49 protein-coding genes and 4 tRNA genes (2 of these 53 only partly in view) are annotated in these 56,553 nt (G+C 62.9%); 14 read left to right on the top strand and 39 right to left on the bottom strand.

Annotation, left to right across the window (positions count from 1 at the left end; translation table 11 throughout):
• The 3 genes in view from SA496_RS05115 to SA496_RS05105 are tightly spaced (at most 11 nt apart) and all read right to left on the bottom strand, a layout consistent with a single transcriptional unit that may run on beyond the window.
• Positions 1–574, bottom strand: partial view of an efflux RND transporter periplasmic adaptor subunit gene (locus tag SA496_RS05115; protein WP_120652415.1) — the 5' portion only. 281 nt of this gene lie to the left of the window's left edge; 574 of the gene's 855 nt are visible here — the first part of the coding sequence; the start codon lies at positions 572–574; its stop codon lies beyond the left edge, outside the window.
• A gap of 11 nt (positions 575–585) precedes the next feature.
• Entirely contained in the window at positions 586–792 is a 207-nt protein-coding gene (locus tag SA496_RS05110) for a DUF1656 domain-containing protein (RefSeq protein ID WP_120652416.1), read from the bottom strand.
• Positions 779–2,767, bottom strand: a complete 1,989-nt coding sequence (locus tag SA496_RS05105) for an FUSC family protein (protein ID WP_330115107.1) — start codon at positions 2,765–2,767, stop codon at positions 779–781. Before SA496_RS05105 ends, SA496_RS05110 begins: the two co-directional genes overlap by 14 nt.
• Positions 2,768–2,959: 192 nt before the next feature.
• Here SA496_RS05105 and SA496_RS05100 point away from each other — a divergent pair, with 192 nt between their 5' ends.
• From SA496_RS05100 to SA496_RS05085, 4 genes are read left to right on the top strand one after another with little or no spacing between them, the layout of a single operon-like run.
• On the top strand, positions 2,960–3,598 hold the full coding sequence (locus SA496_RS05100; protein ID WP_330115106.1) for a TetR/AcrR family transcriptional regulator: 639 nt from the start codon (positions 2,960–2,962) through the stop codon (positions 3,596–3,598).
• Entirely contained in the window at positions 3,595–4,554 is a 960-nt protein-coding gene (locus tag SA496_RS05095) for an HlyD family secretion protein (protein WP_330115105.1), read from the top strand. Before SA496_RS05100 ends, SA496_RS05095 begins: the two co-directional genes overlap by 4 nt.
• Entirely contained in the window at positions 4,544–5,491 is a 948-nt protein-coding gene (locus SA496_RS05090; RefSeq protein ID WP_330115104.1) for an ABC transporter ATP-binding protein, read from the top strand. The genes SA496_RS05095 and SA496_RS05090 overlap by 11 nt, the downstream gene beginning before the upstream one ends.
• On the top strand, positions 5,488–6,567 hold the full coding sequence (locus tag SA496_RS05085) for an ABC transporter permease (RefSeq protein ID WP_120652424.1): 1,080 nt from the start codon (positions 5,488–5,490) through the stop codon (positions 6,565–6,567). The genes SA496_RS05090 and SA496_RS05085 overlap by 4 nt, the downstream gene beginning before the upstream one ends.
• A gap of 96 nt (positions 6,568–6,663) precedes the next feature.
• On the opposite strand, the gene SA496_RS05080 is transcribed toward SA496_RS05085, so the two are convergent.
• The 6 genes from SA496_RS05080 to SA496_RS05055 form a co-directional block, all read right to left on the bottom strand.
• Positions 6,664–7,794 carry a TIGR03364 family FAD-dependent oxidoreductase gene (locus SA496_RS05080; protein ID WP_120652426.1) on the bottom strand — a complete coding sequence of 377 codons (1,131 nt, stop codon included), beginning with the start codon at positions 7,792–7,794 and terminating at the stop codon, positions 6,664–6,666.
• Positions 7,795–7,906: 112 nt separating this feature from the next.
• The gene (locus SA496_RS05075; protein ID WP_120652428.1) at positions 7,907–8,926 is read right to left on the bottom strand and encodes a putative 2-aminoethylphosphonate ABC transporter substrate-binding protein; all 1,020 of its coding nucleotides are present in this window, start codon (positions 8,924–8,926) and stop codon (positions 7,907–7,909) included.
• Positions 8,927–8,965: 39 nt separating this feature from the next.
• A complete protein-coding gene (locus SA496_RS05070) occupies positions 8,966–10,687 on the bottom strand; it encodes a putative 2-aminoethylphosphonate ABC transporter permease subunit (protein WP_330115103.1) in 1,722 nt (573 codons plus the stop codon).
• Between the two features lies 1 nt (position 10,688).
• The gene (locus SA496_RS05065) at positions 10,689–11,750 is read right to left on the bottom strand and encodes a putative 2-aminoethylphosphonate ABC transporter ATP-binding protein (RefSeq protein WP_120652432.1); all 1,062 of its coding nucleotides are present in this window, start codon (positions 11,748–11,750) and stop codon (positions 10,689–10,691) included.
• 268 nt (positions 11,751–12,018) lie between these two features.
• Positions 12,019–12,885 carry a LysR family transcriptional regulator gene (locus tag SA496_RS05060; protein WP_120652434.1) on the bottom strand — a complete coding sequence of 289 codons (867 nt, stop codon included), beginning with the start codon at positions 12,883–12,885 and terminating at the stop codon, positions 12,019–12,021.
• Positions 12,886–13,072: 187 nt separating this feature from the next.
• Positions 13,073–14,083 carry a GlxA family transcriptional regulator gene (locus SA496_RS05055; protein WP_330115102.1) on the bottom strand — a complete coding sequence of 337 codons (1,011 nt, stop codon included), beginning with the start codon at positions 14,081–14,083 and terminating at the stop codon, positions 13,073–13,075.
• Between the two features lie 99 nt (positions 14,084–14,182).
• Between SA496_RS05055 and SA496_RS05050 the strand changes: the two genes are divergently transcribed.
• On the top strand, positions 14,183–14,794 hold the full coding sequence (locus SA496_RS05050; protein WP_120652438.1) for a LysE family translocator: 612 nt from the start codon (positions 14,183–14,185) through the stop codon (positions 14,792–14,794).
• A 47-nt stretch (positions 14,795–14,841) separates the two neighbouring features.
• Here the strand turns inward: SA496_RS05050 and SA496_RS05045 are convergent, their stop codons facing one another.
• From SA496_RS05045 to SA496_RS05030, 4 genes are all read right to left on the bottom strand, one after another.
• A complete protein-coding gene (locus SA496_RS05045) occupies positions 14,842–14,973 on the bottom strand; it encodes a hypothetical protein (protein ID WP_256660999.1) in 132 nt (43 codons plus the stop codon).
• A 118-nt stretch (positions 14,974–15,091) separates the two neighbouring features.
• Positions 15,092–15,168, bottom strand: a tRNA-Arg gene (locus SA496_RS05040).
• Between the two features lie 107 nt (positions 15,169–15,275).
• Complete coding sequence (locus SA496_RS05035; RefSeq protein ID WP_120652439.1) at positions 15,276–16,328, bottom strand: Glu/Leu/Phe/Val dehydrogenase dimerization domain-containing protein; 1,053 nt, start codon at positions 16,326–16,328, stop codon at positions 15,276–15,278.
• Between the two features lie 154 nt (positions 16,329–16,482).
• Entirely contained in the window at positions 16,483–19,950 is a 3,468-nt protein-coding gene (locus tag SA496_RS05030; protein WP_330115101.1) for an indolepyruvate ferredoxin oxidoreductase family protein, read from the bottom strand.
• A 200-nt stretch (positions 19,951–20,150) separates the two neighbouring features.
• Here SA496_RS05030 and SA496_RS05025 point away from each other — a divergent pair, with 200 nt between their 5' ends.
• The gene (locus SA496_RS05025) at positions 20,151–20,618 is read left to right on the top strand and encodes an Lrp/AsnC family transcriptional regulator (RefSeq protein ID WP_120652443.1); all 468 of its coding nucleotides are present in this window, start codon (positions 20,151–20,153) and stop codon (positions 20,616–20,618) included.
• Between the two features lie 3 nt (positions 20,619–20,621).
• Here SA496_RS05025 and phnN read toward each other — a convergent pair whose 3' ends face one another.
• On the bottom strand, positions 20,622–21,206 hold the full coding sequence (gene phnN, locus SA496_RS05020) for a phosphonate metabolism protein/1,5-bisphosphokinase (PRPP-forming) PhnN (protein ID WP_120652445.1): 585 nt from the start codon (positions 21,204–21,206) through the stop codon (positions 20,622–20,624).
• A gap of 499 nt (positions 21,207–21,705) precedes the next feature.
• On the opposite strand from phnN, the gene SA496_RS05015 reads away from it, so the two are divergent.
• Positions 21,706–22,032 (top strand): Arc family DNA-binding protein, encoded by a 327-nt coding sequence (locus SA496_RS05015; RefSeq protein ID WP_041770386.1) that lies wholly within the window; start codon positions 21,706–21,708, stop codon positions 22,030–22,032.
• 133 nt (positions 22,033–22,165) lie between these two features.
• Here SA496_RS05015 and mgtE read toward each other — a convergent pair whose 3' ends face one another.
• Positions 22,166–23,608 (bottom strand): magnesium transporter, encoded by a 1,443-nt coding sequence (mgtE, locus tag SA496_RS05010; RefSeq protein ID WP_330115100.1) that lies wholly within the window; start codon positions 23,606–23,608, stop codon positions 22,166–22,168.
• Between the two features lie 316 nt (positions 23,609–23,924).
• Here mgtE and SA496_RS05005 point away from each other — a divergent pair, with 316 nt between their 5' ends.
• Positions 23,925–24,428, top strand: coding sequence for a DUF4124 domain-containing protein (locus SA496_RS05005; protein WP_330115099.1), 504 nt, complete (start codon positions 23,925–23,927; stop codon positions 24,426–24,428).
• Between the two features lie 45 nt (positions 24,429–24,473).
• On the opposite strand, the gene SA496_RS05000 is transcribed toward SA496_RS05005, so the two are convergent.
• From SA496_RS05000 to SA496_RS04890, 23 genes are all read right to left on the bottom strand, one after another.
• Positions 24,474–24,550: transfer RNA gene (locus tag SA496_RS05000), tRNA-Arg, on the bottom strand.
• Between the two features lie 71 nt (positions 24,551–24,621).
• Positions 24,622–24,698, bottom strand: a tRNA-Arg gene (locus SA496_RS04995).
• A 106-nt stretch (positions 24,699–24,804) separates the two neighbouring features.
• Positions 24,805–24,895: transfer RNA gene (locus SA496_RS04990), tRNA-Ser, on the bottom strand.
• A gap of 62 nt (positions 24,896–24,957) precedes the next feature.
• Complete coding sequence (csrA, locus tag SA496_RS04985; RefSeq protein WP_003283978.1) at positions 24,958–25,143, bottom strand: carbon storage regulator CsrA; 186 nt, start codon at positions 25,141–25,143, stop codon at positions 24,958–24,960.
• 185 nt (positions 25,144–25,328) lie between these two features.
• The gene (locus tag SA496_RS04980) at positions 25,329–26,564 is read right to left on the bottom strand and encodes an aspartate kinase (protein WP_120652451.1); all 1,236 of its coding nucleotides are present in this window, start codon (positions 26,562–26,564) and stop codon (positions 25,329–25,331) included.
• Between the two features lie 100 nt (positions 26,565–26,664).
• The gene (alaS, locus tag SA496_RS04975) at positions 26,665–29,289 is read right to left on the bottom strand and encodes an alanine--tRNA ligase (protein ID WP_120652454.1); all 2,625 of its coding nucleotides are present in this window, start codon (positions 29,287–29,289) and stop codon (positions 26,665–26,667) included.
• Positions 29,290–29,553: 264 nt separating this feature from the next.
• A complete protein-coding gene (gene ltaE / locus SA496_RS04970; RefSeq protein ID WP_120652455.1) occupies positions 29,554–30,558 on the bottom strand; it encodes a low-specificity L-threonine aldolase in 1,005 nt (334 codons plus the stop codon).
• A gap of 143 nt (positions 30,559–30,701) precedes the next feature.
• Positions 30,702–31,700: a succinylglutamate desuccinylase gene (gene astE / locus SA496_RS04965; RefSeq protein ID WP_120652457.1), complete on the bottom strand. Its 999-nt coding sequence runs from the start codon at positions 31,698–31,700 to the stop codon at positions 30,702–30,704.
• 9 nt (positions 31,701–31,709) lie between these two features.
• Positions 31,710–31,994: a topoisomerase II gene (locus SA496_RS04960; RefSeq protein ID WP_120652459.1), complete on the bottom strand. Its 285-nt coding sequence runs from the start codon at positions 31,992–31,994 to the stop codon at positions 31,710–31,712.
• Between the two features lie 10 nt (positions 31,995–32,004).
• Positions 32,005–33,351 carry an N-succinylarginine dihydrolase gene (gene astB, locus SA496_RS04955; RefSeq protein WP_330115098.1) on the bottom strand — a complete coding sequence of 449 codons (1,347 nt, stop codon included), beginning with the start codon at positions 33,349–33,351 and terminating at the stop codon, positions 32,005–32,007.
• Positions 33,348–34,811 carry a succinylglutamate-semialdehyde dehydrogenase gene (gene astD / locus SA496_RS04950; RefSeq protein ID WP_330115097.1) on the bottom strand — a complete coding sequence of 488 codons (1,464 nt, stop codon included), beginning with the start codon at positions 34,809–34,811 and terminating at the stop codon, positions 33,348–33,350. Before astD ends, astB begins: the two co-directional genes overlap by 4 nt.
• Positions 34,812–35,834, bottom strand: coding sequence for an arginine N-succinyltransferase (gene astA, locus SA496_RS04945; protein WP_120652464.1), 1,023 nt, complete (start codon positions 35,832–35,834; stop codon positions 34,812–34,814).
• Positions 35,835–35,948: 114 nt separating this feature from the next.
• On the bottom strand, positions 35,949–36,965 hold the full coding sequence (gene aruF, locus SA496_RS04940) for an arginine/ornithine succinyltransferase subunit alpha (RefSeq protein WP_120652466.1): 1,017 nt from the start codon (positions 36,963–36,965) through the stop codon (positions 35,949–35,951).
• Between the two features lie 153 nt (positions 36,966–37,118).
• Positions 37,119–38,339 carry an aspartate aminotransferase family protein gene (locus tag SA496_RS04935; protein ID WP_120652468.1) on the bottom strand — a complete coding sequence of 407 codons (1,221 nt, stop codon included), beginning with the start codon at positions 38,337–38,339 and terminating at the stop codon, positions 37,119–37,121.
• A gap of 359 nt (positions 38,340–38,698) precedes the next feature.
• On the bottom strand, positions 38,699–39,685 hold the full coding sequence (gene argR, locus SA496_RS04930) for a transcriptional regulator ArgR (protein WP_120652469.1): 987 nt from the start codon (positions 39,683–39,685) through the stop codon (positions 38,699–38,701).
• Positions 39,686–39,781: 96 nt separating this feature from the next.
• Positions 39,782–40,546: an arginine/ornithine transport ATP-binding protein AotP gene (gene aotP / locus SA496_RS04925; protein ID WP_028626373.1), complete on the bottom strand. Its 765-nt coding sequence runs from the start codon at positions 40,544–40,546 to the stop codon at positions 39,782–39,784.
• Between the two features lie 19 nt (positions 40,547–40,565).
• Complete coding sequence (locus SA496_RS04920) at positions 40,566–41,678, bottom strand: succinylglutamate desuccinylase/aspartoacylase family protein (protein WP_330115096.1); 1,113 nt, start codon at positions 41,676–41,678, stop codon at positions 40,566–40,568.
• Between the two features lie 3 nt (positions 41,679–41,681).
• Entirely contained in the window at positions 41,682–42,380 is a 699-nt protein-coding gene (locus tag SA496_RS04915) for an ABC transporter permease (protein WP_120652473.1), read from the bottom strand.
• A complete protein-coding gene (locus tag SA496_RS04910; protein WP_120652475.1) occupies positions 42,377–43,066 on the bottom strand; it encodes an ABC transporter permease in 690 nt (229 codons plus the stop codon). Before SA496_RS04910 ends, SA496_RS04915 begins: the two co-directional genes overlap by 4 nt.
• A gap of 108 nt (positions 43,067–43,174) precedes the next feature.
• The gene (locus SA496_RS04905; RefSeq protein ID WP_120652476.1) at positions 43,175–43,957 is read right to left on the bottom strand and encodes an ABC transporter substrate-binding protein; all 783 of its coding nucleotides are present in this window, start codon (positions 43,955–43,957) and stop codon (positions 43,175–43,177) included.
• Between the two features lie 608 nt (positions 43,958–44,565).
• The gene (gene acs, locus SA496_RS04900) at positions 44,566–46,521 is read right to left on the bottom strand and encodes an acetate--CoA ligase (protein ID WP_330115095.1); all 1,956 of its coding nucleotides are present in this window, start codon (positions 46,519–46,521) and stop codon (positions 44,566–44,568) included.
• A gap of 296 nt (positions 46,522–46,817) precedes the next feature.
• Positions 46,818–48,311 (bottom strand): sodium/proline symporter PutP, encoded by a 1,494-nt coding sequence (putP, locus tag SA496_RS04895; RefSeq protein ID WP_120652479.1) that lies wholly within the window; start codon positions 48,309–48,311, stop codon positions 46,818–46,820.
• Between the two features lie 744 nt (positions 48,312–49,055).
• Positions 49,056–49,808, bottom strand: a complete 753-nt coding sequence (locus tag SA496_RS04890) for a helix-turn-helix transcriptional regulator (RefSeq protein ID WP_120652481.1) — start codon at positions 49,806–49,808, stop codon at positions 49,056–49,058.
• Between the two features lie 147 nt (positions 49,809–49,955).
• On the opposite strand from SA496_RS04890, the gene lon reads away from it, so the two are divergent.
• The 6 genes from lon (at position 49,956) to cmoB (ending at position 56,084) form a co-directional block, all read left to right on the top strand.
• Positions 49,956–52,355 carry an endopeptidase La gene (gene lon, locus SA496_RS04885; RefSeq protein WP_120652483.1) on the top strand — a complete coding sequence of 800 codons (2,400 nt, stop codon included), beginning with the start codon at positions 49,956–49,958 and terminating at the stop codon, positions 52,353–52,355.
• A gap of 170 nt (positions 52,356–52,525) precedes the next feature.
• On the top strand, positions 52,526–52,930 hold the full coding sequence (locus tag SA496_RS04880) for a protease inhibitor I42 family protein (protein WP_120652485.1): 405 nt from the start codon (positions 52,526–52,528) through the stop codon (positions 52,928–52,930).
• A 91-nt stretch (positions 52,931–53,021) separates the two neighbouring features.
• Positions 53,022–53,711 (top strand): lysoplasmalogenase, encoded by a 690-nt coding sequence (locus tag SA496_RS04875; RefSeq protein ID WP_330115094.1) that lies wholly within the window; start codon positions 53,022–53,024, stop codon positions 53,709–53,711.
• 26 nt (positions 53,712–53,737) lie between these two features.
• Positions 53,738–54,310, top strand: coding sequence for a hypothetical protein (locus SA496_RS04870; RefSeq protein ID WP_120652489.1), 573 nt, complete (start codon positions 53,738–53,740; stop codon positions 54,308–54,310).
• 65 nt (positions 54,311–54,375) lie between these two features.
• On the top strand, positions 54,376–55,119 hold the full coding sequence (cmoA, locus tag SA496_RS04865; RefSeq protein ID WP_120652490.1) for a carboxy-S-adenosyl-L-methionine synthase CmoA: 744 nt from the start codon (positions 54,376–54,378) through the stop codon (positions 55,117–55,119).
• Positions 55,116–56,084, top strand: a complete 969-nt coding sequence (gene cmoB, locus SA496_RS04860) for a tRNA 5-methoxyuridine(34)/uridine 5-oxyacetic acid(34) synthase CmoB (RefSeq protein ID WP_120652492.1) — start codon at positions 55,116–55,118, stop codon at positions 56,082–56,084. Before cmoA ends, cmoB begins: the two co-directional genes overlap by 4 nt.
• A 149-nt stretch (positions 56,085–56,233) precedes the next feature.
• Here cmoB and pdxJ read toward each other — a convergent pair whose 3' ends face one another.
• Positions 56,234–56,553 carry the 3' end of a pyridoxine 5'-phosphate synthase gene (gene pdxJ, locus SA496_RS04855; protein WP_120652493.1) on the bottom strand. Its footprint extends 427 nt past the window's final position, so 320 of the gene's 747 nt are visible here — the last part of the coding sequence; its start codon lies beyond the right edge, outside the window — the gene reads right to left on this strand; its stop codon occupies positions 56,234–56,236.

The raw sequence follows: 56,553 nt of genomic DNA, 5'->3' as shown, positions 1-56,553 counted from the left end.
AGGCCTGGACGTAGAACGAACCGTCATCCACCAGCGCCATCACTGGCTGCCCGGCGCTCGCGTAGTTGCCCTGGGCCAGGCGCAGATTGGTCACTTGCCCACTACGTGGCGCACGCAACTCGCTGCGCGTGAGGTTGAGCTCGGCCACTCTCACCTCCGCCTGGGCTTCGCGGAATTCGGCACGGGCCACTTCCGCAGTGATCAGGGCGTTCTCCTTGAGCTCCGCACTGATCGCCTGGGGTCCCAGGTGCTCACGACGGGAGGCCTCGTGCTCGCGAAGGCGCAGCTGGTGCTGGCGGGTCTCGGCTACCGCGCGGGCCTTCTCCAGCGCCGCCTGGTAGCGCTCTCGGTCAATACTGAGCAACAGGTCGCCGGCCTTGACCTGCTGGTTGTCCTGGACCTTCAGCTCCATCACCCAGCCGGACACATCGGGCGATATCACCACCACGTCGGCGCGCACGCGCGCGTCGCGGGTCCAGGGTGCGAGCATGTAGTGCTGCCAGAGGCCATAGCCGGCCACGATGGCCACCACGACCAGGGCCAGGGTTACCATTACGCGCAGCGTGGAACGCATCTTCATCTCCTTCACGAGTGCCCGGTCAGCGCTACCAGCGCCGCCAGCACACAGACATACAAGGCACAGTCGAACAGCGCTTCGTGCCAGATCCAGCGCGCCAACCCGGCTCGAGCCAGACCGATTCGCAGTGCGCCGGTTACCAGCAGGGCCAGCAGCGCATAAAGCAGAAAGGGGCTGAGCAGCACGCCCCCCAGGGACCATTCACGCAAGCCCATGGCTCGCCTCCTGTTGTTCACACCATTGCCGCCAACTCTGCTGCAGCTGCAACAATGCCGCCTGGGCCAGGCGACGGTCGATACTCCTCCCGGCCCCCCGCAGAGCCTCCAGCAACTCTCCAACGGGCTCGTCGAGGGCCTGGGCGCGGCCCGGTGCCGGGCCTTGCAGCACGACGTGCTCGAGTTGCCGCATGAAGCGGTCCTCCGATGCGCCCAGCGGCCTGTCAGCCGCGGCCAGGCAGCGCCGCAGGTGCAGCAGTTCGTCGCCCAGGTCCAGGCTGGCGATACCATCGTCCCAGCGGCTGCGGCTCTGTTCCGGCAGCACCGGGTAGAGCCGCGCCAGTTGAAGCAAGCGGTCGGCCATGCGTCCGCCGAACCAGTTCTCCGCCCCGGCCAGGCGCACTCCGGTCAGGCGTGCCAGATCACTCAGGCTCGCCTTGAGCAGCCGCCGGCCGTGCCACACCGGATTGCGCAGTGGAATCAGGCGGAAGGTGAACACCGCGAAGCCGACTCCGAGCAGCATGGAAATCGCCTCATTGAAGAACAGCCCGACATCGAAACGCATGAGGTTCTGTGGTGCACAGAGCACGATGAAATGCAGGCAGAAGGAGGTAGCCGTGGCACCCAGCGCAGGCTTGGCCATACCCAGCGCACCGAAGAACAGCGGTACACCGAGCGCCATGCAGAGCATCGCAAAGCCGCTGAGTTGGGGCAGGAACACCTGTCCAACGATAAAGGCCACGGGCAGCGCATAGACGATGCCGTGCAGGAACATCATGCCGATCTGCTCCGCGTTCTCGCGACTGGCGAACAGGCCACAGATCACGCAAGTCAGGGTCAGCGCGCCGACCGCGGAGGTCCAGGCGGTGGCCAGCCAGAAAGCCGACAGGCCGAGGAAGGCCAGGGCGCTGCGCAGGCCATAGATGGCGGCTGTCTGAACATCCCGGTGAGTAGACAGCGGCGGTGGTGCCTCCGCGGGCGCTTCGCCGCGTTCCACTGCATGCATGGCACCAACCGCCTCCGAGGCCTGGCGCATGACCACCGCCATGCGACCCAGACAGTATTGCTGGACAGTGGTCAGGGTCTCGTCCTCAGACGCCAACAGCAGCCGCTCGCGCAACGCATCCAGACGCGCCACATCAGGTTCGGCCAGGGTCTGTTCGACCTCTTCCACCCAGGGCCGCAGGCCATCGGCCTCGTCCTCGTCCAACTGACGCCACTGGCGCGCTACACCGCGAGCCAGACGTAGCAGACTGAGCAAGTCGCGACTGAGCACCTGCAAGGCCAGCGCACGCTGGCGACCAAGACTGCCTTCAAACCAGGCGTGCTCGCGCTGCGCATCCACCGCAACGATGCGCCCCAGCACACCCAGCAAGCCCTGGCGCTCCTGTCGCTCGCCCTTCAAGGCGGAGATCGACGCCTGGATGCCGCATTGCCAGGCGTCCCGTGCCTGGCGCGCCAGCTGGCGTTCCACCCGCTGCGGCCAGAGCAGTGCGCTGGTAAGGGTGGCGCAGATGATGCCGAGGCAGATTTCCGTGGAGCGCGCCACGGCCTGGTCGAACACCGCCAGCGGGTGGCTAATGGCGGGCAGGCCAATGATGGCGACCGTGTAACCGGCCAGCACGAAGGAATAGGACCAGGCACTGCGCATCATGGTCGAGGCGGCGGTGCAGATGCCCAACCAGGCGGCCAGGGCCAGCAGGAATAACCAGGGTGTCTGCGCGAAGAGGCCGACGATGGCCACTGACATGAACGTGCCGACCAAAGTGCCGAGCAGCCGCGCCAAGCCCTTCTGCACCACCATCCCGGACAACGGCTGAGCCACGATAAACGCCGTCATCAGCGCCCATTGCGGCTGCTGAAGATCGAAGCGAAAGGCGCACCAGAGGGCAATGCCGCCTCCCAGCAAAGTCTTGATTGCGAATTGCAGCGCCGGAATGTCAGGCGCCAGGAAGGCACGCAGGGAATCGCGCACGGGCTAGGTCCAAGGATGATCCGTAGAAACTGAAGATAGCCCGCCAGAATCGGCAGGCCATAACCGCGAATATTGATAGCTTGCTAACAAAATCTCGTCCAGTGGGCGCTTCGCGTTCGTCGGCTGCTCGTTGTTAATTAATTAAATGCATATTTAAATAAACCCATCCCTTCTCGTCCGGAGATACTTACCGTGACCCGCCCTCGCTCCCCCGGCCGCCCCACGGGCGATTCCCAGCTCCAGCGCGAACGCCTGCTGGACGCCGCCACCGATGCGTTCGCCCATGTCGGCGTCCATGCTGCCAGCCTGCGGGGCATTGCCCAGCAGGCTGGCGTGACGCCCGCCCTGGTGAACTACTACTTCGGCAACAAGGAGCGCCTGGTCGAAGCCGTGGTCGAGGAGCGCCTGCTGCCCCTGTTCCAGGGCATGGGCGAACGCCTGCAACAGGTCGGTGACGATCCTATGGAACTGGTCGGCGCCTTCGTTCGCGGCATGAGCGCCAACCTCAGCAGGAATCCCTGGCTGCCGCCGCTCTGGGTCCGTGAAGTGCTCTGCGAAGGCGGTGCGCTGCGCGAAATGCTCACGTCCCGCTTCGCCCCGATGGTGCCCCTGCTGCTGGCCCAGCGCTTCGCTGCGGCACAAACGGGCGGACGTCTCAACCCGGACGTCGACCCTCGCCTGCTGGTGGTTTCGCTGGTCGGCCTGGTGATGCTGCCCTACGCCGCCGGACAGATCTGGCGCGGCATTTTCGCCACGCCGGAACTGGGCGACGAAGCCATGGTGAAACACATCATGGCCCTGCTCGAGCGCGGCCTGGAGGTGAAGCCATGAAACACTTGCTTCCCTGTCTGCTGGCGTTCGCCCTGCTCAGTGGCTGCGAAGACCCCGCTCAACAGCCGCTGCTCGGCACCCTTGAATGGGACCGCATCGGGCTGCCCGCAGAAGCCTCGGAAACCATCCTCGCCTGGCGTGTGGCCGAGGGTGATCAGGTGCAGCAGGGCCAACTGCTGCTGGAACTGGACCCGCGTCGTCTCGATGCCCGTCTCAAGGAAGCGCAAGGCGACGTCGCCCAGGCAAAGGCGCGGCTTGACGAACTCAGCAATGGCGCCCGTAGCGAGACCGTGGACGCCGCCCGCGCCACCCTCACCCGCAATCGCGCGGAGCTGACCGACGCCGACCGAAACTTCCAGCGCATCGCCGCTCTCTATCAGCGCCGCCAGGTCGCCATTGCCGAGCTCGACCGCGCCCGCGCCGCCCGCGACCAGGCCAATGCTGCCGTGAACAATGCTGACGCCCAGCTGCGCGAACTCACCAACGGCACCCGTCCGGAACAGATCGAACAGGCCACCGCCCTGCTCCAGGCCGCCCAGGGCCGGCTGGCGCAATTGCAGGTCACCCGCGAGCACCTTAGCCTGCGCGCCCCCCGCGAGGGCCGGGTGGATACCCTCCCCTTCAAGCCTGGCGACCAACCGCCACTGAACGCCGAGCTGGTCAGCCTGCTGGTGGGTGAGGCGCCCTACGCGCGGGTCTACGTGCCTGCCTCGGTACGTACGCAGATCGCCATCGGCGATGCGCTCAAGGTGAAGGTCGAAGGCGTGGCCGAACCTTTCGACGCCACCGTGCGCAGCATCGCCAGCGAATCCAGCTTCACCCCCTACTTCGCCCTGACCGGCGACGACGCCAGCCGCCTGGTCTACCGCGCCGAACTGGTGCTGCAAGGCGAGGCTGCGCGCAAGCTGCCCGCGGGCTTGCCGGTGCGGGCGGAGCGAGTGAGCCATGAGCAGTGATGAAGCGGTAATCCGCGCCAGCGGCCTGACCAAGCGCTTCGGCCAGCTCACTGCCGTCGATGGGCTGAACCTGCACGTCAACCGCGCCGAAGTGTTCGGTTTCCTCGGTCCAAATGGCTGTGGCAAATCCACCACCATCCGCATGCTCTGTGGCCTGCTTCTGCCCAGCGCTGGCGAGATCGAAGTGCTCGGCTGCCGCATCCCGCAGGACGCCGAGGAACTGAAACGCCGCATCGGCTACATGACCCAGAAGTTCTCTCTGTACGAAGACCTGACGGTGGGCGAGAACCTGGAGTTCCTCGCTACCGTCCAGGGCCTGGATCGCCGCGAAGCTCGCCAGCGCATCGATGAACTGCTGGAGCGCTATTGGCTGGCGGATCGCCGCAAGCAGCTCGCCGGCACCATGAGCGGCGGCCAGAAACAGCGCCTGGCCCTGGCCAGCGCAGTGCTGCACAAGCCCGACCTGCTGCTCCTCGACGAACCCACCAGCGCCGTGGACCCGCAATCACGCCGGGAATTCTGGGATTCGCTCTTCGAACTGGCCGAAGCCGGCACCACCCTGCTGGTGTCCACCCACTATATGGATGAAGCCGAACGCTGCACCCGTCTGGGCATCCTCGATGCCGGACGCCTGGTGGCCGACGGCAGCCCCGCCGATCTGATGGCTGCCCTGCCAGGACGCCCGTTGCTGGTGGAATGCGCACAGCCACGCCAGGCCCAACGCGCCCTGCAAGGTGCCGAAGAAGTCATCGCCATGGCCCAGATCGGTGCCACGCTGCGCGTGCTCAGCGCCGTCGATGATGCTCGCGAACGCATCGCCCAACGCCTTGTCGACCAGGGCGTCGAGGCCGAGGTGAAGCCCACCGACGCCAACCTCGAAGATGTTTTCGTTGCCGTCACCCACCGCCCGCTGGAACGGGCCGGAGCCTCGTCATGAACCTGCGCCGCCTGGGGGCTATCGTCCTCAAGGAACTGCGCCAGCTGCGCCGCGACCGCCTGACCTTCGCCATGATCGTCGGCATCCCGATCATGCAACTGGTGCTCTTCGGCTACGCCATCAACATGGACGTGCGCGGCTTGCACGCCGCCGTGCTGGATCAGGCCGACACCGCCCGCTCCCGCGAAGTGATCGCCGAACTCGGCGCCAGCCAGGTGCTGGATTTCCGCTACCAGCTCGCCACGCCGCAAGAGCTGGACAAGCTGCTGCGCGAAGGCAACATCAGTGCAGCCCTGGTGGTGCCGCCGGACTTCGAAGCACGTCTGCAACGCAAGGACCGCCCGCCACTGCAGCTGGTGGTGGATGGTTCGGACCAGGTCGTGCAGGCCTCGGCCCGCCAACTGGCGGCCTACCCTCTGCCCGGCTGGCCGAACCTGACCGGCGTGCAGGTGGTGAACTTCTATAACCCCGAACGCCTGGCGCCCCTGAATACGGTGCCGGGGCTGATCGGAGTGATCCTCACCATGACCATGGTGCTGTTCACCGCCATCGCCCTGGTGCGCGAACGGGAACGCGGCAACATGGAACTGCTGATCACCACACCGCTCTCACCCTGGGAGCTGACCCTGGGCAAGGTCCTGCCCTTCGTCGGCATCGGCCTGGTGCAGGTGACAGTGATCCTGCTGGTGGGGCTGTGGCTGTTCGAGGTACCGGTGCGTGGCTCGCTGCTGGAACTCTATGGCGCGTCCCTGGTGTTCATCTTCGCCAGTCTGACCCTGGGGGTATTCATTTCCACCCTGGCGCGCAGCCAGTTCCAGGCCATGCAAATGGCCTTCTTCACCTTCCTGCCGCAGATCCTGCTGTCGGGTTTCATGTTCCCCTTCGCCGGCATGCCGCAGGCGGCGCAGTGGATCGCCGAAATCCTGCCGTTGACGCACTTCTTGCGTCTGACCCGCGGCATCATGCTGCGCGGCGCAGGCCTTGCCGATCTCTGGCTGGAACTGGTGGTGCTGCTGGTGTTCACCCTGGTGATGCTCACCTTCGCAGTAATGCGGGTGCACAAGCGGCTGGATTGAAATCCAGAAGGCCGAAACGCTTTTCGTAGGTTGGGTAGAGCGAAGCGAAACCCAACGATCAGCGCTCATTCGTTGGGCCTCGTTCCTCGGACCAACCTACGACAGCAACCCCGCCATGGTCCGCTCACCCAGTGCCGGTCCGACGCTCATGCCCACGCCACTGTGCATCAACACGGCAGTCACTCCCGGCGCGGCCTTGAGCACCGAGAAGGGCCCCGGCCCACGTGCGCCGTAGACGCCCTGCCAACGCTCCACCACGGTCAGGCGGGTACCCAGGGTGTGTTCGGCCAGTTCCAGCATGATTTCGTCCACCGCTTCGGCGTTGAAGGGCGAAGCATCTGTGCCGTAGTGGTGGGAATCGCCGACGATCAGCTCGCCATGGGGCGTCGGGCTGACCAAAAGGTGAATACCGTGCTCTTCCAGCTCCGGCTGCTCGCTCTGGATCTGCTCGCGAATGGCCTCGGCTTCCGGCAGGTCGGCGAACGCGCCGTAGTGCACGCAGCTGAGGCCCGTGAGCACCGCCTGATTCAAGCCAAAATCCTGTTCCGGGCGAACACGCAGCATCTGCAGGCGGCACACCTGGGGTTGCAGTGAAGCGATCTGCTCGGCCAGCAGGGTCTGGTAGTCATGCCCCGAGCAGACGACGATCTGCTCCGCGCGGCAGCTGCCTTTCGTGCTGTGGATAACCCCGGGTTCGACATCGCGCACCAGGGTGGAGAAATGGAACTCGACGCCGTGCTCGCGGCGCAGGTAATCCACCAGCGCGGGAACAGCCTCGCGGGAGTAGATCTGCTGGTCGTCCAGGCCCAGCAGCGCAGCGCGATGGTGGCTGAACTGGCCCCGGTACAGGTCGTGCAGACGTTCGCCACGCAGCAGTTCCACGTGATAGCCGTGCTCGGGCGCACGCACTTCGCAGAAGGCGTCCAGCAACTCTTCCTCGGCGCGGGTACGGGCGAACAGCAGGGAGCCATTGCGGCGGATCTGGAAGCCGGCGGCCTCGGCCCAACCGGCCCAGATTTCGCGACTGTCGCGGGCAAGCGCATGCATGGGGCCCGGCGGCTGGCCTGTGACCAGCGCCTGGCCGAAGTTGCGCACCGACGCGCCCAGCGGGGTGGCGCTGCGTTCGAAGACGCTGACGCGCAGTCCGCGGCGGGCGGCGGCATAGGCGTGGGATAGACCGAGGATGCCGGCGCCGACGATGGCGATATCGGTGTCTTGCAGGGGCATGGGGTTCTCCTTGAAAGCCCGTGCCTTCCCGCCCCCTCACCCCAGCCCTCTCCCAGAGGGAGAAAAGCAGCGAGGGAGAGGGGAAGGTTCGAGCGAGGGGATGATTGCGGAGTTACTGCGGCAGCTTCTCGGACTTGCCGTCGTAGCGCTTGCGCCATTCGGCCAGAATCTGGTCGCGGTTCTGCGAAGCCCAGGCGAAGTCGTTCTTGATCAGGCGCTGCTCGTAATCGGCGGGCAGTTCGGTCTGCGGCTTGGCGATACCGGGGGCGGCGAGTACGGCGAAGTTTTCCTTGTACAGCTCCATGGCCGCCGGGCTGGCGGAGAAGTCGGCGAGTTTCTTGGCCGCTTCAAGCTGGTCGGTGCCTTTCACGATACCGGTGGCTTCAATTTCCCAGCCCAGGCCTTCTTTCGGCAGGACGATGTCCAGCGGTGCGCCCTGGCGCTTGAGCTGCACGGCCGGGTATTCGAAAGAGATACCGATGGGGAACTCGCCGGCGGCGGCCAGCTTGCACGGCTTGGAGCCGGAATGGACGTACTGGCCGATGTTCTGGTGCAGGCCATCCATGTAGGTCCAGCCCTGCTTCTCGCCAAAGGTCTGCAGCCAGGCGCTGACGTCGAGGAATCCAGTGCCGGAGGACGCAGGGTTCGGCATCACGATCTTGCCCTTGTACTCCGGCTTGGTCAGGTCTTCCCAGCTATTGGGCTTGCTCAGGCCCTGCTTCTCGGCTTCCACGGTGTTGAAGCAGATGGTGGCGGCCCATACGTCCATGCCCACCCAGGCCGGCGGATTGGCAGCGTCGCGATAGTTGGCGCCGATGGTCTCCAGATGCTTGGGCGCGTACTTCTGCAACATGCCCTGTGCATCGAGGATGGCCAGGCTGGAAGCAGCCAGGCCCCACACGGCGTCGGCCTGCGGACGATCCTTCTCGGCCAGCAGCTTGGCGGTGATGATGCCGGTGGAGTCACGTACCCACTTGATCTCGATATCCGGGTTCTGCGCTTCGAAGGCCTTCTTGTAGGCCGACAGCTGCTCGGCTTCCAGGGCGGTGTAGACGGTCAGCTCGGTGGCGGCCTGGGCCTGGAGGCTGAAGCCGGCCATTACGGCGGCGGCGAGAGCGAGGCGTTTGAACATGGAAAGCTCCTTGTCGGGATTGCTTGGGGTTGTGGTTGTTCAGTGGGTGCCCGGCGTGCCCTGGCGCCAAGCCTGGGAGCGGCGCAGCAGGCCGCGCGAAGCCCAGGCCAGCAGCAGGGAAACCGTGGCGGAGGTCAGCAGGATCAGGGTGGACATGGCGGCCGCGCCGCCGACGTTGCCCGCATCGTCCATGTTCAGCACAGCCACGGCGGCGAGGATGCTGTCGGGGCTGTAGAGGAAGATGGCGGCGGACACCGTGGTCATGGCCGAAACGAACAGGTAGCGGATGATGTCCAGCAGCGCCGGCAGGCAGATCGGCACCGTCACCCGCAGGTAGTGGCGCCAGAGCGGAGCCTTGAGCGACAGCGCGGCGGCCTCGAACTCGCCATCCAGCTGGCGCAGCGCGGTGGTGGCGGTCATCTGCGCAGTCGTCAGGAAGTGCGCGATGGAGCAGATCACCAGCAGGGTCATGCTGCCGTAGAGGGCGTGCAGCGGGTTGCCTGGCAGGTTGAAGAAGAACACGTAGCCAAGGCCGAGCACGAGGCCGGGTACGGCCATGGGCACGAAGCTGAGCAGGCGCAGCGCCTGGTTGAGCCACTGCTGGCCACGGGTCTTCTCCATCAGGTAGGCGCCGGTGAAGATCAGCGCACTGCCGAAGATCGCGGTGCAGCTGGCCAGGGTCAGGCTGTTGCGGTAGGCCAGCCAGCCGCCACCGGCGGTTTCCTCGAATGCGTAATGACGCAGCGACAGCGACAGGTTGTAGGGCCAGAACTTCACCAGCGACGAATACACCGCCATGCCCAGCACCAGCAGGAGGATTGCGCAGACCGCCAGCACCAGGGCGAGGAAGCAGGCATCGCGGACCTTCGACGGTGTCGGGTGGAAGACCTGGGCCCGGCCGCTCATGGCCTCGCCCTGGCGACGACGCAACCAGGCGTCGACACCAAAGCTGAGCAGTGCCGGCAGCAGCAACACCATGCCGATCAGAGCGCCACGGCCGAACTGCTGCTGGCCGACCACGGCCTTGTAGGCTTCCAGCGCCAGCACCTGGTAGTCGCCACCGACGACCACGGGCACGCCGAAGTCGGTGATGGTCAGGGTGAACACCAGGCAGAAGGCGGCGAACGCAGCCTGGCGCGTCGCCGGCCAGGTGATGCTGCGAAAGGCCTTCCATGGACCGGCGCCCATGCTGGCGGCGGCGTCGAACAGCCGCGCATCGGCCATCGACAGCGCCGAGAGCAACACCATCAACGCATGTGGGAAGGTGTAGATGGCCTCACCGAGGACGATGCCCCAGAAGCCGTAGATGTTGTCCGGTAGCCAGTCGCGCAGCAGTCCCTGGTTGCCGAACAGGTAGATCAGCGCGATGCCCGGCAGCATTGACGGTGCCAGCAACGGCAGCAGGGAGATTCCCCGCCAGAGACCCTTGGCCGGAATCAACGTGCGTTGCAGGGCATAGGCGAACAGGTAGGCGGTGGGCACCACGATGGCGGCCACGCTCAGAGCCACCTTCAGGCTGTTTCCCAGCAGCCAATGGAAGTTGGCGCTGGCCAGCAGTTCCTTCGCCGCCAACAGACCACCCCCCTGCCCCGCCCCTGCGCTGAAGCCCCGCCAGAAGATCGCCAGCAGCGGCAGCAGCACAGCGAGAATCAGCAGGCCGAGGAACAGGTATTTACCACCGATCACGAAGAGGCGGTCGAGCAGGTCACCACGCGCGGTGGCCCTGGCCGGAATCTTGTCCAGCTTGATCACGGCATCCATCTCAGGCGAACACCTGCAGGCTGTGCGCCGGAAGCGCCACCCAGATATCCGGGGTGCCGAGGCGCGGCAGGCTTTCAGGGCCCAGCTCGGCCAGCAGCGGATGGCCCGGCAGTTGCTCCAGCTCGAAGCTCATGCGGCAACGGTTGCCGAGGAAGGTGATCTCCCGCACCTGGGCACGGAAGCGATTGTCCTGCTGCTCGGCGGGATTGATAGCGATGGCCTCGGGGCGACAGAACAGGCGGCCGCGCGCGACACTGCCGGCGGTTTCAGGAAGGCGCAGGTGCATGTTGCCGACACGGGCGTGACCGCCCTGGCGCGAGTCGAAGGGCAGCCAGTTGCCCTGGCCGACGAACTCGGCAACGAAGGGTGTGGCGGGCTGGCGATAGATATCCTGGGGCGTGCCGTATTGTTCAACGCGGCCCTGGTTCATCACCGCAATTCGGTCGGCCATCAGCATGGCCTCGTCCTGGTTGTGGGTAACCATCAGCGTGGTGATGCCCAAGCGCTTCTGCAGTTGGCGCAGCTCGGTGCACAGATGCTCGCGGACGCGGGCGTCCAGCGCCGACATCGGCTCATCCAGCAGCAGCAGGGACGGCGCCGGAGCCAGGGCTCGGGCCAGGGCCACGCGCTGCTGCTGGCCACCGGAGAGCTGGCCGGGGAACTTCTTCTCGCTGCCGGCAAGGCCCACCAGCTCCAGCATCTCGGCAACGCGGGCACGCACCTGCTCGCGGCCGCTGCCGGACAGGCCATAGGCGATGTTCTGCTCCACCGTCAGGTTCGGGAACAGCGCATAGGACTGGAACAGGATGCCGTAGTCACGGGCCTGGGGCGGCAGGCGTGAGATATCCCGTGTGCCGATGTGGAGCGTGCCGCTGTCCTGCTGCTCCAGGCCGGCAATGCAGCGCAGCAGTGTCGTCTTGCCACAGCCGGACGGTCCCAGCAGGCACACGAGTTCACCTGCAGCGATATCCAGGGAAACACCGCCCAACGCAGTGAAATGGCCGAAGCGCTTGTGGATATCTCGCACCCGCATATGGGTGGCGTGGTGATCGGCTGGGGTCATGGCGGTACCTCGTTAAGCAGTTGGCGTGCACGGGTGCACGGCTCGACGAGGTGGATGCTAGGGAGGCAATGCGAACGTCAGATGGCGATTGGGCAAATTACGCCGATAGTGGCATTGGTGGATTTGGGATAGGCCCCGGATCGGCGATTGCGCAATCCTCGTGGGAGCGATTTCAATCGCGAAGGGCAGCTCCGTTGCCCGAGTCTTCCAGGCAAGCAGGACGCTCCTTCGGCCCGCTTCGCGAATGAATTCGCTCCTACAGGGCAGCCTATGACTGGTCAGCCGTATCCCGCGCTACGGCAAGGAACGCTGCGGGCAAGCGCGCCTGGCGGCGTTCCTTGAGGCAGTAGAGGTATTCGTCTATCTGCGGTGCGCCCTTGAGCGCGATCACCCGCAGTTCGGGGTTATCCGGCACTTCGTGGCGGGCGATGATGCTGATGCCGAGGTTTCGGATCACCGCTTCGCGGATGGATTCGCGGCTGCCGATCTCCAGCAGCGGGCCGATGGAAATGCCGGCATCCCTGAGCATGTCTTCGGTGAGCTGGCGAGTGGTCGAGCCTGGCTCACGCATCAACAGGCAATGGCCCCGGAGATCTTCGAGGCCGACCGACTTGCGCCGTGCCAGGGAATGCTCCCGGTGAACCGCCAGTACCAGCGGATCGCTGCCCAGCACCATGCGCGTCAGTCTGGCGTCATCCAGCTTCTGGGAAGACGCGGCAAGATCGACGCGGTACTCCTCCAGGGCTTCGATCACCTGCTGGGAATTGCCGATATCCAGGGAAACATCGATCTGCGGGAAGCGTTCGCGGAAGCTGCGTACCAGGTCGAGGATGTAGTAAGGCGCAGTGGCGCCGATGCGCAGGGTGCCCTGCATCTGTCCGCAATTGCGCAGGAAGAACTCGATATCGGCTTCCTGCTGCAACAGCACCTTGACCATGGGCAACAGTTTCGCCCCCTCCTCGCTCACCGTCAGGCGGCGCCCGCCACGATGGAACAGCTCGACGCCGTACTGGCCTTCCAGGTTGCGGATCTGCGTGGTCACCGTGGGCTGGCTGAGACCGAGCTTCTTCGCCGCCTGGGTAATGCTGCCCAGGCGGGCAACCATGTAGAAGGCCTTGAGCTCGGCGCTGAGCATGGGGGGTGGACCTCGGAGCGGTGGAATGCGGGCATTCTGCCTGCCGCCGGGTGGGCTGCACAGCCGTTGCAGCGGTCAGTGCTTGCGGTTTCAACGGAGAAGGATCAGGAAGTGATCGCGATAGCGCAGCAATACGCTCCGGACTCCAACGGCTCCTGGGGGCGCAAATTTGGCATTGATCCTCGGTTCAGCGATCAGACGACAGGCGCTCCACTGCCCTTTCCTGCCTCCGGAAAGCGGCAGGTGAAATGCCAAAGCGCGTACGAAACAACCTGGCCAGGTGGCTGGTATCCACCGCGCCGATTTCGTCGGCGATCAGCGCCAGGCTGTGATCGGAATTCAGCAGCCGCCATTTCACATGGTTCAGGCGCATCTCGGTCCAGTAGGCCTTTACCGTCACGCCGTGGCTGGCCTGGAACAATCGATCCAGCTGACGGCGACTGACTCCCACCACTTCCGACAGCGCGTCGGCACCGGTTGCGGACGCCATCCATTGCCGCATCAGTGCGATGGCACGATCGACGTGCCGCCCATGTACCGTCGCGGCCTCTCGCGAGCGCAACAGGTGTTCGCTGCTGCGGCTTTCATCCACCAGCATGTCGGCCAGTCCCTTGAGCGCCTTGATTCGGCCGCAGCCGCGCGACAGCAGTTCCACCGCCAGGTCGATGGCCGCAGCACCACCTGCACAGGAGATGCGATCGCCATCGAGGCAGTAGAGCTGCTCGTGCTGTAGCTGGATGCGAGGATAGGAGGCGCGGAACTCGGCTTCATGCCGCCAGTGCACCACCACCTTATGGCCGGCCAGCAGACCGCAGGCAGCGAAGAGGAAACAGGCGTTATCGATACACACCAGCTTCACGCCCTGTGCGGCGGCCTTGCGCAGGAATGGCCGGTAAATTGGCGCGAGGGCCTCGGTCGCGCCGGCACGTCGCCCCCCGAACACGACCAGGTAGTCGTAGTCGGCCAGCGCGACCTGCTCCGGACTGGCCTCCACCTGAACGGCCGCCCCGCTACTGGAAACCACGTGCCCGTGCTCGAGGCCGAGAATCGTCCAGCTGCAGTAGCGCTGCCGGCTGTAATCTTCGTCGTCGCCAGTGAAGCGCAGCTTGTCCAGGAAGCCACCGAATGGCAGCAGGCTGAATTCGGGAAGGGGCAGCAGGAGGAAGCGAACATCCGGTTGGCTGGCGTCTGCGTGCATGAGGGCATGTCCATAAACTGCTAAACAATGTCTAGAAAATACCTCACTCCGAGACGAGCCGCCCCTAGACTGGCCGCAGGTTTTCACGAGGACTGGCACATGGCTCCGGACACCTGGCTGATCTACTTCATCGCCACCATCGGCCTGGCGCTCACCCCCGGCCCGAACAGCTTGCTTGCCCTGACTCACGGGGCACTGCACGGCTCGAAACGCACACTGTTCACCATCACCGGCAGCGTCTCCGGCTTCAGCGTACTGATCGCCTTGGCAATGTTCGGGCTGGGCGCTCTCCTGGAGGCCTCGTCGGCCGCGCTGACGGTGCTCAAGTGGGTTGGCGGCGCCTATCTGGTGTGGCTGGGCTTCCAGCTCTGGCGAGCCCCCGCCCTGCACCTGAATCCGCTGACCGGAACCGGCACACCGCCGCTGTCGAACCTGTTCCGCCAGGGGTTCCTGTCGGCGCTGGCCAATCCCAAGGTGCTGCTCTTCTACGGTGCTTTCCTGCCACAGTTCATCGATCTGCAGCGCTCGCTAGTCAGCCAGTTCATCGTCATGGCGGCGACCTTCGCGGCGGTGGAGTTCCTGGTGGAATACCTCCTGGCGCGCCTGGCGTTCAGGATCCGACCGTGGCTGGAGCGTGGTGGCAAGGGCTTCAACCGTGGCTGCGGGACGCTGTTCGCACTGATCGGCGCGGCCCTGCCCCTGACGCGCTGATGGCGCGACGACGAAGAAGCCCCGTAGGTCAGCGGGGCCTGTTCGCGTTAGTAGCCGCCGCTGCCCATTGGCTCGCTCTGCTGCGAACCACCACCGCCATCGTCGACGCCGTTACAGGACGAGCCACTGATCGCGATGAACAGCGCCACCATTACCAAGGGGATCAAGCGTCTGAGCATCTGAGTTCTCCCGTGAGGTGAGCCCCCAACATTCAGTCAAGCGTGGCGCACGGAGGGTCGCAAGCGCAGGCGGCCAGCGGTCGAGAACGGTCGGAAAGCTACGATCAGGCGGGAAAAATGGCGTCCCAGAGTGGGTTCGAACCACCAACCTTCCCCTTAGGAGGGGGATGCTCTATCCAATTGAGCTACTGGGACGCGGGGCTCGCCAGTTGCTGGCGAGGTCCGGAGGACGGGCGGCATGTTAGCGACGTCCGCGCCATTTGTCATGCCTCGCGGGACCAGTATCCCGCGAGGCATTCAGCTCAGCGACCGAAGCGCTCTTCGGCCAGGCGGTCGGCCACGGCGGTGGTAGTGCGGCCTTCGCTGTCGGCACGCACGAAGATTTCCCGCAGGGTCTCGCCAATGCCTTCGACATGCTGGCGCAGCGCCGCTTCGCTGCCGTTGCTGCGCTCGTACCAGACGTCGATGATGCCGCCGGCGTTGATGGCGTAGTCCGGTGCGTAGAGGGTACCGCGACGACGCAGCTCCTCGGCGAGGCCCGCGTCGGCCAACTGGTTATTGGCGGCACCGGCGATGATCGGCGCGCGCAGGGCTTCGAGGGTTTGCAGGTTGATGATGCCGCCCATGGCACAAGGGGCGAAGACATCCACATCGAGGCCGTAGATTTCATTCTGTCCTACCACCTGAGCACCCAGTTGCTCGGCGGCGCGACGGGCGTTGGCTTCGTGGATATCGCAGACCCAGAGCTGGGCACCGGCCTCCTTGAGGTACTGCGCCAAGCTGAAGCCCACCTGGCCGACGCCCTGGATGGCTACGCGCAGGCCGGTCAGGTCGTCGCGACCGAGGCGGTGCTTCGCCGCAACGCGGATACCGACGAACGTGCCGTAGGCGGTGGATGGCGAAGGGTTGCCGTCACGCACACCGCCGCCCAGGGCTTCGCGAGTACCGGAGCCCGCCACATGGCGACTGCGCTCGGCCATGATGCGCATCTCGGTGACACCGGTGCCGGAGTCTGCGGCGGTGATATAGCGGCCGCCCAGACTGTCGACGAAATCGCCCATGGCCTGGAACAGCGCTTCGCTCTTGTCGCGGTGCGGGTCGCCGATGATCACGGCTTTACCACCGCCCAGCGGCAGGTTGGCCAGGGCGGACTTGTAGGTCATGCCGCGGGACAGCCGCAGTACGTCGCGCAGCGCCTGCTCGTCGTTCAGGTAGGGCCACATGCGGCAGCCGCCCAGGGCCGGGCCGAGGTTGCTGTTGTGGATGGCGATGATCGCCTTGAGACCGGTGGCCTTGTCGTGGCCATAGACCACCTGCTCGTGATCATCGAACTCGACATGGGTGAAGACGGACATGGGGGTTCCTCTGAATTCTTGTTGGCAACGTAGGGGGATTGATCAATCCCTTCTCCCTCTGGAAGAAGGTGGCCCGAAGTGACGGATGAGGGGAACGCGAGACAACTCGAGCTTCCCTCACCCCAACCCCTCTCCCGGAAGGAGAGGGGCTTTTTCAGGCAGCCGGGTCGAACAGGTGCAGCACCTGGATCTCGCTGGCGGTGAGGCGGGCGCGGAGCTGCTTCTCCTGCTCGCGGACCTTGGCCAGGGCGCGCTCCTTGACCGGGCCGTAGCCACGGATCTGCTCCGGCAGTTCGGCGAGGGCGACAGCGGCGGCGTAGTTGCTCGGCTTCAGCTCCTTGATGAGCAGGTCAACCGTGGCTTCGTATTCCGCGATCAGGTCGCGCTCGAGCTTGCGCTCTTCGCTGTAGCCGAAGGGGTCGAACGCACTGCCTCGAAGGAACTTGAAGCCGGCGAGCACGCCGAAGGCCTTGAGCATCCAGGGCCCGAAACGACGCTTGCGCGGTTCGCCAGTCACCGGGTCAGCCTTGGCCAGCCAGGACGGCGCCAGGTGGAACTCCAGGTGGTAGTCACCCTGGAACTGGGCGTCCAGTTGCTTGCGGAAGGTGGCATCGCTGTAGAGACGCGCCACTTCGTATTCGTCCTTGTAGGCCAGCAGCTTGGCGTAGTAGCGCGCAACGCTGAGGGTCAGCGCCTTGTCTTCGCCGATGTCGGCCTTGCGCACGCGTTCCACCAGGGCACGGTAGCGCTCGGCGTAGGCGGCATTCTGGTAGGCACGAAGGTGGTCGGCGCGGTACTGGACGATCTCTTCAAGCGTCTCGCAGCGCGGGGCTTCTACTTCGGCTGGCTTGGCCAGCTTCTCCACTGCCGCCAAGTCATGGGCGGCACGGCGTCCCCATAGGAAGGCCTGTTGGTTGAGGTTGACCGATACGCCGTTGAGTTCGATGGCCTTGTCGATGGCTTCGGCGGAAATCGGGACCAGGCCGCGCTGGTAGGCGTAGCCGAGCATGAACAGGTTGGTGGCGATGCTGTCACCCAGCAGGCGGGTAGCCAGGCGGGTGGCGTCGACAAAGTGGGTCTTGGCCACACCTACCGCTTCCACCAGGGCCTCGCGCATGGCAGCGCCCGGCACCTGGGCATCCGGGTTGCGGGTGAACTCGGCGGTCGCGGCTTCATGGCTGTTGACCACCGCGTGGGCGATGCGGTCGTTGAGCTTGGCCAGGGCTTCCTCGCTGGCGGCCACCACCAGGTCGCACCCCAGAAGCAGGTCGGTCTCGCCGGCGGCGATGCGCACGGCATAGATGTCGTCTTGCTTGGCGGCGATCCGGATATGGGTAACCACCGGACCGAACTTCTGAGCAAGGCCGGCCTGGTCGAGGACGGTGCAACCCTTGCCTTCGATGTGCGCAGCCATGCCCAGCAGCGCGCCGACAGTGGTCACGCCGCTGCCGCCGACGCCCGGCAGGAGGATGTTCCAGGGACGGTCCAGGCTCGGCTGACGCGGTTCCGGGAGGGCCACGAAGAGCGCCTTGGCACCCGCGGCTTCCGGCTTGCGCAGGCTACCGCCATGCACGGTGACGAAGCTCGGGCAGAAGCCTTCGACGCAGGAGAAGTCCTTGTTGCAGGCGTTCTGGTCGATCTGGCGCTTGCGCCCCAGTTCGGTTTCCAGGGGCAGCACGGACAGGCAATTGGATTTGACGCTGCAGTCGCCGCAGCCTTCGCATACGGCCGGGTTGATGAAGGCGCGCTTGGCCGGGTCGACCAGTTTGCCGCGCTTGCGGCGGCGGCGCTTCTCGGTGGCGCAGGTCTGGTCGTAGATCAGCACCGAAACGCCCTTGAACTCACGCAGCTCGCGCTGCACGGCATCCAGCTCGCGACGATGGTGGAAGGTGACGATGGGCGCGAAGGTGGCGCGGGTCGGATACTTCTCTGGCTCGTCGCTGACCAGGGCAATGCGCTTCACACCCTCGGCGAAGACCTGCTGGCTGAGTTGGTCGACGCGCAGTTCGCCGTCGATGGGCTGGCCACCAGTCATGGCCACGGCGTCGTTGTAGAGGATCTTGTAGGTGATGTTGACCCCGGCGGCGACGGCCGCGCGCAGGGCCAGTTGACCGGAGTGGAAGTAGGTGCCGTCACCCAGGTTCTGGAAGATGTGCGGGGTGTCGGTGAAGGGGGCCTGGCCGATCCAGGTGGCGCCCTCCCCGCCCATCTGGGTGAAGGTATCGGTGTTGCGGTCCATCCACTGGGTCATGTAATGGCAACCGATGCCGCCCTGGGCGCGACTGCCTTCCGGCAACTTGGTGGAACTGTTGTGCGGGCAGCCGGAGCAAAAATGCGGGGTGCGCGTGGTCGTGTGCTTAGGCTCGGCGAGGGCCTTTTCCTTCGCGGCGAGGAAGGCCAGGCGGGACTCGATCTGCTCACTGGAGTAGATCGGCGCCAGCCGCTTGGCGATGACGCGGGCGATCATGGCCGGCGTCAGTTCACTGAGGTTGGGCAGCAGCGAAGTGCCCTCCTCGTCGAACTCGCCCACCACGCGCGGGCGCTTGTCCACTGGCCAGTTGTAGAGCTGGCCGGTGACCTGGTCTTCGATGACGCTGCGCTTCTCTTCCACCACCAGGATCTCATCCAGGCCTTGGGCGAACTCGTGGACGGAGACAGGCTCCAGCGGCCAGCTCATGCCGACCTTGAGCACCCGCAGGCCGACCTTGGCGCAGAGTTCTTCGTCCAGGCCCAGGTCATTCAGGGCCTGGCGCACGTCGAGGTAGGACTTGCCGGTGGTGATGATGCCGAGGCGCGGGGTCGGCGAGTCGAGCATCACCTGGTTGAGGTTGTTGGCGCGGGCGAAGGCGCGGGCGGCGTAGATCTTGTACATGTTCAGGCGCTTTTCCTGCGCCAGGGGCGGATCCGGCCAGCGGATATGCACGCCATCTTCCGGCAGGACGAAGTCTTGCGGAATCTTCACTTCCACGCGCAACGGGTCGACTTCCACCACCGCGGAGGAATCGACGTTCTCTGCAATGGTCTTCAGCGCCACCCAGCAACCGCTGTAGCGCGAGAGTTCCCAGCCGATGATTCCGTAGTCGAGAATCTCCTGGACGTTGGCCGGATTCAGTACCGGGATGGAGGCGCCAATGAAGGCATGCTCGCTCTGGTTGGCGATACTGGAGGACTTGCAACCGTGGTCGTCACCGGCCAGGAGCAAGACGCCGCCATGGGCCGAGACGCCGGCGGAGTTACCGTGCTTGAAGACGTCGCCGCAGCGATCCACGCCCGGCCCCTTGCCGTACCACATGGAAAACACGCCATCGTACTTGGCACCGGGGAACAGGCTGGTCTGCTGACTGCCCCAACAGGCGGTAGCCGCCAGTTCTTCGTTGACGCCGGGCTGGAAGTGAACGTGGTTTTCCTTGAGGAAGGACTTGGCTTCCCAGAGGCTCTTGTCGAGGTTGCCGAGCGGCGAACCGCGGTAGCCGGAAATGAAGCAGGCGGTGTTCAGGCCGTGAGCCTTGTCCCGCTGCTTCTGCAGCATCGGCAGGCGGGTAAGCGCCTGGGTGCCGGTGAGGTAGAGGTGACCGGTTTCGAGGCGGTATTTGTCATCCAGGCGGATCTCGGCCAGAGACATGTGGGCGCTCCTTTTATTTTTATGGCGACCTTGATGGCAACGGTGGGTGCCATCCTTTGTTCAGCCCGAAGCAGGATCGCTGCGTCGGACGCATGCCAAAACTATGACCGGACGGTGCTGATTTTTTCTTTCTATTTTCGGGTTTCAACGCCAGACTTGCGCATGATCCTTCCAACAAAAACAAGTTTTCGGACTGATTCATGCAGAACCCTCTGAGTCCCATTGACCGCAAGATCTTGCGCCTACTGCAGCATGACGCCGACCTTTCCGCCGCCGAAGTGGCCGAAAGGGTGGAGCTGTCGCAGTCACCATGCTGGCGACGAATTCATCGCATGCAGGAAGACGGGTTGATCGAACGCAAGGTGGCCCTGCTCAATCCCAAATTGCTGGGTTTCTCGATCACGGTGTTCGTCAACATCAAGCTCTCCGCCCACGGCCGCAACAACCTCACGGAGTTCGAGGAGGCCATCGTCGGCTATCCGGAAGTGCTGGAGTGTTACACCATGGCCGGTGGCTCGGACTACCTGCTGAAGGTGGTGGCCAAGGACATCGCCAGCTACGAGCGCTTCCTGCGGGACCAGCTACTGCAGCGGCCCCATGTGCTGGAGGCGCACTCGAACATCGCCATGAGCGAGGTCAAGCGCACAACGGAGCTGCCGCTGGATTGAGGATTAGGCCGAATCAGGCCAGGCGACGGGGCGGTGTTCTTCGATGAGCTGCAGCAGGCGCTGGCAGGTCTCGGCGATGGAGCCGGAGTTATCCAGCAGGCAGAGGTCGGCGTTTTCGCCAGCGAGCAGGGTGTCGGCGAACCCGGTGTTGCGGGCCAGGCGAGCTTCGATCTCCTCCGCCGATTCACGACCACGGGTATGCAGGCGTCGACGCAGTACATCGTCCTCGACCGTCAACAGCACAGCCAGAAGGTGCGGGTAGCGCCGACGGGCTTCGGGAAGGTAGCCACGGGAACCGTTGACCAGCACGTCGTCGCCTGTTTCCAGCCAGTCGTCGATCAACCGGGGAATCCCGTAGGACAGGCCATTGGCGTACCAGCTCATGGCGAACTCGCCACGCTCCTCACGCTCGGCGAAGGCCTCGGGACTGACCGCCTCGGCGAGTTCCCCCTTGGCTTCTGCAGAACGGGTGATGACCCGGCGCGCTACGCGGCAGCCCTGCGCGTCCGAGCGCTCACGCACGGCATCGAGCAGGCTGTCTTTGCCGGAACCGGAAGGGCCTATCAGGTAGATGAGCCTGCCTTTCATGGGAACACCTGGAGGAATGCTAGTGGCCAAGGATCACAGCCGGGATTCGAAGAAATTCACCGCGAAAATTTTGAACCGCTTTTATGACAGCGCAAAGGATTCTTTTGCATAGGGCGTGGTCTGACAACTGCAGCTACCCTTTAGCATGATGGCCAGACAGCATCATGATGCCTTCATGGACCTTGAATGGGGCTTCGAGGGGCAATGCGGCTGTCGGACCGTGGTCAATGAAGGTTCTAGAGCGCTGGAAGAGGCATCCTGGAATTGTCTGGAAATTGTTCAGCCACTCGCAATTCGGACAATTGGTGCTGGCCAAAAGCCGCTATAATGATCACAATCCGACACCAAATTGACGTCAAGGAAACGTTTTGCTGACCTTAGGGTCATACCGATTCGAATCGCGAAACTGGTTGAACAATTGCTGCTAAGGACAGTCAAACCGGTGACAATCTTGCAGCTCATTGCCAGCATCGCTTTCCTGAACTAACCGGTTGAATGTATGCGCCCTATGAAACAGGCTATCTATTCCAGTCGCACGGCTGACAAATTCGTCGTTCGTCTCCCCGAGGGTATGCGAGAGCGCATTGCTGTCGTGGCCCGCAACCACCATCGCAGCATGAACTCCGAGATCATCGCCCGCCTCGAGCAGAGCATGCTCCAGGAAGGCGCGCTGGACGAAGGCGTTTCCATGCGCCTGGACAGCCCAGAGCTGACCCTGCATGAGCGCGAGCTGCTGCAGCGCTTCCGTCAGCTGTCGCGGCGCCAGCAGAATGCCCTGGTTGCCCTGATTGCCCACGATGCGGAACTGGCGGCTGAGGAATCCTGAAGCTCCCCGCATTGAATGAAAAAACCGGCTATTGCCGGTTTTTTCATGCCTTCGATTCGGAAGGGCCCCGCCTGGGACAGTCGCACTAACGAAAAAGCCGCCCTGCGGAGGCGGCTTCTTCGTTCATTCGATCTCAGAGCAGGAACAGGGTGGCCAGGCCAAGGAAGATGAAGAAGCCGCCGCTATCAGTCATGGCCGTGATCATCACACTGGAACCCATCGCCGGGTCGCGCCCCATGCGCGTCAGGGTCATGGGAATCAGTACCCCCATCAGCGCCGCCAGCAGCAGGTTGAGGGTCATCGCCCCCGTCATCACCACGCCCAACGACCAGTTGCCATATAGATAGTAGGCAACCGCCCCAATCACCCCACCCCAGATCAGGCCGTTGATCAGGGCTACACCAAGCTCCTTGCGCAGCAGGCGCGAAGTATTGCCGGGGCCCATCTGGTCCAGGGCCATGGCGCGGACGATCATGGTGATGGTCTGATTGCCCGAGTTGCCGCCGATGCCAGCAACGATCGGCATCAGTGCCGCGAGTGCTACCAGCTTCTCGATGGAGCCCTCGAACAAACCGATCACACGGGACGCGATGAACGCAGTGACCAGGTTGACCGCCAACCAGGCCCAGCGGTTACCGACCGACTTCCAGACCGAGGCGAAGATGTCTTCCTCTTCGCGCAGACCGGCCATGTTGAGCACTTCGGTCTCACTTTCTTCCCGGATCAGGTCGACCATTTCGTCGATGGTCAAACGACCGATCAGCTTGCCGTTCTTGTCCACTACCGGTGCCGATACCAAGTCATAGCGCTCGAACGCCTGGGCAGCATCGTAAGCATCCTCATCCGGGTGGAAGCTCACCGGGTCGGTGGCCATGACTTCGGCCACTTCCTTGTCCGGGTCATTCACCAGCAAACGCTTGATGGGAAGAACGCCCTTGAGGACGCCATCGTAGTCCACCACGAAGAGCTTGTCGGTGTGGCCGGGCAGCTCCTTGAGACGGCGCAGGTAACGCAACACCACTTCGAGGGCCACATCATCGCGGATGGTGACCATCTCGAAATCCATCAGCGCGCCGACCTGGTCTTCCTCGTACGACAGCACGGAGCGAACACGCTCGCGCTGCTGCGCATCGAGGGAGTCCATCAGCTCATGGATCACATCCCGCGGCAGCTCGGGCGCAAGGTCCGCCAGCTCGTCGGCGTCCATCTCCTTGGCAGCCGCGAGCAGCTCGTGATTGTCCATGTCCGCGATAAGCGTTTCGCGGACCGCATCGGACACTTCAAGGAGGATGTCGCCGTCGCGCTCAGCCTTGACCAGCTGCCAGACCGTCAGACGGTCCTGGAGCGGCAGGGCTTCGAGGATGTGGGCGATGTCGGCAGGGTGCAACTCGTCCAGCTTGCGCTGCAGTTCCGCGAGGTTCTGGCGGTGGACGAGATTTTCAACGAGGTCGCGATGCTGGCCTTCCTGACGATGCGTCAGGTCTTCCACCAGCTTGTGGCGATGCAGCAGTTCGATAACCTGGGCCAGACGGTCCTGCAGGCTCTCTTGCGGCTTTTTGGCTTCTACTTCAGTCATATAGCGCGCTCCACCCCCAGTGGCAGAGCACGCCAGAAGGGGTCAAACAGTCATTTCGCGATTGTGCAATCGGGATTCTGAGTAACTACTGGGTAAGTCCATGATGGTTGTCCGAATGCCCCGGCGGGGCTGACCGCGCAATGATAACACCGCCGTTAGACTCACGCGTTACAAAATCATGGAAAGAACAATCGCTTGCATCGCAAAGCTGGGATTGCCTTCACCCTCCTGCGACGTCGGCACGCATCTGTAGGACACGCGCACGCGTGGAGATTCAGCGGATACCCTCGAGAGCCCATGCCAAGGAGAAGGCGCCATGAAACGACTCTCGATCCTCATCGTCACCGCCCTGCCCTGCTGGCCACAGCCCCCATTGAACGCGGCATCTGTCTTCCGCTGCAGCGATGCCGAGGGCAACGTCAGCTTCAACCAGCACGGCTGTCCAGTGGGCAGCCATGCCGAGCAACATCGCACCAGGACGCCAAACATCTTGAGTAGCGAACTGATACCGGGCGAACTGGGTGAGTCGTACTTTCCGATTCAGAAATGGGATAACCCCGAACTTCCTCAGGAAATAGTAGTGGTCGGTGAGCGGGAGGAGGTATGCGGCAACGTGATTTCGCCGCAGGATCGGCGCAAGGCGATTATCCGCAAGCAGATTCGCAGCGGCATGACCCGCTCAGATGTCGAGAGCGCCTTGGGCAAGCCGGACCGAATTAGCGGAAGCAGTGGCAAGTTGCGCTACCACTACAAGCCTAAGAAGGGCGTCAGCTACCAGGTTGCGTTCAATGCCGAGGGATGCGTGATAGCGGGGAAGTAGAAGCGCAAAAGAAAAGGGCCTGCATTTCTGCAGGCCCTTTCGGTATGGCGCACTCAGGAGGATTCGAACCTCCGACCGCCCGGTTCGTAGCCGGGTACTCTATCCAGCTGAGCTATGAGTGCGCAGTTGGTGTTTTTAGACCAGATCACCGCTGGTTTTTTCACGACTCTGGCTACGCCACGAGTCTTGAAAATGGCGCACTCAGGAGGATTCGAACCTCCGACCGCCCGGTTCGTAGCCGGGTACTCTATCCAGCTGAGCTATGAGTGCGTTGTGGGCGCGCATTATAGGGATTTTCTTGCTTTGGTCAACTGCTTTTTCGAGAAGTTTCAATAACTTAACGATCTAGCAACCAACCACCCTACAACACGAAATATGGCGGAGAAGGGGGGATTCGAACCCCCGACACCCTTTTGAGGTGTACTCCCTTAGCAGGGGAGCGCCTTCGGCCACTCGGCCACCTCTCCGCAACACGGGGCGCATGATAACCATGTTTTCCCCGTTTGCAAAGCCAAAAATTGCAGAAAAATTAGTGGCTTGGTTCTTGGTCTTTCTCTTTCTGTATGCGCTGGTAAATTTCCTCACGGTGCACGGCAACCTCTTTGGGAGCATTGACACCAATGCGCACCTGATTACCTTTCACCCCAAGCACGGTCACAGTGACATCGTCACCCACCATCAGGGTCTCTCCGACCCGGCGAGTCAGAATCAGCATTCCTTTCTCCTTACGGATTCGTTTCGGGACAACAGTCTGCAAAAAAGAAATGGTTACGGCCCCGGCACGGAATACGGCTGGAGCTTACACCCAAGTATTGACCAGCCCCGGCAAAAGGAAAGTTCCACCGTAGCAGCCAAAAACGACAAAAGGCGCGGGGTGAGCCGCGCCTTTTGAAAATTGCCTTATTCGCCCTGTCGGTTCGGGGCGTCTAGCTCGAACGCAGTGTGCAGTGCACGCACCGCCAGTTCGAGGTACTTCTCTTCGATGACCACGGACACTTTGATTTCCGAGGTAGAGATCATCTGGATGTTGATGGTTTCCTTGGCCAGGGCTTCGAACATGCGGCTGGCTACGCCGGCATGGGAGCGCATGCCAACACCCACGATGGAGACCTTGGCAATCTTGGTGTCGCCGATCACTTCACGGGCGCCGAGTTCGCTGGCGGTCTGCTCCAGCACGCGCTGGGCGTTCTGATAGTCGTTGCGGTGCACAGTGAAGGTGAAGTCGGTGGTGTTATCGTGCGCCACGTTCTGCACGATCATATCCACTTCGATATTTGCGGCACTGATCGGGCCCAGGATCTTGAAGGCCACGCCGGGGATGTCCGGCACGCCACGGATGGTCAGCTTGGCTTCGTCGCGATTGAAGGCGATGCCGGAGATGATCGGCTGTTCCATGGATTCCTCTTCATCAAGGGTAATGAGGGTGCCCGGACCCTCCTGGAAGCTGTGCAGCACGCGCAGCGGGACATTGTATTTGCCGGCGAACTCCACCGAGCGGATCTGCAGCACCTTGGAGCCGAGGCTGGCCATTTCCAGCATCTCTTCAAAGGTGATCTTGTCCAGGCGCTGGGCCTGGGGCACCACGCGCGGATCAGTGGTGTAGACGCCATCCACGTCGGTGTAGATCTGGCACTCGTCGGCCTTCAGGGCCGCTGCCAGGGCTACGCCGGTAGTGTCGGAACCGCCACGGCCGAGAGTGGTGATGTTGCCGTGCTCATCCACACCCTGGAAGCCCGCAACCACGACGACGCGACCTGCTTTGAGGTCGGCACGGATCTTCTGGTCGTCGATCTGCAGGATGCGCGCCTTGTTGTGGGCGCTGTCGGTAAGGATGCGCACCTGGTTACCGGTGTAGGAAACCGCCGGCACGCCGCGCTTGATCAGCGCCATGGCCAGCAGGGCGATGGTCACCTGCTCGCCGGTGGAGACCATTACGTCCAATTCGCGCGGTACCGGCTGCTCGCTGATCTGTTTGGCCAGATCGATCAGACGGTTGGTTTCGCCGCTCATGGCGGAAACCACGACCACGATGTCATCGCCGCCTTCGCGGAACTTCTTCACCTTCTCGGCCACCTGCTCGATGCGCTCGACAGTGCCGACCGAGGTCCCCCCAAACTTCTGTACGATCAAAGCCATTTCAAAAGCCGCCTAATCCCGTGAAGGGCGCCCATTAAACAATCAACGCAGAACACTGCCAAGGCCCGCCGGGCGTGGGGCGGACCGTTGGTGGCGGGCCTTAGAGGCCCTGTTCGACGAACGGTGCAGCCAGGGCCAGTGCCTGCTCAAGGGCCGCAGCGTCGGTACCGCCGCCACGCGCCATGTCAGGGCGGCCACCACCCTTGCCACCGACCGCCGCCGCGGCCTGCTTCATCAGATCGCCGGCTTTGAGTTGGCCGGTCAGGTCCTGGGTGACACCGGCGACCAGTGTCACCTTGCCCTCCAGCGCACTGCCGAGCAGGATCACCGCGCGGCCGAGCTTGTTCTTGAGTTGGTCGACCAGCGCCAAAAGCGCGTCGCCGTCCAGTCCGTCCAGGCGCGCCGCCAGGACCTTCACACCTTTGACGTCGATGGCCGAAGAAGCCAGATCGTCGCCGGCAGCACTGGCCGCCTTGGCTTTGAGCTGCTCCAGCTCTTTTTCCAGCTGACGGTTGCGCTCCAGCAAGGCGGACAGTTTGTCCAGCAGGTTGTCGCGACTGCCTTTCACCAGGCCCGCGGCTTCCTTGAGTTGTTCTTCGGCACCGTTGAGGTAGGCCAGGGCAGCAGCGCCGGTCACGGCTTCGATACGACGCACGCCAGCAGCCACACCGCCTTCGCTGGTGATCTTGAACAGGCCGATGTCGCCGGTACGGGATACGTGAGTACCACCGCAGAGCTCGACGGAGAAATCGCCACCCATGGTCAGTACGCGCACCTGATCGCCATACTTTTCACCAAACAGGGCCATGGCGCCTTTGGCCTTGGCAGTGTCGATGTCGGTCTCTTCGGTCTCGACTTCACTGTTCTTGCGGATTTCGGAGTTGACGATGTCTTCCAGAGCCTTCAGCTGCTCGGGCTTGATAGCCTCGAAATGGCTGAAGTCGAAGCGCAGGCGCTGGCTGTCGACCAGCGAGCCCTTCTGCTGGACATGATCACCCAGCACCTGGCGCAGCGCAGCGTGCAGCAGGTGAGTAGCGGAGTGGTTGAGTGCAGTCGCCTGACGAACGGTGGCATCCACCTGAGCAGTGACGGCAGAACCGACGCGCAGGGCGCCATGGTCGACCACGCCGTGGTGCAGGAAGGCGCCACCAGCCTTGGTGGTATCGCGCACGTCGAATCGCAGGCCGGCGGCGGCAATGAAACCGCAATCGCCCACCTGACCGCCGGACTCGGCATAGAACGGAGTGCGATCCAGGACCAGCACGCCCTCTTCGCCTTCGGCGAGCAGCTCGACTGCCTGGCCCTCCTTGAACAAGGCAACCACCTTGGCGTCGCCATGGGTGCACACGTAACCGGTGAAATCGGTATCGGCGTCCACCTTGACCAGGGAGTTGTAATCCATGCCGAAGGCGCTGGAGGCGCGGGACATCTCGCGCTGTTTCTCCATCTCGCGCTCGAAGCCTTCCTCATCGAGGGTCAGGCCGCGCTCACGGGCGATGTCACCGGTCAGGTCCATGGGGAAGCCGTAGGTGTCGTACAGCTTGAACACCACATCACCCGGGATCACGGTGCCGGAAAGACCGGACAGGTCCTGTTCGAGGATGCGCAAGCCCTGCTCCAGGGTCTTGGCGAACTGCTCTTCCTCGGTCTTCAGCACGCGCTCGATATGCGCTTGCTGCTGCTTGAGCTCAGGGAAGGCTTCGCCCATCTCGCCCACCAGAGCTGCGACGATCTTGTGGAAGAAGGCTCCGGTGGCGCCCAGCTTGTTACCGTGACGGCAGGCGCGGCGAATGATGCGGCGCAGTACATAACCACGGCCTTCGTTGGAAGGCAGCACGCCGTCGGCGATGAGGAAGGAGCAGGAACGGATGTGGTCGGCCACGACTTTCAGCGAGGGCGCGTCATCGTTGGCGCAACCGATAGCTTCAGCGGAAGCCTTCAGCAGACTCTGGAACAGGTCGATCTCGTAGTTCGAGTGCACGTGCTGCAGCACGGCGCTGATACGCTCCAGGCCCATGCCAGTATCCACGCTCGGCGCCGGCAGCGGGTGCATCACGCCGTCCGCGGTGCGGTTGAACTGCATGAACACGTTGTTCCAGATCTCGATGTAGCGGTCGCCGTCTTCTTCCGGGGAGCCGGGCGGGCCGCCCCAGATTTCCGGGCCGTGGTCGAAGAAGATCTCGGTGCACGGACCGCAAGGACCGGTGTCGCCCATGGCCCAGAAGTTATCGGAGGCGTAAGGGGCACCCTTGTTGTCGCCAATGCGCACCATGCGCTCTTCCGGCACACCGACTTCCTTGGTCCAGATTTCGTAGGCCTCGTCGTCACTGGCGTAGACGGTGACCCAGAGCTTGTCCTTCGGCAGCTTCAGCCAATTGTCGCCGGTGAGGAATTCCCACGCGTAGTGAATGGCGTCGCGCTTGAAATAGTCACCGAAGCTGAAGTTACCCAGCATTTCGAAGAAAGTATGGTGACGCGCGGTGTAGCCGACGTTTTCCAGGTCGTTGTGCTTGCCGCCGGCACGTACGCATTTCTGGCTGGTGGTGGCACGGGTGTAGGCGCGCTTCTCCAGGCCAAGGAAGCAGTCCTTGAACTGGTTCATCCCCGCGTTAGTGAACAGCAGGGTCGGGTCGTTGCCCGGAATCAGGGAGCTGGAAGCGACACGGGTATGCCCCTTCTCTTCGAAGAAGCTCAGGAAGGCTTCACGGATTTCTGCGCTTTTCATAGGTTCTTCCACGGAAACTGCGGCCACGACGGCGGGTGCTAATCGTTATCGGCGAAGGGCGGCAAGCGGAAATCGGCGAAAAAGCAGCAGGTTCTCAAGAATATCCCGGCATTTAACGCCTGTTTCCCACATTGCGCGCGAAACTCGAAGCCGTCTGGCGACGGGCATACGAATCACCGGCAAAGGGCCGCATTATATCGGCCCTGCGCCAGCGGGATAGTCTCTTTGTGCGATAGATGGCGGCTATTTATGCGCGCCATCCGATCAGCCTTGCCGGAAAGTGGCAAAAGCCTCGATCACACGGGGAACATCGGCGGCTTGCACGTCCAGATGAGTCACCAGACGCAAGCGCGCGGCAGGGCTGACGCGAATGCCGCGAGCAGCGAGGAAGTCGCCCAGGGCGCGTGCCTGATCACCGATCTGCACGTAGACCATGTTGGTTTGCACCGGCTCGATGCTGTAACCCAGATCACGCAGGCCCGCCCCCAAGCGCTCAGCATTGGCGTGATCTTCCGCCAGACGTTCCACCTGCTGATCCAGTGCATAAATACCGGCCGCAGCCAGCAGACCGGCCTGGCGCATGCCACCACCAACCATCTTGCGCAGGCGTCGAGCCTTGGCGATCAGCGCCGCGCCACCACAGAGCACCGAACCCACCGGTGCCCCGAGGCCCTTGGACAGGCAAACGGATACCGAGTCGAAGTGCTGGGTAATCTCGCGGGCGTCCACTCCCAGCTTCACCGCAGCGTTGTACAACCGGGCGCCGTCCAGATGCAGGCCCAGACCACGACGACGAGTCAACTCGCGGGCAGCGGCCAGGTAATCAAGTGGCAGCACCTTGCCTTGCATGGTGTTTTCCAGCGCCAGCAGGCGGGTGCGTGCGAAGTGGAAATCGTCCTGCTTGATGGCAGCTTCGACCCTGGAGAGGTCCAGGCTGCCGTCAGCCTCGCCGTCGATGGGCTGGGGCTGGATAGAACCCAATACGGCGGCGCCACCGCCTTCGTACTTATAGGTATGCGCCTGCTGGCCGACGATGTACTCGTCGCCGCGCTCGCAATGGGCCATCAGGCCCAGCAAGTTGCTCATGGTTCCCGTCGGCACGAAGAGCGCTGCTTCGAAGCCCAGGCGTTCGGCCAGCGTAGCTTCCAGGCGGTTGACAGTCGGGTCTTCGCCATAGACGTCGTCGCCCAGTTCGGCGCGCTGCATGGCCTCGCGCATCCCGGGCGTGGGTTGGGTGACGGTGTCGCTACGCAGATCGATCAGGCTCATGCCGGGCTCCTTGGATGGGCGAAGGACCCGATCCTAAATGCCGGCACCAGGCGGGTACAGGTACAGAAAGAAAGAAAGAAAGAAAGAAAGAAAGGCGCAGCACCTGTTCACGAACCGACGCGCAGCAGATCGTGGACAGGTTCTCAGACGTCGGCCGGAACTATCAGGATGCCGGCACGCAGGCCGTTCTTCACCTTGGGATTGGGGAAGATGATTCGCGCCCCCTGCTCTTCCACCACCCAGCGGGTACCGGCGATGTCTTCAGCCAGCAGGTAACCGACGGGTAGCTCGCTGAAGTTCTCGATATCCGGCGCAAGGTGCAGGCGGAAGGACTCGCTGTGCTTGATGATCTCGCGCGATACCGAGAACAGTTGCAGGCCGTCCAGGCTTTCACCATCAGCCTCTGGCTCGCACCCTTCGATCAGCCCATGCAGACGCGCCTCGAGCCGGTCGAGGTTGACCTCCTCGTTGCTGCCGAACGGACGTGCCTTGCCCAGTTCCAGGGTAAAGGCCTCGGCATCCAGTCGCGCGTACGTGTAGGAGCTGAAGGTGATGCCAGTCTTGTTCTGCAGCAGCACGGCGTCGATGCCGGCAGCGCGCAGGCGCGCCAGTTCCCTGCGCGAATGCTCGCGACCTTCGACATAGGGGTAGAGGGCGAACTGTTCAATCTTCGACCCACGAATGGCGGTATGCAGGTCGTAATGCAGGCGCAAGCGGTCGGGCTTGCTGAAGAAGGCAGCCGCGTAGCGCTCCAGCTCCCCGGCGCGCATGGCTTCGAAACCACTGGATTCGGCGTGCCGACCGTTGAACAGACGGTTGATGTCCTGCTCGACGAAGCGTTCGCCACGACGAATGGCTTCAGGGTTGCCCAGCAGGAAGAGAATGCGTGTACGCGGCTTCAACTGGCCGCGTGCGATGGCCTGGACCAGGCGGTCCAGCAATTCGATCGGAGCGGTCTCATTACCATGCACCCCGGCCGAAAGCAGCAGGTCGAGCCCACTGTCTTCGGCGGCCGGCGGGGTGACGTCCAGCGCCCCCTCCCCAAGCCAGTGCAGACGCACGCCCCCGGATGTCAGCTGGATCTTCTCGGTCGGCTCTCGGCCGGCGAGGGTCAGTTCGAGCAGTTTTCCGAGGGCTAGCATCCTGTTACCTCAATCGTGATCGCAGTCGGGACCATGTACATGGTCATCATCGTCGGCGTCGGCCGGTTCCATTTCCAGTTGCAGGCTGACCAGATTGGTGGCCAGCGGGCGCAGCAGCAGGTTGGCGTACTCGGTGTCGCCCTCCTCCACGTCCACGCCAATCAGCAGCTGGCCATTGCCGGCCTGCTGGATCCAGACTTCCTTGCCCTGCCAGACGACGGCGAAGCGGGTGCAAGAAGTTTCGAGCTGGGTGCCGTCGGTATCTTCGAGGATGAGTTGCAGGGCGTCGGACATTTCAGGTTTCTCAGTTGAGCTGGAAGGGATAAACAGCGCCCAGTTTAAGGATCTGCGTCAGTTCATCCAATGCCGTCCGGCACTCCACCAGCAATTGCGGATCAGCCAGGTCGGACTCGCTGAGGCGGTCGCGATAGTGTTTTTCGACCCAGGTGGTCAGGCTGGCGTGAAGTTGCGGGGTCATGATCACCCCTTGGTTCACCGCGGCCAGTTCGTCTTCCTTCAGTGCCACGCGCAGGCGCAGACAAGCCGGGCCACCTCCGTTCTGCATGCTCTGTTTGAGGTCGAAGACCTTCACTTCGCGGATCGGACCTTGCCCCGAGGTCAGCTCGTTCAGGTAGTTCCAGACATTGGCATTGCCACGGCATTCCTCCGGCACGATCAGCAGCATGCTGCCATCGGCGCGAGTGAGCAGCTGGCTGTTGAACAGGTAGGAACGCACTGCGTCTTCCACTCCCACCGCACTGCGCGGCACGCGCACCGCCTGGAAGCGACCACCACGCTTGCCAAGCTTGCTATCCAGCTCGGCCAGCACCTTGTCGGTCTCGAGGAAGGCATCCTCGTGATAGAACAGCACTTCGCCGTTACCCACAGAAATCACGTCGTTATGGAACACGCCCTGGTCGATAACCGCCGGGTTCTGTTGAGCGTAGACCACACCTTCCGCCCCTAGCCCGTGCAGCCGGGCGACCGCATGGCAGGCTTCCAGGGTCTGCCGCGCGGGATAACGCTGCGGCGACGGGAAACGGGTGTCGAAGGCGCTGCGGCCGAAGACGAAGAATTCAACGCCTGCCTCACCGTAGCCCTTGCAGAACCGCGTGTGGTTGGCCGCGCCTTCGTCGCCGAACTGGCCTACCGCTGGCAGCGCGGCATGGTGGGCGAAGTATTTGTCGTTGGCGAACATCGCGCCCAACACGCGACTGGTGGTCGGATGCTCGATGGAACGGTGGAACTTGCAGTTCAGGTTGGCAGCAGTGAAGTGCACACGGCCATCCGCGGTATCGGCACTGGGGCTGACGGTGCAGGAGTTGGCGGTCCACATGCTGGACGCGGAGCTGCAAGCGGCCAGCAATGGCATGGCCTCCTTCGCAGCCTGGGCGATGACCTGAGCATCGGTACCGGTGAAACCGAGGCTGCGCAAGGCGTCGACGTCCTGGCGCTCCTGCGGAGCGAACACGCCCTGCTTGAAGCCCATTTCCATCAGCGCCTTCATCTTGCCGAGGCCCTGCAGCGCCGCTTCCTTCGGGTTGGAAACCGCCTGGCTGTTGCTCTGCGAGGCGACGTTACCGTAGGACAGGCCACCGTAGTTATGGGTCGGGCCGACCAGTCCGTCGAAGTTCACTTCATAGGCGTTCACAGGCTGACTCCTGGGGTAAGGGTTGCAGGCAGGGCAAGGGTTTCGCTTTCCAGCGAGGCTACCGGGTAGGCGCAGTAGTCAGCGGCGTAATAAGCGCTGGCGCGGTGGTTGCCGGAGGCGCCGACGCCACCGAAGGGCGCGCTGCTGGCGGCACCGGTCAGCTGCTTGTTCCAGTTGACGATGCCGGCACGGCTCTCGATCAGGAATTGCTGGTAACGCTCGGCTGAATCCGACAGGAGGCCGGCGGCCAGGCCGTACTGGGTGGCATTGGCCTCGGTAATCGCCGCATCGAAGTCGCTGTAGCGAATCACCTGCAGCAGCGGTCCGAAGAACTCTTCATCCGGACGCTCAGCCACGGCGGTCACATCGAGGATGCCCGGAGTCAGCAGCGCCGCGTTCTCCAGCGGCTGGGACATGGCCAGCAGCACCGAGGCACCGCCCGCGATCAGGTGGTCCTGGGCCTTGAGCAGGTGGCGCGCCGCATCCAGGGAAATCACCGAGCCCATGAAAGGTGCGGGCTGGGCATCGAATGCGCCGACCTTGATGGTACTGGCGACGCTCACCAGGCGCGCCAGCAGGGCATCGCCCCAGGCACCCTCGGGCACCAGCAGGCGACGGGCGCAGGTGCAGCGCTGGCCGGCAGAAATGAAGGCCGACTGAATGATGGTGTAGACGGCGGCATCCACATCCTGAACCTGATCCACCACCAGCGGGTTGTTACCGCCCATTTCCAGGGCGAGGATCTTGTCCGGGCGGCCGGCGAACTGCTGGTGGAGCAGATTGCCGGTGCGGCTGGAGCCGGTAAAGAACAGGCCGTCGATCCCCGCATTGCCGGCCAGGGCAACACCGGTTTCACGGGCGCCCTGCACCAGATTGAGCACGCCGGCCGGCAGGCCAGCCTCGATCCAGCATTTCACCGTCAGCTCGGCGACCTTCGGGGTCAGCTCGCTGGGCTTGAAGATCACCGCGTTGCCGGCCAGCAGCGCAGGCACGATGTGGCCATTGGGCAGGTGGCCGGGGAAGTTGTAGGGACCGAACACCGCGACCACGCCGTGGGGCTTGTGGCGCAGCACCGCCGTAGCGTCAGCCAGAGGGCCACTTTTCTCGCCGGTGCGTTCACGGTAGCTCTGGATGGAAATGGCGACCTTGTTGACCATGCTGGTCACTTCGGTGGCCGACTCCCACAGCGGCTTACCCGTTTCTTCGCCGATGCAACGGGCGAGTTCGTCGGCATGGCTGCGCAACGCCACGGCGAACTGTTCGAGAATGGCAATTCGTTCTTCCAGCGAGCGCCGTGCCCAGGCCGGGAACGCTGCACGGGCAGCCTTGACCGCTTCGTCCACCTGGACGGCGTTGGCGCCCTGGCCGGACCACACGACCGACTGCGTCACCGGATTCAGCGAATCAAAAGCCTCGCCCTGCCCTGCCTGCCAGTTACCAGCAATGAAATGAGTGCTCATTTAAACGGACTCCTTGGCCGACAGCGGAACAGCGCGAACCGAGGCACCGGCCGAGAGCTTCAGGCGCTTGGCCGTCAGTGCGTCGACCACTAGCGTTCCCGAGGCCAGGCGGGCCGGTGCAGCGGTGATGCGGCAGTCTTCGCGCTTGCGGTTATGGATCAGGAAAGGCGTAGCGTCATCACCTGGCGTACCGACGGCCAGCACCAGGCTCTGGCTGTCGCGCACAGCGCGAATCTTCGACGTTTGGCACTCGATGGCGGGACCGGCATCGAAGATGTCGACGTAGCCCTGGTAGCTGAAGCCCTCGCCCTTGAGCATGGCCAGCGCCGGCTCGGTGTCGGTGTGCACGCGACCGATGATGTTGCGCGCTGCCTCGGAGAGGAAGCAGGTATACAGCGGGAAGCGGGGCATCAGTTCGGCGATGAAGGCCTTGTTGCCGACGCCGGTGAGGTAGTCGGCGCGGGAGAATTCCATCTTGAAGAAGTGCCGTCCGAGGCTTTCCCAGAACGGGGAAACGCCGTGTTCGTCGGACATACCGCGCATCTCGGCGATCACCTTGTCACCGAACAGCTCCGGGAATTCGGCGATGAACAGGAAGCGCGCCTTGGACAGCAACCGACCGTTCAGGCCGCTGCGGTGACCGGCATGGAGGAACAGCGAGCACAGCTCGGAGTTGCCGGTCAGGTCGTTAGCCAGGAACAGGGTGGGAATCTGCCGGTGGATGTGCAGTTCCTGCGAGGCGCTGACGGTCAGGCCGACCCGGTAGTTGTACCAGGGCTCGCGCAGACCCACGGCGCCTGCCACGGCGGAAATGCCAATGACGGTGCCATCGTCGTCCTCGAGAACGAACAGGTAGTCCGCGTCGGCACGCTCGGCCTCTCCACGGAAAGCCTTCTCCGCCCAGCCGACGCGATGCGCCAGGCGCTCCTCATTGGCCGGCAGCGTGGTCAGGCCTGCGCCGGTGCTGCGCGCCAGGTCGATCAGGGCCGGTAAGTCGGCGCTGCGTACGGGACGAACGATCATAGTGCCTCCAGAAATTGCGCCCCCTTCCGTCCGGGAAGGGAGCCAGGGAGAGAGCAGTGCCCTCATCCGGCCCAACCAGGGCCACCTCCTCCCGGCGGAAGGAGGGTCAAAGACTCAAACCGCAATCAGGCGGACGCTGGCGCCTTCGCCAACACCCAGCGCTTCGGCCGCTTCCTCACCCAACACCACCGGCTTGCCGGGAACCCAGTCGAGCTCGGCGACGATCGCGCGAAAATCCTGCAGCTGGCCATTGCAAACCAGGTACTGGCGACCGCCCTTGCCCTGGTCGCCAAGCTTCACCGGAACCATGCGGCTCTGGGCGATCGAACGGATGCTCGAGGTTCGGGCATGGAGGGTCGGACCACCGTCGAAAATGTCGATGTAGTTGTCGGTCTCGAAGCCTTCGCGCATCAGGATGTCGAACGTGATCTGCGCACGTGGGTGCACCTGGCCCATGGATTCCTGGGCTTCATCCGGCAACAGCGGCACATAGATCGGGTAGTGCGGCATCAGCTCGGCAAGGAAAGTGCGGCTCTTCAGGCCCGACAGGCGTTCGGCCTCGGTGTAGTTGAGGTCGAAGAAGTTGCGCCCCACAGCGTCCCAGAACGGCGACTCGCCGTGCTCATCGCTGTAACCCACGATTTCCACCACCACGGCATCGGCGAAGCGCTCCGGGTTGCTCGCCATGAACAGCAAGCGGCCACGCGAATTGAGTTCAGCAACGGAGGTGTTCACCAGGTCGCGTTCGACGTAGAAGCTGGTCAACAGGCTGTTGCCGGTGAGGTCGTGGCAGAGCGACAGGACGTGGATCTTGTTGTGGATCGAAAGCGAGCGAGAAGCGTGGACGAAGGTCTCGTTACGGAAGCTGTAGAAGGGCTCGGAGAAACCGGCCGAGGCAACGATCGCCGAGCAACCGGCGAGACGGCCGGTCTTGCTGTCTTCCAGGACGAAGAAATAGCTCTCCTCGCCATTGAAGCTCACTTCGGCGGCGAAAGACGCCTCGGACGCGGCAATCTTCTCGCCCAGCACTTCGGCGTCATCCGGCAACGAAGTGACACCCACGGGGCTATCCGCGGCCAGGCGCTGAACTTCAGCGAGATCGGCCATTTGCGCGGGGCGCATCACCAACATGGGGGTCACTCCTTTTCTTGTTGAAGACTCCGAACGAACCAGTGGTTCCATCCAGAGAAAAGACGGGCCCCTATGGCCCGCACTCACACATGAATCTGTTCCATCCCTGGGATCGCAGCGCAGCGCTTTCCCTGCACTGCGTCCAGCAGAGACTTAAGCCTGGGTCAGCTTGGCGACGGCGCGTTCGAAGCGGTCCAGACCTTCATCGATGTCCGCATCCGGGATTACCAGGCTGGGTGCGAAGCGCACCACATCCGGGCTGGCCTGGAGGACCATCACGGCTTCCTTCTCGGCTGCGTTAAGCACGTCTTTCGCCTTGCCCTGCCAGGCTTCGGAGAGAACGGCGCCAATCAGCAGGCCCAGGCCACGAACCTCGGTAAAGATGCCGTATTTGGTGCCGATGGCCTCGAGGCGAGCCTTGAAACGGTCATGCTTGGCATTGATGCCGCTGAGCACTTCCGGGGTGTTGATCACGTCCAGCACCGCTTCAGCAACAGCGCTGGCCAGCGGGTTGCCGCCATAGGTGGTGCCATGGGTGCCCACGGACAGGTGCTTGGCGATTTCGCTGGTGGTCAGCATGGCGCCGATAGGGAAACCACCGCCCAGGCTCTTGGCGCTGGAGAGGATGTCCGGGATCACGCCGTAGTGCTCATAGGCGAACAGATGGCCGGTACGACCCATGCCACTCTGCACTTCGTCGAAGATCAGCAGCGCGTTGTGCTCGTCGCACAGCTTGCGGGCGCCTTCCAGGTAGGCCTTGTCGGCCGGCAGTACACCACCTTCGCCTTGCACGGGCTCCAGGACCACGGCACAGGTCTTGTCGGAGATGGCGGCCTTCAGGGCTTCCAGGTCGTTGTAGGGCACATGGCTGATGCCTTCCATCTTCGGACCGAAGCCGTCGGAATACTTCGGCTGGCCACCCACGGTCACGGTGAACAGGGTACGACCGTGGAAGCTGTTGGTAGCGGAGATAATCTCGTGTTTCTGCGGGCCATAGACGTCATGGGCATAACGACGGGCCAGTTTGAAAGCCGCTTCGTTGGCTTCAGCGCCGGAGTTGGCCAGGAACACGCGCTCGGCGAACGTGGCATCCACCAGCTTCTTGGCCAGGCGCAGGGCCGGCTCGTTGGTGAAGACGTTGGAGACGTGCCAGATCTTGTTGGCCTGCTCGGTCAGCGCCTTGACCAGCGCCGGGTGCGCGTGCCCCAGGGAGTTCACTGCGATACCGCCGGCAAAATCGATCAGCTCGCGACCGGATTGGTCCCAGACTCGGGAACCCTGACCACGCACCGGGATGAAAGCGGCGGGGGCGTAGTTGGGAACCATCACCTTGTCGAAATCGGCGCGCTCGACCTGCGCATGCTCAACGGACATCAGTTTCTCCTGCCATGAACGGCTAGTGATGAAAGGATTGTAGGGACTGATTCTGGGTTGGCATTGCCGCCATGCGACAACTTCTTACAGCGCCAACCCCGCTAAAACCGGCGCTTATGGAAATGCGACAGAAAGCGTCGGGAAGGCGCAGTTTAAACGCTGATCGCCACCGCTACGCACCCGTGGGGAAAATTTCTCCACGGGGTGACTGGTGGGTATTGAGCAAAGGATCGCAGGAGGAATTGTGGGAGCGAATTCATTCGCGAAATGACCGCGACAGATGCGCCGCCACTTCATGAGCAGGACTGTGTCCTGCAATCGCGAATGAATTCGCTCCCACAACGGAAGGAATTGCTTTCTTAGGTCCGCTCAGCCACAGGAGTCGGCTGCTGGGTCTCGAAGGGGCTGGCGCCGCGGCGCTGGTTGCGGTCTTCGCGCGGGGTAACACCGAAGAAATTGCGGTAGGCGCTGGAGAAATGCGGACCGGAAGAGAAGCCGCAGGACAGGCCGATCTGGATGATCGACTTGCTGGTCTGCATCAGCATCTGCCGGGCCTTGTTCAGGCGCAGCTCCAGGTAGTACTGGCTGGGTACGCGATTCAGGTACTGCTTGAAGATGCGCTCCAACTGGCGACGGGACACACAGACATGCTGAGCGATTTCGTCGGTGGTCAGCGGCTCTTCGATATTGGCTTCCATCAGCAGCACGGCCTGGGTCAGCTTCGGATGGCTGGAGCCCAGTCGATTCTGCAAAGGGATGCGCTGGCGTTCGCCACCCTCACGGATGCGCTCCACAACCAGCTCTTCGGACACCGCACCGGCCAGCTCGGCGCCGTGATCTCGGGCCAGTACCGCCAGCAAAAGGTCAAGCACCGCCAACCCACCACATGCAGTCAGACGGTCACGATCCCAGTCGAACAGATGGCTGGTCGCAATGACCTTTGGGAAGCGCTCGGTGAAGTCGTCCTGCCAACGCCAGTGCACTGCGGCACGGTAACCATCCAGAAGACCCAGCTGCGCCAACGGATAGACGCCAGCGGAGAGGCCACCGACCACGCAACCGGCACGTACCGCCTGCTTGAGCGCAGCAGAGAGTGCAGGTGAAGTCTGTGCCGGCGGCTCGTCGGCCACCAGGAACAGGCGATGCAGGCCATCGAGCTTGCCGACCCAGGCGTCGCCCGGCAGGCGCCAGTTCCCCTCGGGGGCGGGCTCGGCCTGCAGGAAGGACATGTCGTAAACCACTTCCGGATGTAGTCGCTGGGCAACGCGCAGAGCTTCTTCGGCCAGCGCCAGGGTCAGCGCCTTGGTACCAGGCCAGAGGAGAAAAGCGATTCGATGGGCAGTCATGGCAGGCAGCTTAGCAGACCCCGGAGAAAGGAAAGAGACAAGGCGAATCAGGGATTCGAATGCGCTACGGCGGCCCCGAGGCCGCCGTAGCGGAGATCACTTCAGACTGCCGGAAAGGAACTGCTTGAGGCGATCGGATTGCGGGTTTGCCAGCACTTCCTTCGGGCAACCGCGCTCTTCCACCAGGCCCTTGTGCAGGAACACCAGCTGGTTGGACACCTCACGGGCAAAGCCCATTTCGTGCGTGACCACGACCATGGTGCGGCCTTCCACGGCCAGGTCCTTCATGACCTTCAGCACCTCGCCTACCAGTTCCGGATCCAGGGCCGAAGTGGGTTCGTCGAACAACATCACTTCCGGTTCCATGGCCAGGGCACGGGCAATCGCCACGCGCTGTTGCTCACCACCGGACATGTGCGCCGGATAGGCGTCCTTGCGATGAGCCACACCCACCTTGGCCAGGTAATGCTCGGCTTTCTCGATGGCTTCCTTCTTCGGCACGCCGAGCACATGCACAGGCGCCTCGATGACGTTTTCCAAGGCGCTCATGTGCGACCAGAGGTTGAAATGCTGGAACACCATCGCCAGGCGCGAACGCATGCGCTGCAGCTGCTTGGCATCGGCCGCTTTCAGGCCGCCGTCCTTGTTGGCCACGAGCTTCAGCTCTTCTCCATTGAGGAGGATCTTGCCGCCGTGCGGCTGCTCCAGCATGTTGATACAGCGCAGGAAGGTACTCTTGCCCGAGCCGCTCGAGCCGATGATGCTGATGACGTCGCCAGCCTTCGCCGCCAGGGACACGCCCTTGAGGACTTCGTGGCTGCCATAGCGCTTGTGCAGATCTTGGACTTCCAGTTTGTACATGGTTTCGGTCTCGTTTGGCTCAGTCGCTCAGCAGGCGTCCCTGACGAATGGGTTCACGGCCGGCCACCTTGGCCAGCCAAAGTCCAGGTTGCGCAAATCGCATCCTTTCACGCGCAAACAGCACGCCGTCCACCGACGCGCAAACCACCGCATGACGGTCTTCCAGCGGGTCAATCACCTCGAACAGCGGATCGCCAGCCTTGACCTTCGCACCGGCGCTCTGGAGGAAACTCACGACCCCTGAGTGCGGTGCGTAGAGATATTCAGCTCCCTCGAACGGCGTCGCCTCGCAGCAATCCTGCGGGGCCACCGGCCACTGGCCGGTGATCAGGCCCTGGTCGGCAAGGAAGGCCAGGATGGCTTCGGCGCGAGCCTCGGCCAGCGGCTTGTCGGTATCCGCCATGCTGCCCAGCTCCACGGTCGTCGCCATGCAAGCTGGAGGAATCGACGCTTCGGGGAAACGCTGGGCCAGTCGCAACCAGGGCAGCGAGCAGGACTCATCGAATGAACTGCCGCCGGAATCTTCGGCGGTCAGCACCGCGCCGGCTTCCAGGCGAGCAGCCAACGAACGCAGTTCGCTCCAGTGCTGCGGCAGGCAATAGAGATGCACCGCTGCCTCGAAATCGCAGTGCAGATCCAGCACCAGGTCGGCGTCGCAGGCATGCTGCAACAACAGACGCTGCATACCTGTCAGCTCTGAACCCGCCGCTGGCAACGCGGCCAGCGCCTCGCCCATGGCCTCGCGGATGAGCGCCACGTTCGCAGTTGCGTCGCTACCCAGACGGCCGTCCAGGTGCTCTGCCACCAGACTGGCAAGGTCCGCGAAATCACGATTGAAGTTCTTGCCGCTACCCAGCTCGAAGCGACCCTGCTGGGCAGCCTGGACGAGCTGGCCAAGGCCGACGGGGTTGGCCACCGGCACCAACTCGATCAGGCCCTTCAGGCGACCCTGCTCTTCCAGCTCGCACAGGCGGCGCTTGAGCTCCACCGCCACTCGCATACCCGGCAGCTCATCAGCATGCAGGGACGCTTGGATGTAGGCCTTGCGCTCGCCGCTGCCGAAACGGAAAACCGTCAGCTGGCGGCGGGTCCCCAGGCATCCCCAGGGCAATTCATGGTCGATACGTTGCATGGATCAGGCCTTGCGCGGGGCCAGATAGGCCAGGTAGCGACGTTCGGCCGCCTTGAACAGGCGTACCAGAACGAAAGTCAGGCACAGGTAGAACGCACCCGCAGTGATGAAGGCTTCGAACGGCAGGTAGTACTGCGAGTTCACGGTACGCGCCGCACCGGTGATGTCGATCAGGGTGACGATGGACGCCAGGCTGGTGGTGTGCAGCATCATGATGACTTCGTTGCTGTATTGCGGCAGCGCACGACGCAGGGCCGACGGCAGCAAGATACGGCGGTAGAGCTTGCCGCGGGACATGCCCATGGCCTTGGCTGCCTCGATCTCGCCATGCGGCGTGGCCTTGATACTGCCGGCAAGAATCTCGGCGGTGTAGGCGCTGGTGTTTATCGCGAAAGCCAAGCAGGCGCAGAAGGTCGCATTGGACAGATAGGGCCAAAGCGCGCTTTCACGCACGGCCTCGAACTGGGCGAGCCCGTAGTAGATGAGGAACAGCTGCACCAGCATCGGGGTGCCACGGATCACATAGGTGTAGAGCCAGGCCGGCAAGTTCACCCAGGGCTGTTTGGAAACCCGCATCAGCGCCAGCGGCACAGCTGCGGTCAGGCCCAGCGCCAGGGAAATCGCCAGGAGCTTGAGGGTTACCAGCACACCGCCGAAGTAGAGCGGCAGGCTCTCCCAGATCACGTTGTAGTCGAAGATCATAGTTCAGCCGCCTTGATGCCCACCGAGTAACGTCGCTCCATGTACCGCAGCGCCAACAGCGAGACGCTGGTCAGCACCAGATAGAGCGCGGCAACCGCGAGATAGAAAGTGAAGGGTTCACGGGTCGCATCCGCTGCACTCTTGGCCTTGAACATCATGTCCTGCAGGCCGACCACCGAAATCAGCGCGGTGGCCTTGGTCATCACCAGCCAGTTGTTGGTGAAGCCGGGAATCGCCAGGCGGATCATCTGCGGCACGAGGATGCGGAAGAACACCTTGGCACCGCTCATGCCATAGGCCATACCCGCCTCGCCCTGCCCTTTCGGGATCGCCATGAAGGCGCCCCGGAAGGTTTCCGAAAGGTAGGCGCCAAAGATGAAGCCGAGGGTGAAGACGCCGGACCAGAAAGGATCCAGATCGATGTAGTCGTCGTAGCCGACCATGGGGGCGACGACGTTCACGATCTGCTGGCCGCCGTAGAAGATCAGCAGGATCAGCACCAGGTCGGGAATGCCACGAATCACAGTGGCGTAGGTCTCGCCCAGCAGGGACAGCCACTTGATCGGGGACAGTCGGAAGGCGGCACCGATCAGGCCGAGTACCACTGCCATGGTTATGGAAGACAGGGCCAGCAACAGGGTGAGCCAGGCACCATCGAGTATGGTCGAGCCGTAGCCGTTGAGCATGATTCAGATCCTCATGCAGCGCGCCGGGATGCTCCGGGCGGCACCGCCACAACGAAAAAGTGGCACAAACCGCTATGTGAAGTTTGTGCCACTTTCAGGGAAAAGCGATTACTCGCCGTAGACGTCGAACTTGAAGTACTTGTCCTGCACTTCCTTGTACTTGCCATTGGCGCGGATGGCGGCGATGGCAGTGTTGATCTTCTCGGCCAGGGCCGTGTCGCCCTTGCGCACGGCAATGCCAGCGCCTTCACCGAAGTACTTCTTCTCGCTGAAGGCCGGACCTACCAGGGCGAAGCCTTTGCCGGCGTCGGTCTTGAGGAAGCCGTCGTCGATGTTCACCACGTCCGCCAGAGTGGCGTCGAGGCGGCCGGCGTTCATGTCCAGGAAGATTTCGTTCTGCGAGCTATAGCGAACCACTTCGACACCGGCCGGTGCAAAAACGTCGGTGGCGTAGCGATCGTAGATGGAAGCACGTTGCACACCGACTTTCTTGCCCTTGAGGTCAGTCAGCGGGTCATTGATGACGGTGCCTTCCTTCATCGCGAGACGAGCGGGGGTGTGGTAGTACTTCTTGGTGAAGTCCACAGACTTCAGGCGCTCTTCGGTGATGGTCATCGAGGAAAGTACGGCGTCGAACTTGCGTACTTTCAGGGCTGGGATCAGGCCGTCGAACTCCTGCTCGATCCATTTGCACTCGACTTTCATCTCTGCACACAGAGCGTTGCCGATGTCGTAGTCGAAGCCGGTGATCTTTCCTTCCGGAGTCTTGTAGGCGAAGGGCGGGTAAGCGGCTTCGATACCAATGCGCAGCGGCTTGGCGTCATCTGCAATGGCGGCCAACGGCGACAACAGGGACAGCGCCATGGCGCCGAGAAGTGCAATCTTCTTCATGTTATGACTCCTTCAAAGGGATATGGCTTCTGTTGGCAGCGTGAGATTCGCCCAGACGGTCCACGAATTGTAGAAAGAGTCGTCGTCTTTGCTGGCTGAATGCCGTGGGCAAAAGGCTCCGACTGGGTGTGCGGCATTCTAGCCACAGCCCCGAAGTCGATATTTCTTCAATGCGACAACAAATTACAGAAGCACTGGAGAGGGCTCAGAAGAGCATTGACAGGCACAGAGAAAAGTGCCGAAAAGATAACGCACAGAACCTGTTTAAAAGGCAATTATCGGACCATAAAAAGCAGAAACCTTCTATTCCGGGACCTGGCGAAACTCACATAGTTTTCAGAGCCGCGAAAAAAGCCCTGAAAGTGCGCGACACGTTCCCAATGGAACCAGTTTGGTGCATCTCGTAACCAGGACTGTTACCCAAGCTCCCCGCCCCCACCTGAAACCCGATAAGAAATCGGTAATTACAACGAGAGATTGATGCGCTACCCAAGAAGTGCCGATCGGTTATCGCGCTGCATTTCTGCAGCCCCTCATGTCCCCCATCGTAAAAATGCAAAACCCCGCCCCGGCTTGTGGCCAGAGCGGGGTTTTGCGACAAGCCCCGATCAGGCAGCTTGCATGGTGCGGTGAGTATCGATGAGGTGCTGCACCACGCCGGGATCAGCCAGAGTGGAGATGTCGCCGAGGGCATCATATTCGGCAACGGCGATCTTGCGCAGGATACGGCGCATGATCTTGCCCGAGCGGGTCTTCGGAAGGCCCGGAGCCCACTGGATTACGTCCGGGGTCGCGATCGGACCGATCTCCTTGCGCACCCAGTTCCTCAGTTCCTGACGCAGTTGCTCGGAAGACTCCTCTCCCGCATTCAGAGTGACGTAAACGTAGATGCCCTGCCCTTTGATGTCGTGGGGCATACCCACCACCGCAGCCTCGGCAACTTTCGGGTGGGCGACCATCGCGCTCTCGATTTCTGCGGTACCCATGCGGTGGCCAGAGACGTTGAGCACATCATCCACACGACCGGTGATCCACCAGTAGCCGTCCTCGTCTCGACGCGCGCCGTCGCCGGTGAAGTACATGCCCTTGAAGGTCTTGAAGTAGGTGTCGACGAAGCGGTCGTGATCGCCGTACAGGGTGCGCGCCTGACCCGGCCAGGAATCGATGATCACCAGGTTGCCTTCGGTCGCGCCTTCCAGGATGTTGCCAAGGTTATCCACCAGCGCCGGTTGCACGCCGAAGAACGGACGCGCAGCGGAGCCCGGCTTCATGGCGTGGGCGCCCGGCAGCGGGGTCATCAGGCAGGCGCCGGTTTCGGTCTGCCACCAGGTATCGACGATCGGGCAGCGGCCCTGGCCGACATTCTCGTAGTACCAGTGCCAGGCTTCCGGGTTGATCGGCTCACCCACCGAACCCAACAGACGCAGGCTGGAGCCGTCGGCGCCCGCTACCGCAGCCTTGCCCTCGGCCATCATGGCGCGAATAGCGGTGGGGGCGGTGTAGAGAACGTTGACCTTATGCTTATCGACGATTTTGGCGACGCGGGTCATGTCCGGGTAGTTCGGTACGCCTTCGAACATGACAGTCGTTGCGCCGTTGGACAGCGGACCGTACACCAGATAGGTGTGGCCGGTGACCCAACCGATGTCGGCGGTGCACCAGAACACTTCGCCCGGGCGGTAATCGAATACACGCTCATGGGTCAGCGAAGCGTAGGTGAGGTAGCCCCCGGTGGTGTGCAGTACACCCTTGGGTTTGCCGGTGGAGCCGGAGGTGTAGAGGATGAACAGCGGATCCTCGGCGCCCATTTCCTTCGGCGCGCAGGTGCTACCCGCCACCTTCATCAGATCCTCGTACCAGACATCGCGATGCTGATTCCACTTGATATCGCCACCGGTGCGCTTGACCACGATGATCTTCTGCACGCTGCTGGTTTCGGGGTTGGTCAGCGCGTCATCGACGTTGGCTTTCAGCGGGGTCTTCTTGCCGCCGCGCAAGCCTTCGTCGGCAGTGATCACCACCTTGGAACGGCAGTCTATGATGCGACCGGCCAGGGCTTCAGGGGAGAAGCCACCGAACACCACGGAGTGGATGGCACCGATACGGGTGCAGGCCAGCATGGCGACCACGGCTTCCGGGATCATCGGCATGTAGATGGTCACCACGTCACCGCGATGCACATCCTGGCCACGCAGGGCGTTGGCGAACTTGCAGACGCGCTCGTGCAGGTCGCGGTAGGTGATGTGCTCATGCTCGGAGGGATCGTCCCCCTCCCAGATGATCGCAACCTGGTCGCCACGCTCGGCAAGGTGGCGATCCAGGCAGTTGGCGGACACGTTGAGGGTGCCATCAGCGAACCACTTGATGTCGACATGGTGGTCGTCGAACGAAGTCTGCTTCACCTTGGTGAAGGGCTTGATCCAGTCGAGGCGCTTGGCCTGTTCACGCCAGAAGCCATCGGGGTTGATGACCGACTGCTGGTACATGGCTTTGTAGGTCGCTTCGTCGGTGAGGGACTGGGCGGCCACTTCAGGGCGGACCGGATACAGAGAAGCAGCACTCATGGGTCTTACCTCGGTGGGTAGTTGTTTTTGTATGGCGCCTTTTGTATCCCCCGCCCTTCTGTAGGGCCATTCGACCATGGTCTTACCAAACCCGGACTATGGTCGAAGCAGCGAGAATCGCGTAGTGCCGAGGCCTGGCGAACGAGCCGACCAGGAGCGCCCTCACCTTTCCACGGGCAAAAAAACCGGCCCATATCCAGGGACATGGGCCGGTGAAGCACTATCGGGTCGTTGGTGAGAGCCCGGGATCAACCCGGAGCACGGCACACGGACGACCGGCCGCGTGCCGCACAGTGTCAGACGTGGGCGTCCTGGTATTCCTTCTCGGCTTCGTCGAAGCGCTTGATCATCGCGGCAGACGGGGCGTTGCCGATGCGGCTGAAGATCAGGATGCCGAGTGTGCAGAGGATGAAGCCCGGAACGATTTCGTACAGACCGGTCCAGCCGAAGAAGTTCTTCCACAGGACAACGGTCACAGCACCCAGGATCATACCGGCCAGAGCGCCGTTACGGGTCATGCCCTTCCAGACCAGGGACAGGATCACTACCGGACCGAAGGCAGCGCCGAAGCCAGCCCAGGCATAGGACACCAGGCCCAGCACCTTGCTTTCCGGGTCAGCGGCGATGGCGATAGCGATCACAGCCACCAGCAGCACCATGGCACGACCTACCCACACCAGCTCGGTCTGGCTGGCGTTCTTGCGGAAGAAGGCCTTGTAGAAGTCTTCGGTCAGGGCACTGGAGCACACCAGCAGCTGGCAGCTCAGGGTGGACATCACGGCAGCCAGGATAGCGGACAGCAGCACGCCAGCGACCCACGGGTTGAAGAGGATCTTGGCCAGCTCGATGAACACGCGCTCGTGGTTGGCAGTAACGGCACCAGCCTGGTCCGGATGAGCGGAGAAGTAGGCGATACCAAAGAAGCCCACGGCCACGGCGCCGGCCAGGCAGAAGATCATCCAGGCCATGGAGATGCGGCGGGCATTCGGGATGGACTTGACGGAGTCAGCAGCCATGAAGCGCGCCAGGATGTGCGGCTGACCGAAGTAGCCCAGGCCCCATGCCAGCAGGGAAATCACGCCGACGAAGCTGGCACCCTTGAGCATGTCGAAGTGGGCGGCATCTTTCATCTCGATGGCAGCGAAGGTGGTGTCCATGCCGCCGGTGGCAATCATCACGATGATCGGGGTGAGGATCAGGGCGAAGATCATCAGGCTGGCCTGCACAGTGTCAGTCCAGCTCACAGCCAGGAAGCCACCGACGAAGGTGTAGCAGATGGTCGCGGCTGCACCGGCCCACAGGGCGGTTTCGTAGGAAATGCCGAAGGTGCTCTCGAACAGGCGGGCACCGGCGACAACGCCAGAGGCGCAGTAGATGGTGAAGAACACCAGGATCACCACGGCGGAGAAGATGCGCAGGATGCGGCTGTTGTCTTCGAAGCGGTTGGTGAAGTAATCCGGCAGGGTCAGGGCGTTGCCGTTGTGTTCGGTCTGCACGCGCAGACGGCCGGCAACCAGCAGCCAGTTGAGGTAGGCGCCGATGATCAGGCCAATGGCGATCCAGCTTTCGGAGAGACCGGAGAGGTAGACGGCACCCGGCAGGCCCATCAGCAGCCAGCCACTCATGTCGGAGGCGCCGGCGGACAGTGCGGTAACGAAGCTACCGAGGCTGCGGCCACCGAGGATGTAGTCGGAAAGGTTGTTGGTGGAGCGATAGGCGGCAAAGCCGATCAGCACCATGGCCGCGATATAGATCACGAAAGTGATCAGCATCGGGTTGCTCATACTCATGGGGGTCTCCCCTGCTCGATTGTTTTTATTCGGAGGCGGCGGGTAGTCCGCTTCCGTGGTTGGTATTTGGCGGCCACTTGTGACGGCTACCGGTTTGCTTCCCGACCACGCCAGCCATGGGGCCGAGGTAATCCCGATCGGGCAATCATCACAGGGCGTCCGGCCCTGCCAATGCGACAGCGCACCGTGCCTCTGGAGGCTCGGTCCACCATGCGAATCAGTGGTAACGCCTGGTTGCCTCGCAATGGCCGCTCAAAGCGCGGCCAGCGAAAGGACTGGGCCGACTGGCCACGAGCAGCCAAAGGTAAGCAGGAGCAAGGGAATACCTGGCTCCGCTCGAGTAGGCGTGAATCGCTTTCGACATCACGCCCTCCTCTCTGGATTCGCTACTACTTCGGTCTAGTACAACCTCTCCAGCCCGCAAGAACGCTTCGAGCTCTGGGCAGCCGCAAGGCGAGTGCGGAATTTAGAGATATGGCACTGCGCCTTTCTTTTAGGATTCTCTGATTCCTTTGCCAGATCCTCTGATTCAGGGAACTTTCCGCCAAAAGGTGCAACCTGTTTGCAAGCCCATGAATAGGACATCCTGCGAATTTCACCAATGTCCACACGAAACAATGGGTTGCCCAAAAGGTACAACCTGATAGAGCCCACCCTGGCAAGGGTGCAACTCTTGGCAGCTAACCGGTGAAAAACTGATCGATGGCGGGCTCGGATGAATGCGACCGCCGCGACAGGAGGGAGCTACTTGCCGCCGCGCAGTCTCTTGGGCGTGAGCCCCAGGTAGCGGCGCATGGCGGTGGTCAACGCACTCTGGCTGGAGAAGCCGCACTCTTCGGCGATCCGCACCAGGGGTTGTTCGCTTTCGCGCAACAGACGTGCGGCGCGATCGAGACGGGTTTTCAGCAGGTACTGGTGGGGCGTCAGGCCCAGATTGTCCTTGAACTGGGCATGGAAATGACTCGGACTCAGGCAGGCGACCTGGGCCAGTTCCGCCACGCTGATCCGTCGCGACAGATTGCCCTGGATAAAGTCGTCCAGACGCTCGATATCGAGACTCCCCGCCGGGCGACGCTGCACATCCCCGAACAGGCGCAGGTACAGCGCACGCAAAAGAAGGCCGCCCAGGGAGCGAGCCAGCAGCGGATCGCTGCCGTAACGCGCCAGCTCCGCGCCGGCATAGCTCAGGAGGTTCTGGAAGTCCGCATCCAGTTCCGGATAACGCGGCGTCTCGAAAAGGCGCCCAAGCAACTCGAGGTCTTCGGCCGAAGTGCCGTGCTCATCCAGATCGAGGATGAGCATGCGATTCTCGCCCACACCTGCAAACCCGTGCCCGGCATCTCCCGGCACCAGGCAGGCACGCATCCGGCAGACCTCGCCACCGCGGCCGTCCACCTCGAACTCGGCGCGACCGGCAAGGGACATCACCAACTGGTGGTGGTCGTGGGCGTGGTGATGGGCCTGATCGTCCAGGCGCAGGAGGCGGGCTTCGAGCATGGTGCGATTTGATCAAAATTTGCGCATTCTAGCTGGTGCAACCGGGGTTGCACAGCGCCGCACGGCAGAAGGCCGTGGCTTTGGGTGGTTGAAAAGGCCATCGCCTTGCCCCATCTAGCCTGGGTAAGCCAATAGCCAGGTGCCCCCATGAGCGATCAGGACATCAACGCCGACATCGTCGAAGAAGCCACTTCCAGCCAGCGGACAGGCCTGGTACTGCCTGGCCAGACCCTGCCGGACAAGGTCTACATCATCCCCATTCACAACCGACCGTTCTTCCCGGCCCAGGTACTGCCGGTAATCGTCAACGAAGAACCCTGGGCGGAAACCCTCGAACTGGTATCCAAGACAGATCATCACTGCCTGGCGCTGTTCTTCATGGAAAACCCGCCGGAAGATCCACGTCATTTCGACCCCAGCACCCTGCCGGAACACGGAACCCTGGTGCGCGTACATCACGCCAGCCGCGAAGGCGGCAAGCTGCAATTCGTGGCCCAGGGGCTATCGCGCGTGCGCATCCGCGGCTGGCTCAAGCGCCATCGCCCGCCCTATCTGGTGGAAGTCGATTATCCACATAGCCCGCAGGACCCTCGCGATGAAGTGAAGGCCTACGGCATGGCGCTGATCAATGCGATCAAGGAACTGCTGCCGCTCAACCCGCTGTACAGCGAGGAATTGAAGAATTACCTCAACCGCTTCAGCCCTAACGACCCGTCGCCTCTGACGGACTTCGCCGCCGCACTGACTACGGCGCCCGCCCGTGAACTGCAGGAAGTGCTGGACACAGTGCCCATCCTCAAGCGCATGGAGAAGGTGCTGCCGCTGCTGCGCAAGGAAGTGGAAATGGCGCGACTGCAAAGCGAACTGTCCGCCGAGGTGAATCGCAAGATCGGCCAGCACCAGCGCGAGTTCTTCCTCAAGGAGCAGCTCAAGCTGATCCAGCAGGAGCTGGGCATCACCAAGGATGACCGCAGTGCCGACAGCGAGCAGTTCACCCAGCGCCTGGAAGGCAAGGTGCTGCCGGAACAGGCGAAGAAGCGCATCGACGATGAACTGAACAAGCTGTCGATCCTGGAAACCGGATCGCCGGAATACGCAGTCACCCGCAACTACCTGGACTGGGCTACGTCGGTGCCCTGGGGCGTCTACGGGGCGGACAGGCTCGATCTCAAGCACGCCCGCAGGGTGCTGGACAAGCACCACGCTGGGCTCGACGACGTGAAAAACCGCATCCTCGAATTTCTCGCCGTAGGTGCCTTCAAAGGTGAAATCTCGGGTTCCATTGTGCTGCTGGTCGGCCCGCCCGGCGTGGGCAAGACCAGCATTGGCAAGTCCATCGCCGAATCGCTGGGTCGCCCCTTCTACCGTTTCAGCGTCGGCGGCATGCGAGATGAGGCCGAAATCAAGGGCCATCGCCGCACTTACATTGGCGCCCTGCCCGGCAAGTTGGTGCAGGCGCTAAAGGAAGTGGAGGTGATGAACCCGGTCATCATGCTCGATGAGATCGACAAGCTCGGTGCCAGCTACCAGGGCGACCCGGCTTCAGCGCTGCTGGAGACACTCGACCCGGAGCAGAACGTCGAATTCCTCGACCACTACCTGGACCTGCGCCTGGACCTGTCCAAAGTGTTGTTCGTCTGCACGGCCAACACCATGGACTCCATCCCCGGCCCGCTGCTGGACCGTATGGAGACTATTCGCCTCTCCGGCTACATCACCGAAGAGAAGCATGCCATCGCCAAGCGCCATCTCTGGCCACGCCTGCTGGAACGTACCGGCGTGCCGAAGGATCGCCTGTCGATCACTGACGGCGCCCTGACCTCCGTGATCGACGGCTATGCGCGAGAGGCCGGCGTACGCCAGTTGGAGAAGCAGCTGGGCAAGATCATTCGCAAATCCGTGGTGCGACTGCTGGAGGAGCCCGAGGCGAGGATCAAGGTCGGGCAAAAGGATCTGGAAAGCTTCCTCGGCCTGCCGCCGTTCCGCAGGGAACAGCTGCTGACGGGTATCGGCGTGATCACCGGCCTGGCCTGGACGAGCCTGGGCGGTGCCACCCTGCCCATCGAAGCGACGCGCATTCACACGCTGAACCGGGGCTTCAAGCTCACCGGCCAGTTAGGCGACGTCATGAAGGAATCGGCCGAGATCGCCTACAGCTACATCAGCTCGCACCTGAAACGCTATGGCGGCGACCCGACGTTCTTCGACCAGGCGTTCGTCCACCTCCACGTGCCGGAAGGCGCCACACCCAAGGATGGCCCCAGCGCCGGTATCACCATGGCCAGCGCCCTGCTCTCCCTGGCGCGCAACCAGGCGCCGAAGAAAGGCGTGGCCATGACCGGCGAGCTGACGCTCACCGGCCAGGTGCTGCCCATCGGCGGAGTCCGCGAGAAAGTCATTGCCGCGCGCCGGCAGAAGATCTTCGAGCTGATCCTGCCCGAAGCCAACCGCGGTGCCTTCGAAGAGCTGCCGGATTACCTAAAGGACGGCCTGACGGTGCACTTCGCCAGACGCTTCGGGGACGTGGCGAAGGTGCTGTTCGACTGAGGCTGTGCGTCCGGTCCGCGGGAGCGAATTCATTCGCGATTGAATTCGCTCCCGCAGGCTTCTCCAAGCCAGGGGAAGCCGCGTCCCTTCCCCAAGATTTCTTCTCGGAGCCTACGCAAGGGCGAAGTCAGCCGTTATGCTGGCCCCGCCCTTGACCGACGGAGCCGCCGATGTCCTTCGTTCCCTCCCCTCGCCTGCTGTTACCCCTGGGACTCCTCCTGCTCACCGCCTGCGCCCAACAGAAGACCGGCCCGGTAGTACTCCAGGACCAGCAGGATGATTGCCCACTGTCACTCAGCCAGGGCCAACCGCTGGTGTTGACCCTGCCCAGCAATCCCACCACCGGCTTTCGCTGGGTAGTCCGCGACGCAGCCGCCAACGTGCTGCAAAGCCTCGGCCCGGAGGTCTATTCGACACCCGAAGACGCGGGCCTGGTTGGAAGCGCCGGGCAATCCACCTGGCGATTCAAGGCCAGCCAGCCCGGCGAGGGCCGCCTCCGCCTGGATTACCAGCGCCCCTGGGAGACCGACGTGGCGCCGGCCGAATCCTTCGACTGCCAGATCAGCGTCAAATAGCGCCAAATGACTGCACCAATGGCGTCCGCCGCCTGGCGAGCGCCGTGCTGCCTTTCCATAGTGCTGCTCTGACGGATTCGCAGGAGCATTCATGGGAACCTTGATCTTCGGACTGGCCGGGGCGCTGTCCTTCCTCGTCGGTGTAGCACTTGAACTGGACTGGTTGTGCCTGGCCAGCAAACCGGTCCCTATCGTCGCTCTGCTGCTTTGGTTGCGCCGTGCTCCGGCCGGGCCGTATCGCCGCTGGATCAGTATCGGCCTGCTCCTGTCCCTTCTCGGTGACATGTTGCTGGAATGGCCCGCCGACCTGTTCGTCTTCGGTCTTGGCGCCTTCCTGCTCGCCCACCTCGCCTACCTGTGCGCCTACCTACAGCAAAGCCGCCGACTGGCGCCCCTCGCCCTGCTGGTAGCGGCAGGCTGCGGAGGCGGCATCTTCGCACTGCTCGCCTCTGGCGGCCTGGGCGCCCTGCTCCTTCCGGTGGCCTGCTACGCCATCGCCATCAGCGCCATGCTCTGGCGTGCCCTGGCCCGCCTGGGTGCAGAACTCGACCGCAGGTCGGCAGTGCTGGCGGCAGGTGGCGCAGCACTATTCGTACTCTCCGACAGCCTCATCGGCATCAACCGTTTCGTCTCGCCATTCGACGGCGCGAGCTACTTCATCATTCTCAGCTACTGGCTGGGCCAGCTCGGAATCGCGGCCTCCGCTGCGGCATTTTCCAACGAGATACCATCCTCGAAAATTCCATCGGCACCCTCCCCGGAAATCGGCTATAGCAAATAGGCGGACACTCAAATAGGGAGCGTGTGATGGGCAGCCTGGTACGACTGTGGAGCCTGCTTTGCTGTGCGGTTCTTCTCGCAGGCTGCGGTAGCCTGCTGCCCAGCGAGCGAGCCGAAGTCCTGTCGCCATTCAGGGACTACACCGATGCAGAGATCCGTTATTCGCAGGCCGTACCGGGCAAGACAACACGCCCCGAGCTGTTTTCCCTGGGCTTCGATCCGCTGATCCAGGGCAATGGCAAGATGCTTTCCTTCATCGATGTGCGCCTGATGTTCGTCCAGCCGAACGTGCCCATCGACTACTTGCCTGAAGGCCTGATGAAGTGCCTGGAAGCCAAGGATCGCTGCATCGGCTACGCGTTCGAGTTCACCAAGACGGATACCCAGCGAGTCGGCAGCTTCTGGGCAGACGTATTCAACTTCCGCAAGAATCGGGAGTTGCAGGGCTGGATCTTCCGTGCGGTGTTCGTGCTGGTGGATGACACGCTGGTGCACAAGGTGAGCAATGGCGAGCCGAACATCCGCCGGCATGAAGTCAAGCGCAATCCGCTGGGCCCCTTGCAAGGCGCGGGCGAGTTCTTTTCCGATCAGCTGAAGTGAGGGTGGTTTGGCCGCGCCGCACAGTTCGTTAGAATGCCGGCCTTTTCCATTGCTGGTACCGGCCCGTGACCGAACGTCCCGATCGCATCTACGCCAATCCCCAGGCCCAAGTCGCCGACTTCGCCTTTAACGAGGACGTGGTCCGGGTCTTCCCGGACATGATCAAGCGCTCGGTACCGGGTTACCCCACCATCGTCGAGAACATTGGTGTGCTGGCGGCGCAGTTCGCCAAGCCCGGCACTCCGCTCTATGACCTGGGCAGTTCCCTCGGTGCAGTGACCCAGGCGCTGCGCCGCCACGTGAAGACCGACGGGTGCAAGGTCATCGCTGTGGATAACTCCAGCGCCATGGTGGAACGCTGCCGCGAATACCTGCACGCCCAGGACGCCATGTTCCAGGAGTTGCTGCCGGTCGATGTGGTCGAGGCCGATATCCTTGCCCTGGATTTCCAGCCCTGTTCACTGGTGGCGATGAACTTCACCCTGCAGTTCGTACCCCGCGAGCACCGCATCGAACTCCTCAGCCGCATCCGCAAGGCGCTGCTTCCGGGTGGTGCGTTGATCCTCTCCGAGAAGCTGCGCTTCGAAGACACCGAAGAGCACCAACTGCTCACCGAACTGCATATCGCCTTCAAACGTGCCAACGGCTACAGCGAGCTGGAAATCGCCCAGAAGCGCAGCGCGCTGGAAAACGTCATGCACCCGGACAGCCTGGAAGAACACCGCGAGCGCCTGCTGGCCGCCGGGTTTTCCAAGGTCGTGCCCTGGTTCCAGTGCCTCAACTTCGCCTCGCTGATCGCCCTGCCATGATTCGTACGCTGGACCTCGATGCCCTGCAGCAAAAGCTGGCGGGCACTCCCCTGCAGGATTGGGCAGCCGACCTGCCCGCACAACTCGATGCCAGGCTGGCGGTTGGCCACGGCGACCTTGAACGCTGGGGCGCTGCGGTCAACGCACTACCGCCACTACAGCCACAGCAGGTGGAGCTGGCGCAGCGCTTCCTGCTCGACGGCCCCTGTGACGAAGCGACTCGCGCCGCACTGAAGTCCGCGTTGCAGGGACTGATTCCATGGCGTAAAGGCCCGTTCGAACTATTCGGCGTACACGTCGATACCGAGTGGCGTTCAGACTGGAAGTGGTCACGGGTAGCGCCCCATCTGGACCTGCGCGGGCGCCGCGTGCTGGATGTCGGCTGTGGCAACGGCTACTACCAGTGGCGCATGTTGGGTGCCGGCGCCGACAGCGTAGTGGGTATCGATCCGAACTGGTTGTTCTTCTGCCAATTCCTCGCCATGAAGCGCTTTCTCCCAGAGCTCCCTGCCTGGCACCTGCCCCTGGCGCTCGAAGACCTGCCGCCGAAGCTGGAAGGTTTCGACACCGTGTTTTCCATGGGCGTGCTCTACCACCGCCGCTCGCCCATCGACCACTTGTTCGACCTCAAGGACTGCTTGCGCAGGAATGGCGAGCTGGTGCTGGAAACCCTGGTGGTGGAAGGTGACGCCCAGCAAGTGCTGGTGCCCGAGGACCGCTACGCGCAGATGCGCAACGTCTGGTTCCTGCCGTCGGTACCGGCGCTGGAATTGTGGCTGCGCCGCGCGGGCTACGTGGATGTCCGCTGCGTGGATGTCAGCTACACCAGCGTGGAAGAACAGCGCAGTACCGACTGGATGCGTTTCCAGTCGCTGCCCGAGTTCCTCGACCCTGCTGATCATAGCCGCACCATCGAAGGCCTGCCGGCACCCGCACGCGCCGTACTGATCGCGCGCAAGCCTTGACGCTCTCGATGTGTGGGAAAGAAATCGTTTGCGATTGAAGCCTCTCCCAAACGATGCGGCTGAAACAATTCGCCCCCACAGAAACGCAATCCTGTGGGGGCGAGTTCATTCGCCGAGCAGACCGCCGGCCCGGCTTCCGGAGACGCCTTTTATCGTTTGGGGGCGGCCGAAACGATCAGTTGCTTCATCTCGACCACCGCCTGCTTGAAGCCAACGAACAGCGCGTGGGCCACCAGGGCGTGGCCGATGTTCAGTTCGTTGATTCCAGGAATGGCCGCAACCGGCTCGACATTGTGGTAATGCAGGCCGTGGCCAGCATTGACGATAAGACCGAGCCTGAGGCCCAGCGCCACGCCTTCCTGGATGCGCTGCAGTTCGCGAGCGGCTTCTTCCGGATTATGGGCGTCGGCATAGCGGCCGGTATGCAACTCGATGGCCGGGGCGCCAACACGGTGGGCCGCCTCGATCT

This window comes from Pseudomonas sp. JS3066 (genome assembly GCF_036328175.1).
GTDB lineage: Bacteria > Pseudomonadota > Gammaproteobacteria > Pseudomonadales > Pseudomonadaceae > Metapseudomonas.
Note: the sequence above shows the minus strand (reverse complement) of the source record. Positions and strands in the feature narration are given on the sequence as shown.

What these genes read in the sequence shown, in the direction of transcription:
- SA496_RS05110 (WP_120652416.1), bottom strand. Translation starts at nt 792, where the DNA reads ATGGGCTTGCGTGAATGGTCCCTGGGGGGCGTGCTGCTCAGCCCCTTT.
- SA496_RS05095 (WP_330115105.1), top strand. Translation starts at nt 3,595, where the DNA reads ATGAAACACTTGCTTCCCTGTCTGCTGGCGTTCGCCCTGCTCAGTGGC.
- SA496_RS05090 (WP_330115104.1), top strand. Translation starts at nt 4,544, where the DNA reads ATGAGCAGTGATGAAGCGGTAATCCGCGCCAGCGGCCTGACCAAGCGC.
- SA496_RS05085 (WP_120652424.1), top strand. Translation starts at nt 5,488, where the DNA reads ATGAACCTGCGCCGCCTGGGGGCTATCGTCCTCAAGGAACTGCGCCAG.
- SA496_RS05080 (WP_120652426.1), bottom strand. Translation starts at nt 7,794, where the DNA reads ATGCCCCTGCAAGACACCGATATCGCCATCGTCGGCGCCGGCATCCTC.
- SA496_RS05075 (WP_120652428.1), bottom strand. Translation starts at nt 8,926, where the DNA reads ATGTTCAAACGCCTCGCTCTCGCCGCCGCCGTAATGGCCGGCTTCAGC.
- SA496_RS05070 (WP_330115103.1), bottom strand. Translation starts at nt 10,687, where the DNA reads ATGGATGCCGTGATCAAGCTGGACAAGATTCCGGCCAGGGCCACCGCG.
- SA496_RS05065 (WP_120652432.1), bottom strand. Translation starts at nt 11,750, where the DNA reads ATGACCCCAGCCGATCACCACGCCACCCATATGCGGGTGCGAGATATC.
- SA496_RS05060 (WP_120652434.1), bottom strand. Translation starts at nt 12,885, where the DNA reads ATGCTCAGCGCCGAGCTCAAGGCCTTCTACATGGTTGCCCGCCTGGGC.
- SA496_RS05055 (WP_330115102.1), bottom strand. Translation starts at nt 14,083, where the DNA reads ATGCACGCAGACGCCAGCCAACCGGATGTTCGCTTCCTCCTGCTGCCC.
- SA496_RS05050 (WP_120652438.1), top strand. Translation starts at nt 14,183, where the DNA reads ATGGCTCCGGACACCTGGCTGATCTACTTCATCGCCACCATCGGCCTG.
- SA496_RS05045 (WP_256660999.1), bottom strand. Translation starts at nt 14,973, where the DNA reads ATGCTCAGACGCTTGATCCCCTTGGTAATGGTGGCGCTGTTCATCGCG.
- SA496_RS05035 (WP_120652439.1), bottom strand. Translation starts at nt 16,328, where the DNA reads ATGTCCGTCTTCACCCATGTCGAGTTCGATGATCACGAGCAGGTGGTC.
- SA496_RS05030 (WP_330115101.1), bottom strand. Translation starts at nt 19,950, where the DNA reads ATGTCTCTGGCCGAGATCCGCCTGGATGACAAATACCGCCTCGAAACC.
- SA496_RS05025 (WP_120652443.1), top strand. Translation starts at nt 20,151, where the DNA reads ATGCAGAACCCTCTGAGTCCCATTGACCGCAAGATCTTGCGCCTACTG.
- phnN (WP_120652445.1), bottom strand. Translation starts at nt 21,206, where the DNA reads ATGAAAGGCAGGCTCATCTACCTGATAGGCCCTTCCGGTTCCGGCAAA.
- SA496_RS05015 (WP_041770386.1), top strand. Translation starts at nt 21,706, where the DNA reads ATGCGCCCTATGAAACAGGCTATCTATTCCAGTCGCACGGCTGACAAA.
- mgtE (WP_330115100.1), bottom strand. Translation starts at nt 23,608, where the DNA reads ATGACTGAAGTAGAAGCCAAAAAGCCGCAAGAGAGCCTGCAGGACCGT.
- SA496_RS05005 (WP_330115099.1), top strand. Translation starts at nt 23,925, where the DNA reads ATGAAACGACTCTCGATCCTCATCGTCACCGCCCTGCCCTGCTGGCCA.
- csrA (WP_003283978.1), bottom strand. Translation starts at nt 25,143, where the DNA reads ATGCTGATTCTGACTCGCCGGGTCGGAGAGACCCTGATGGTGGGTGAC.
- SA496_RS04980 (WP_120652451.1), bottom strand. Translation starts at nt 26,564, where the DNA reads ATGGCTTTGATCGTACAGAAGTTTGGGGGGACCTCGGTCGGCACTGTC.
- alaS (WP_120652454.1), bottom strand. Translation starts at nt 29,289, where the DNA reads ATGAAAAGCGCAGAAATCCGTGAAGCCTTCCTGAGCTTCTTCGAAGAG.
- ltaE (WP_120652455.1), bottom strand. Translation starts at nt 30,558, where the DNA reads ATGAGCCTGATCGATCTGCGTAGCGACACCGTCACCCAACCCACGCCC.
- astE (WP_120652457.1), bottom strand. Translation starts at nt 31,700, where the DNA reads ATGCTAGCCCTCGGAAAACTGCTCGAACTGACCCTCGCCGGCCGAGAG.
- SA496_RS04960 (WP_120652459.1), bottom strand. Translation starts at nt 31,994, where the DNA reads ATGTCCGACGCCCTGCAACTCATCCTCGAAGATACCGACGGCACCCAG.
- astD (WP_330115097.1), bottom strand. Translation starts at nt 34,811, where the DNA reads ATGAGCACTCATTTCATTGCTGGTAACTGGCAGGCAGGGCAGGGCGAG.
- astA (WP_120652464.1), bottom strand. Translation starts at nt 35,834, where the DNA reads ATGATCGTTCGTCCCGTACGCAGCGCCGACTTACCGGCCCTGATCGAC.
- aruF (WP_120652466.1), bottom strand. Translation starts at nt 36,965, where the DNA reads ATGTTGGTGATGCGCCCCGCGCAAATGGCCGATCTCGCTGAAGTTCAG.
- SA496_RS04935 (WP_120652468.1), bottom strand. Translation starts at nt 38,339, where the DNA reads ATGTCCGTTGAGCATGCGCAGGTCGAGCGCGCCGATTTCGACAAGGTG.
- argR (WP_120652469.1), bottom strand. Translation starts at nt 39,685, where the DNA reads ATGACTGCCCATCGAATCGCTTTTCTCCTCTGGCCTGGTACCAAGGCG.
- aotP (WP_028626373.1), bottom strand. Translation starts at nt 40,546, where the DNA reads ATGTACAAACTGGAAGTCCAAGATCTGCACAAGCGCTATGGCAGCCAC.
- SA496_RS04920 (WP_330115096.1), bottom strand. Translation starts at nt 41,678, where the DNA reads ATGCAACGTATCGACCATGAATTGCCCTGGGGATGCCTGGGGACCCGC.
- SA496_RS04915 (WP_120652473.1), bottom strand. Translation starts at nt 42,380, where the DNA reads ATGATCTTCGACTACAACGTGATCTGGGAGAGCCTGCCGCTCTACTTC.
- SA496_RS04910 (WP_120652475.1), bottom strand. Translation starts at nt 43,066, where the DNA reads ATGCTCAACGGCTACGGCTCGACCATACTCGATGGTGCCTGGCTCACC.
- SA496_RS04905 (WP_120652476.1), bottom strand. Translation starts at nt 43,957, where the DNA reads ATGAAGAAGATTGCACTTCTCGGCGCCATGGCGCTGTCCCTGTTGTCG.
- acs (WP_330115095.1), bottom strand. Translation starts at nt 46,521, where the DNA reads ATGAGTGCTGCTTCTCTGTATCCGGTCCGCCCTGAAGTGGCCGCCCAG.
- putP (WP_120652479.1), bottom strand. Translation starts at nt 48,311, where the DNA reads ATGAGTATGAGCAACCCGATGCTGATCACTTTCGTGATCTATATCGCG.
- SA496_RS04890 (WP_120652481.1), bottom strand. Translation starts at nt 49,808, where the DNA reads ATGCTCGAAGCCCGCCTCCTGCGCCTGGACGATCAGGCCCATCACCAC.
- lon (WP_120652483.1), top strand. Translation starts at nt 49,956, where the DNA reads ATGAGCGATCAGGACATCAACGCCGACATCGTCGAAGAAGCCACTTCC.
- SA496_RS04880 (WP_120652485.1), top strand. Translation starts at nt 52,526, where the DNA reads ATGTCCTTCGTTCCCTCCCCTCGCCTGCTGTTACCCCTGGGACTCCTC.
- SA496_RS04875 (WP_330115094.1), top strand. Translation starts at nt 53,022, where the DNA reads ATGGGAACCTTGATCTTCGGACTGGCCGGGGCGCTGTCCTTCCTCGTC.
- SA496_RS04870 (WP_120652489.1), top strand. Translation starts at nt 53,738, where the DNA reads ATGGGCAGCCTGGTACGACTGTGGAGCCTGCTTTGCTGTGCGGTTCTT.
- cmoB (WP_120652492.1), top strand. Translation starts at nt 55,116, where the DNA reads ATGATTCGTACGCTGGACCTCGATGCCCTGCAGCAAAAGCTGGCGGGC.